56 protein-coding genes (2 of these 56 running past the window's edge) are annotated in these 56,660 nt (G+C 71.6%); 27 read left to right on the forward strand and 29 right to left on the reverse strand.

Features of this window, described 5'->3' with window-relative positions; genetic code table 11:
• The 5 genes from ACRAKI_RS14540 to ACRAKI_RS14560 form a co-directional block, all read right to left on the reverse strand.
• Positions 1–325: the 5' portion of an alpha/beta fold hydrolase gene (locus tag ACRAKI_RS14540; RefSeq protein WP_447007607.1), read on the reverse strand. It extends 32 nt beyond the left edge of the window; the window shows 325 of its 357 coding nt (coding positions 1–325); it begins with the start codon at positions 323–325; its stop codon lies off the left edge, out of view.
• 40 nt (positions 326–365) lie between these two features.
• Positions 366–608 (reverse strand): hypothetical protein, encoded by a 243-nt coding sequence (locus ACRAKI_RS14545; RefSeq protein ID WP_447007608.1) that lies wholly within the window; start codon positions 606–608, stop codon positions 366–368.
• Positions 609–678: 70 nt separating this feature from the next.
• A complete protein-coding gene (locus tag ACRAKI_RS14550; RefSeq protein WP_447007609.1) occupies positions 679–1,116 on the reverse strand; it encodes a response regulator in 438 nt (145 codons plus the stop codon).
• Positions 1,113–2,612, reverse strand: coding sequence for a sensor histidine kinase (locus ACRAKI_RS14555; protein WP_447007610.1), 1,500 nt, complete (start codon positions 2,610–2,612; stop codon positions 1,113–1,115). The genes ACRAKI_RS14550 and ACRAKI_RS14555 overlap by 4 nt, the downstream gene beginning before the upstream one ends.
• The gene (locus ACRAKI_RS14560) at positions 2,609–3,799 is read right to left on the reverse strand and encodes a PP2C family protein-serine/threonine phosphatase (RefSeq protein ID WP_447007611.1); all 1,191 of its coding nucleotides are present in this window, start codon (positions 3,797–3,799) and stop codon (positions 2,609–2,611) included. Before ACRAKI_RS14560 ends, ACRAKI_RS14555 begins: the two co-directional genes overlap by 4 nt.
• Before the next feature lie 76 nt (positions 3,800–3,875).
• Here ACRAKI_RS14560 and ACRAKI_RS14565 point away from each other — a divergent pair, with 76 nt between their 5' ends.
• Complete coding sequence (locus ACRAKI_RS14565) at positions 3,876–4,610, forward strand: lysophospholipid acyltransferase family protein (RefSeq protein ID WP_447007612.1); 735 nt, start codon at positions 3,876–3,878, stop codon at positions 4,608–4,610.
• A gap of 1 nt (position 4,611) precedes the next feature.
• Here the strand turns inward: ACRAKI_RS14565 and ACRAKI_RS14570 are convergent, their stop codons facing one another.
• The 6 genes from ACRAKI_RS14570 to ACRAKI_RS14595 all read right to left on the reverse strand — a co-directional run bounded on the left by ACRAKI_RS14570 (position 4,612) and on the right by ACRAKI_RS14595 (position 9,767).
• The gene (locus ACRAKI_RS14570; RefSeq protein ID WP_447007613.1) at positions 4,612–5,070 is read right to left on the reverse strand and encodes a YkvA family protein; all 459 of its coding nucleotides are present in this window, start codon (positions 5,068–5,070) and stop codon (positions 4,612–4,614) included.
• A 124-nt stretch (positions 5,071–5,194) separates the two neighbouring features.
• Positions 5,195–5,896, reverse strand: a complete 702-nt coding sequence (locus ACRAKI_RS14575) for a D-Ala-D-Ala carboxypeptidase family metallohydrolase (protein ID WP_447008423.1) — start codon at positions 5,894–5,896, stop codon at positions 5,195–5,197.
• A gap of 164 nt (positions 5,897–6,060) precedes the next feature.
• The gene (locus tag ACRAKI_RS14580; RefSeq protein WP_447007614.1) at positions 6,061–7,446 is read right to left on the reverse strand and encodes an NAD(P)/FAD-dependent oxidoreductase; all 1,386 of its coding nucleotides are present in this window, start codon (positions 7,444–7,446) and stop codon (positions 6,061–6,063) included.
• Positions 7,443–8,282: a ferredoxin gene (locus ACRAKI_RS14585; protein WP_447007615.1), complete on the reverse strand. Its 840-nt coding sequence runs from the start codon at positions 8,280–8,282 to the stop codon at positions 7,443–7,445. The genes ACRAKI_RS14580 and ACRAKI_RS14585 overlap by 4 nt, the downstream gene beginning before the upstream one ends.
• Before the next feature lie 153 nt (positions 8,283–8,435).
• Complete coding sequence (locus tag ACRAKI_RS14590; protein WP_447007616.1) at positions 8,436–9,203, reverse strand: DUF4142 domain-containing protein; 768 nt, start codon at positions 9,201–9,203, stop codon at positions 8,436–8,438.
• Between the two features lie 12 nt (positions 9,204–9,215).
• Positions 9,216–9,767, reverse strand: coding sequence for a hypothetical protein (locus tag ACRAKI_RS14595; protein ID WP_447007617.1), 552 nt, complete (start codon positions 9,765–9,767; stop codon positions 9,216–9,218).
• Positions 9,768–9,971: 204 nt separating this feature from the next.
• Here ACRAKI_RS14595 and ACRAKI_RS14600 point away from each other — a divergent pair, with 204 nt between their 5' ends.
• The 3 genes from ACRAKI_RS14600 (at position 9,972) to ACRAKI_RS14610 (ending at position 12,288) form a co-directional block, all read left to right on the forward strand.
• Complete coding sequence (locus tag ACRAKI_RS14600) at positions 9,972–10,535, forward strand: sigma-70 family RNA polymerase sigma factor (protein ID WP_447007618.1); 564 nt, start codon at positions 9,972–9,974, stop codon at positions 10,533–10,535.
• A 4-nt stretch (positions 10,536–10,539) separates the two neighbouring features.
• Entirely contained in the window at positions 10,540–11,274 is a 735-nt protein-coding gene (locus ACRAKI_RS14605; protein WP_447007619.1) for an anti-sigma factor family protein, read from the forward strand.
• Between the two features lie 102 nt (positions 11,275–11,376).
• Positions 11,377–12,288 (forward strand): NAD(P)-dependent oxidoreductase, encoded by a 912-nt coding sequence (locus tag ACRAKI_RS14610; protein WP_447008424.1) that lies wholly within the window; start codon positions 11,377–11,379, stop codon positions 12,286–12,288.
• Here the strand turns inward: ACRAKI_RS14610 and ACRAKI_RS14615 are convergent.
• On the reverse strand, positions 12,241–12,585 hold the full coding sequence (locus ACRAKI_RS14615) for a DUF742 domain-containing protein (RefSeq protein WP_447007620.1): 345 nt from the start codon (positions 12,583–12,585) through the stop codon (positions 12,241–12,243). The two genes, ACRAKI_RS14610 and ACRAKI_RS14615, sit on opposite strands and share 48 nt — an antisense overlap.
• Before the next feature lie 410 nt (positions 12,586–12,995).
• On the opposite strand from ACRAKI_RS14615, the gene ACRAKI_RS14620 reads away from it, so the two are divergent.
• The gene (locus ACRAKI_RS14620; RefSeq protein WP_447007621.1) at positions 12,996–13,754 is read left to right on the forward strand and encodes an ABC transporter ATP-binding protein; all 759 of its coding nucleotides are present in this window, start codon (positions 12,996–12,998) and stop codon (positions 13,752–13,754) included.
• Positions 13,754–16,291, forward strand: a complete 2,538-nt coding sequence (locus ACRAKI_RS14625) for an ABC transporter permease (RefSeq protein WP_447007622.1) — start codon at positions 13,754–13,756, stop codon at positions 16,289–16,291. The genes ACRAKI_RS14620 and ACRAKI_RS14625 overlap by 1 nt, the downstream gene beginning before the upstream one ends.
• Before the next feature lie 67 nt (positions 16,292–16,358).
• Here ACRAKI_RS14625 and ACRAKI_RS14630 read toward each other — a convergent pair whose 3' ends face one another.
• The 4 genes from ACRAKI_RS14630 to bdeA all read right to left on the reverse strand — a co-directional run bounded on the left by ACRAKI_RS14630 (position 16,359) and on the right by bdeA (position 21,662).
• A complete protein-coding gene (locus ACRAKI_RS14630; RefSeq protein ID WP_447007623.1) occupies positions 16,359–17,399 on the reverse strand; it encodes a family 2 encapsulin nanocompartment cargo protein polyprenyl transferase in 1,041 nt (346 codons plus the stop codon).
• Between the two features lie 144 nt (positions 17,400–17,543).
• Positions 17,544–18,953 (reverse strand): family 2B encapsulin nanocompartment shell protein, encoded by a 1,410-nt coding sequence (locus ACRAKI_RS14635; protein WP_447007624.1) that lies wholly within the window; start codon positions 18,951–18,953, stop codon positions 17,544–17,546.
• A gap of 27 nt (positions 18,954–18,980) precedes the next feature.
• Entirely contained in the window at positions 18,981–20,387 is a 1,407-nt protein-coding gene (locus ACRAKI_RS14640) for a family 2B encapsulin nanocompartment shell protein (protein WP_447007625.1), read from the reverse strand.
• A gap of 423 nt (positions 20,388–20,810) precedes the next feature.
• A complete protein-coding gene (bdeA, locus tag ACRAKI_RS14645) occupies positions 20,811–21,662 on the reverse strand; it encodes a bis(hydroxyethyl) terephthalate hydrolase (RefSeq protein ID WP_447008425.1) in 852 nt (283 codons plus the stop codon).
• Positions 21,663–21,847: 185 nt separating this feature from the next.
• Here bdeA and ACRAKI_RS14650 point away from each other — a divergent pair, with 185 nt between their 5' ends.
• From ACRAKI_RS14650 to ACRAKI_RS14670, 5 genes are all read left to right on the forward strand, one after another.
• The gene (locus ACRAKI_RS14650; RefSeq protein WP_447007626.1) at positions 21,848–24,340 is read left to right on the forward strand and encodes a LuxR C-terminal-related transcriptional regulator; all 2,493 of its coding nucleotides are present in this window, start codon (positions 21,848–21,850) and stop codon (positions 24,338–24,340) included.
• A 42-nt stretch (positions 24,341–24,382) separates the two neighbouring features.
• Complete coding sequence (locus ACRAKI_RS14655) at positions 24,383–24,799, forward strand: acyl-CoA thioesterase (RefSeq protein WP_447007627.1); 417 nt, start codon at positions 24,383–24,385, stop codon at positions 24,797–24,799.
• Positions 24,796–25,890, forward strand: coding sequence for a zinc-binding dehydrogenase (locus ACRAKI_RS14660; RefSeq protein ID WP_447007628.1), 1,095 nt, complete (start codon positions 24,796–24,798; stop codon positions 25,888–25,890). Before ACRAKI_RS14655 ends, ACRAKI_RS14660 begins: the two co-directional genes overlap by 4 nt.
• A gap of 86 nt (positions 25,891–25,976) precedes the next feature.
• Positions 25,977–26,762 carry a cyclase family protein gene (locus ACRAKI_RS14665; RefSeq protein ID WP_447007629.1) on the forward strand — a complete coding sequence of 262 codons (786 nt, stop codon included), beginning with the start codon at positions 25,977–25,979 and terminating at the stop codon, positions 26,760–26,762.
• Between the two features lie 91 nt (positions 26,763–26,853).
• Positions 26,854–27,063: a DUF2795 domain-containing protein gene (locus tag ACRAKI_RS14670; protein ID WP_447007630.1), complete on the forward strand. Its 210-nt coding sequence runs from the start codon at positions 26,854–26,856 to the stop codon at positions 27,061–27,063.
• Between the two features lie 161 nt (positions 27,064–27,224).
• On the opposite strand, the gene ACRAKI_RS14675 is transcribed toward ACRAKI_RS14670, so the two are convergent.
• On the reverse strand, positions 27,225–28,634 hold the full coding sequence (locus tag ACRAKI_RS14675; protein ID WP_447007631.1) for a protein kinase domain-containing protein: 1,410 nt from the start codon (positions 28,632–28,634) through the stop codon (positions 27,225–27,227).
• A 221-nt stretch (positions 28,635–28,855) separates the two neighbouring features.
• Positions 28,856–30,367 carry a diguanylate cyclase domain-containing protein gene (locus ACRAKI_RS14680; protein WP_447007632.1) on the reverse strand — a complete coding sequence of 504 codons (1,512 nt, stop codon included), beginning with the start codon at positions 30,365–30,367 and terminating at the stop codon, positions 28,856–28,858.
• Between the two features lie 59 nt (positions 30,368–30,426).
• On the opposite strand from ACRAKI_RS14680, the gene ACRAKI_RS14685 reads away from it, so the two are divergent.
• Both ACRAKI_RS14685 and ACRAKI_RS14690 read left to right on the forward strand, forming a co-directional pair.
• Positions 30,427–30,945 (forward strand): MarR family winged helix-turn-helix transcriptional regulator, encoded by a 519-nt coding sequence (locus tag ACRAKI_RS14685; RefSeq protein ID WP_447007633.1) that lies wholly within the window; start codon positions 30,427–30,429, stop codon positions 30,943–30,945.
• A 112-nt stretch (positions 30,946–31,057) separates the two neighbouring features.
• Positions 31,058–31,222 carry a DUF4360 domain-containing protein gene (locus ACRAKI_RS14690; RefSeq protein ID WP_447007634.1) on the forward strand — a complete coding sequence of 55 codons (165 nt, stop codon included), beginning with the start codon at positions 31,058–31,060 and terminating at the stop codon, positions 31,220–31,222.
• Positions 31,223–31,501: 279 nt separating this feature from the next.
• Here ACRAKI_RS14690 and ACRAKI_RS14695 read toward each other — a convergent pair whose 3' ends face one another.
• The 4 genes from ACRAKI_RS14695 to ACRAKI_RS14710 form a co-directional block, all read right to left on the reverse strand.
• Positions 31,502–32,953, reverse strand: a complete 1,452-nt coding sequence (locus tag ACRAKI_RS14695; protein WP_447007635.1) for a glutamate synthase subunit beta — start codon at positions 32,951–32,953, stop codon at positions 31,502–31,504.
• Positions 32,946–37,442 carry a glutamate synthase large subunit gene (gene gltB, locus ACRAKI_RS14700; protein ID WP_447007636.1) on the reverse strand — a complete coding sequence of 1,499 codons (4,497 nt, stop codon included), beginning with the start codon at positions 37,440–37,442 and terminating at the stop codon, positions 32,946–32,948. Before gltB ends, ACRAKI_RS14695 begins: the two co-directional genes overlap by 8 nt.
• Before the next feature lie 384 nt (positions 37,443–37,826).
• Complete coding sequence (locus ACRAKI_RS14705) at positions 37,827–38,039, reverse strand: hypothetical protein (protein ID WP_447007637.1); 213 nt, start codon at positions 38,037–38,039, stop codon at positions 37,827–37,829.
• Between the two features lie 136 nt (positions 38,040–38,175).
• Entirely contained in the window at positions 38,176–38,880 is a 705-nt protein-coding gene (locus ACRAKI_RS14710; protein WP_447007638.1) for a VIT1/CCC1 transporter family protein, read from the reverse strand.
• Between the two features lie 130 nt (positions 38,881–39,010).
• On the opposite strand from ACRAKI_RS14710, the gene ACRAKI_RS14715 reads away from it, so the two are divergent.
• Entirely contained in the window at positions 39,011–39,634 is a 624-nt protein-coding gene (locus ACRAKI_RS14715) for a peptidoglycan recognition protein family protein (protein ID WP_447007639.1), read from the forward strand.
• 103 nt (positions 39,635–39,737) lie between these two features.
• Here the strand turns inward: ACRAKI_RS14715 and ACRAKI_RS14720 are convergent, their stop codons facing one another.
• Positions 39,738–40,292 (reverse strand): hypothetical protein, encoded by a 555-nt coding sequence (locus ACRAKI_RS14720; RefSeq protein WP_447007640.1) that lies wholly within the window; start codon positions 40,290–40,292, stop codon positions 39,738–39,740.
• Between the two features lie 105 nt (positions 40,293–40,397).
• A complete protein-coding gene (locus ACRAKI_RS14725) occupies positions 40,398–41,180 on the reverse strand; it encodes an SGNH/GDSL hydrolase family protein (RefSeq protein WP_447007641.1) in 783 nt (260 codons plus the stop codon).
• 134 nt (positions 41,181–41,314) lie between these two features.
• Here ACRAKI_RS14725 and ACRAKI_RS14730 point away from each other — a divergent pair, with 134 nt between their 5' ends.
• From ACRAKI_RS14730 to ACRAKI_RS14745, 4 genes are all read left to right on the forward strand, one after another.
• Positions 41,315–41,851: a TetR/AcrR family transcriptional regulator gene (locus tag ACRAKI_RS14730; protein WP_447007642.1), complete on the forward strand. Its 537-nt coding sequence runs from the start codon at positions 41,315–41,317 to the stop codon at positions 41,849–41,851.
• A gap of 31 nt (positions 41,852–41,882) precedes the next feature.
• Positions 41,883–42,563: a response regulator transcription factor gene (locus ACRAKI_RS14735; RefSeq protein ID WP_447007643.1), complete on the forward strand. Its 681-nt coding sequence runs from the start codon at positions 41,883–41,885 to the stop codon at positions 42,561–42,563.
• Positions 42,560–43,840: a sensor histidine kinase gene (locus ACRAKI_RS14740; protein ID WP_447007644.1), complete on the forward strand. Its 1,281-nt coding sequence runs from the start codon at positions 42,560–42,562 to the stop codon at positions 43,838–43,840. The genes ACRAKI_RS14735 and ACRAKI_RS14740 overlap by 4 nt, the downstream gene beginning before the upstream one ends.
• Before the next feature lie 240 nt (positions 43,841–44,080).
• Positions 44,081–44,800, forward strand: coding sequence for a CAP domain-containing protein (locus ACRAKI_RS14745; protein WP_447007645.1), 720 nt, complete (start codon positions 44,081–44,083; stop codon positions 44,798–44,800).
• Here ACRAKI_RS14745 and ACRAKI_RS14750 read toward each other — a convergent pair.
• Entirely contained in the window at positions 44,782–45,273 is a 492-nt protein-coding gene (locus ACRAKI_RS14750) for an Lrp/AsnC family transcriptional regulator (protein WP_447007646.1), read from the reverse strand. The two genes, ACRAKI_RS14745 and ACRAKI_RS14750, sit on opposite strands and share 19 nt — an antisense overlap.
• A 122-nt stretch (positions 45,274–45,395) precedes the next feature.
• Here ACRAKI_RS14750 and pdhA point away from each other — a divergent pair, with 122 nt between their 5' ends.
• The 7 genes from pdhA to ACRAKI_RS14785 all read left to right on the forward strand — a co-directional run bounded on the left by pdhA (position 45,396) and on the right by ACRAKI_RS14785 (position 50,592).
• Positions 45,396–46,469: a pyruvate dehydrogenase (acetyl-transferring) E1 component subunit alpha gene (gene pdhA, locus ACRAKI_RS14755; RefSeq protein WP_447007647.1), complete on the forward strand. Its 1,074-nt coding sequence runs from the start codon at positions 45,396–45,398 to the stop codon at positions 46,467–46,469.
• On the forward strand, positions 46,466–47,470 hold the full coding sequence (locus ACRAKI_RS14760) for an alpha-ketoacid dehydrogenase subunit beta (RefSeq protein ID WP_447007648.1): 1,005 nt from the start codon (positions 46,466–46,468) through the stop codon (positions 47,468–47,470). Before pdhA ends, ACRAKI_RS14760 begins: the two co-directional genes overlap by 4 nt.
• Positions 47,463–48,728: a dihydrolipoamide acetyltransferase family protein gene (locus tag ACRAKI_RS14765; protein WP_447007649.1), complete on the forward strand. Its 1,266-nt coding sequence runs from the start codon at positions 47,463–47,465 to the stop codon at positions 48,726–48,728. The genes ACRAKI_RS14760 and ACRAKI_RS14765 overlap by 8 nt, the downstream gene beginning before the upstream one ends.
• Before the next feature lie 73 nt (positions 48,729–48,801).
• Positions 48,802–49,062, forward strand: a complete 261-nt coding sequence (locus ACRAKI_RS14770; protein ID WP_447007650.1) for a hypothetical protein — start codon at positions 48,802–48,804, stop codon at positions 49,060–49,062.
• 43 nt (positions 49,063–49,105) lie between these two features.
• On the forward strand, positions 49,106–49,687 hold the full coding sequence (locus tag ACRAKI_RS14775; protein ID WP_447007651.1) for a GNAT family N-acetyltransferase: 582 nt from the start codon (positions 49,106–49,108) through the stop codon (positions 49,685–49,687).
• Positions 49,688–49,694: 7 nt separating this feature from the next.
• Positions 49,695–49,946 carry a hypothetical protein gene (locus tag ACRAKI_RS14780; protein ID WP_447007652.1) on the forward strand — a complete coding sequence of 84 codons (252 nt, stop codon included), beginning with the start codon at positions 49,695–49,697 and terminating at the stop codon, positions 49,944–49,946.
• Between the two features lie 19 nt (positions 49,947–49,965).
• Entirely contained in the window at positions 49,966–50,592 is a 627-nt protein-coding gene (locus tag ACRAKI_RS14785; protein WP_447007653.1) for a histone deacetylase, read from the forward strand.
• Here ACRAKI_RS14785 and ACRAKI_RS14790 read toward each other — a convergent pair.
• Genes ACRAKI_RS14790 through ACRAKI_RS14805 form a run of 4 tightly spaced genes read right to left on the reverse strand, consistent with a single transcriptional unit; the run spans position 50,567 to position 55,411 of the window.
• Positions 50,567–51,610 (reverse strand): GDSL-type esterase/lipase family protein, encoded by a 1,044-nt coding sequence (locus tag ACRAKI_RS14790; protein WP_447007654.1) that lies wholly within the window; start codon positions 51,608–51,610, stop codon positions 50,567–50,569. The two genes, ACRAKI_RS14785 and ACRAKI_RS14790, sit on opposite strands and share 26 nt — an antisense overlap.
• Positions 51,611–51,616: 6 nt before the next feature.
• A complete protein-coding gene (locus tag ACRAKI_RS14795) occupies positions 51,617–52,300 on the reverse strand; it encodes an ABC transporter ATP-binding protein (protein WP_447007655.1) in 684 nt (227 codons plus the stop codon).
• Positions 52,297–52,962 (reverse strand): ABC transporter ATP-binding protein, encoded by a 666-nt coding sequence (locus ACRAKI_RS14800; RefSeq protein WP_447007656.1) that lies wholly within the window; start codon positions 52,960–52,962, stop codon positions 52,297–52,299. The genes ACRAKI_RS14795 and ACRAKI_RS14800 overlap by 4 nt, the downstream gene beginning before the upstream one ends.
• On the reverse strand, positions 52,955–55,411 hold the full coding sequence (locus ACRAKI_RS14805) for an ABC transporter permease (protein WP_447007657.1): 2,457 nt from the start codon (positions 55,409–55,411) through the stop codon (positions 52,955–52,957). The genes ACRAKI_RS14800 and ACRAKI_RS14805 overlap by 8 nt, the downstream gene beginning before the upstream one ends.
• Positions 55,412–55,538: 127 nt before the next feature.
• Between ACRAKI_RS14805 and ACRAKI_RS14810 the strand changes: the two genes are divergently transcribed.
• Positions 55,539–55,757, forward strand: coding sequence for a hypothetical protein (locus ACRAKI_RS14810; RefSeq protein WP_447007658.1), 219 nt, complete (start codon positions 55,539–55,541; stop codon positions 55,755–55,757).
• Positions 55,758–55,854: 97 nt separating this feature from the next.
• Positions 55,855–56,660 carry the 5' portion of a chitinase gene (locus ACRAKI_RS14815; RefSeq protein ID WP_447007659.1) on the forward strand. Its footprint extends 694 nt past the window's final position, so the window shows 806 of its 1,500 coding nt (coding positions 1–806); its start codon is at positions 55,855–55,857; its stop codon lies off the right edge, out of view.

The following is a 56,660-nucleotide window of genomic DNA, read 5'->3' on the forward strand; positions in this document are numbered from 1 at the left end:
AGGGCACCCCGGCCGCGGCGGCGTGCAGGGCCAGTACCGCGCCGGACGAGAAGCCGTGGACGAACGCCGGCCCGCCGGCCTCCTCGACCACCGCGGCCAAGTCCTCGACCTCGCGCTCGATCGCGTACGGCGAGCGGTCCGTGCTCTCGCCTCGGCCTCGGCGGTCGTAGGTGAACGCGGTGTACCCGGTCAACGCCTCCGCCACCGCCGGCATCGGGCCGGAGCCGCGGAAGCAGCACGCGGCGTCCACCAGCACCACCGGTGGGCCGTCGCCGACCCGCGAGAACCCGATCGTGGTGCCGTCCTTCGAGGTCACGGCAGTCATGGCAACTCCTCACCGCAGGAACGGCTGTTCACCGAGGTCATCATCGCCGACATCCGGAACCGCCGAACAACGGCCCGACGCCGTGGTCGCCCGGCTCGCGGACACCGCCGGCCCCGCGGGCGACCTGTCTGAGATCGCCCGCGAGGTGGTCACCGCGGCCACGCAGCCGCACCTGGTCCGGCTGTGCACGCCCGACCCGCTGCTCACCGCGCAGCAGTTCCTCCGGCTCGCGCCGGCAGTGCCGCCGAACCGGGCGGTGTTCGACCCCGAGCCGTACCCGCACGACGAACTGCTCACGTTCGCCGGCGACGGCGTGCGGGTGCGCCGAAGGCGTACGAGGCCTGACGCGACCGCTAGCGGGGCAGCTTCACCACGGTCACGAAGAAGTCGTCGATCTGCCGGACGACCTCGATGAACCGGTCGAAGTCCACCGGCTTGGTGACGTACGCGTTGGCGTGCAGGTTGTAGCTGCGCAGGATGTCCTCCTCCGCCTCCGACGTGGTCAGCACCACCACCGGGATCGGGCGCAGCGTCTCGTCCGCCTTGATCTCGGCCAGCACCTCCCGGCCGTCCATCTTCGGCAGGTTCAGGTCGAGCAGGATCAGCCCCGGCCGCGGCGCGTCCTCGTACGGCTTCTCGCGGCGCAGGAACTGCAGCGCCTCGACGCCGTCGCGCACCACGTGCAGCTGGTTGCGGATCTTGTGGTGCTCGAACGCCTCCTGCGTCATCAGCGCGTCGCCCGGGTCGTCCTCGACCAGCAGGACGTCGACCACGTTCAGCGGATTGCTCATTGCTCGTCGTCCTCTACTGCCGGCAACGTGAACTTGAAGGTGGTTCCGGCGTCGTCCTGGCCGGTGGTCTCCAGCCAGATCGTGCCACCGTGGTACTCGATGATCTTCCGGCACATGGCCAGCCCGATCCCCGTGCCGGGGTAGTCGTCCTTGTGGTGCAGGCGCTGGAAGATCACGAAGATCCGTTCAGCGTACTCGGGATCGATCCCGATGCCGTTGTCGCTGACCGTGAAGGTCCAGAAGGCGCCGGTCCGCTCGACGTCGACGCGCACGTGCGGCGGCTCCGACCCGTGGAACTTCAGCGCGTTGCTGATCAGGTTGCCGAACACGCCACCCAGCAGCGACGCCTCGCCGCGCACCGTCGGCAGGTCCGCCACCTCGACCGTCGCCTCGGTCCGCTCGATGACCTCGGAGTGGTTGTCCAGCACCTGGGCGACCAGCTCGTCGCAGTCCACCAGCGTCTGCTCGCGCGACATCCGGCCGACCCTCGAGAACGCCAGCAGGTCGTTGATCAGCACCTGCATCCGCTTCGCGCCGTCGACGGCGAACTTCAGGTACTGCTCGCCCCGCTCGTCCAACTCGCCCGAGTACCGCCGCTCCAGCAGCTGGCAGAAGCTCGCCACCTTGCGCAGCGGCTCCTGCAGGTCGTGCGAGGCCACGTACGCGAACTGCTCCAGCTCCGCGTTCGACCGCCGCAGCTCCTCCAGGTCGGCCAGGATCCGGACCCGCATGGCCTCCACGTCCTGGCCGAGCATCACCGTCTCCCGGGGCCCGCCCGCCTCGACCGGGTGCTCGAAGTCGCCGGACGACACCTGCCTCACGTCCTTCGCCAGCCCGCTCAACGGCGCGATGACGATCCGGTACAGGATCACCGCCACCCCGGAGATGATCGCCACCAGGAGGACGCCGAGCATGACGATCAGCCACAACATGTCGTCGGCGAGCTGCTCCAGCCGGTCCCGCGCGTGGTCGGACGCCTCGTCCAGCTTGCCGCCCAGTCGGCTGAGGTCGGCGCGCACCCGGTCGAACAGCTCCTTGCCGCGCTGGGCGTCGGCCAGCCCGGTCTGCGGCACGCCGGTCTGCCGCACCTGCGTGACCAGCGGCTCGGCGTAGTCCCGCCGCCACTCCGCCGCGAGCCGGCCGACCGCGTCGAGTTCGCGGACCAGGTCCGGTCGCACCGGTTCGAGCACCGCACGGGCGACCATGAGGGCGTTGCGCTCGGTCCGCTGACCGTTGGTGTACGGGGTGAGGTGGTTCTCCTTCGCGGTGAGCATGTAGCCGTGCACCCCGGTCTCCTGCTTGACGAACGCGGTGTCGACCCTGAGCACCATGTCGCGGGCGGGCACGACCTGGTCCAGCAGCAGGACCCTGGCGTCGGTCAGGCTCGCCAGCGCCACGGTCAGGCTCCCGATGGCGCCCGCGCACACGAGGATGAGGATCGCCACCGCCGCGATCAACAGCCTGCTCGCCGGCCACCGGGTGCGGTAGGCCGTCACGCGCGGTCCGAGATCAGCAGTGCGGCCATGTCGTCGTCCAGCTCCCCGCCGTTCAGCTCTTTCACCTTGTCGATCAGACCGTCGAGCAGCGTCGCCGGCGTGTCCGTCCAGTCCGGCCGGTCCGCGGTGATCTCGCCGATCAGCTCGATCAACCGCTCCGATCCCAGCCGCTCGCTGTCACCGTGGACCCGACCCTCCACCAGCCCGTCCGTGTAGAGCAGCATCACCCAGCCGGGTGGCAGCGGCACGTCGAGGCCACTCCACGTGCTGTCCGGCAGCACGCCCAGCGGCAGGCCCGCGCGATCCCGGGGCAGCTCCACCACCCGGTCGCCGACCAGCAGCATCGGCTCCGGGTGCCCGGCGAGGTAGACCCGCGCCCAGCGGCGGTCCGGGGAGATCGTCACCATGCACGCCGTGGTGAACAGGCCCGGCTGGTGCCGCTCGTGCTCCAGGATCTCGTGCAGCGTGCGCAGCACCCGTGACGGCTCCTGGTCGGCCAGCACCAGCGCCCGCCACGCGATGCGCAGGAACACGCCGATCGCCGCCTCGTCCGGGCCGTGCCCGCACACGTCGCCGATCAGCACCTGGAGGGTTCCGTCCGCGGTGCGCACGGCGTCGTAGAAGTCGCCGCCGAGCAGCATCCGGCTACCGCCCGGCCGGTAGCGGACGTGCCAGCCGATGTCGTCGCCGTGCATGATCGGGGACGGCAGCAGGCCGCGTTCCAGGCGCGTCTTCTCGGACGCCAGCAGCTGCTCGTCGCGCAACTGGCGCTGGGTCTCCTCGGCCCGCTTGCGGCCGACCGCGTACCGGATGCTGCGAGCCAGGCCCACGCCGTCCACCTGGCCCTTGACCAGGTAGTCCTCCGCGCCGGCGGCCACCGCCCTGGTGCCCTGGTGCTCGTCGTTGAGGCCGGTGAGGACGATGATCGCGACCGGCGCCGGGTGCGCGAGCAGCCTGGTCAGGCCGTCCAGCCCGGTGGTGTCGGGCAGGCCCAGGTCGAGCAGCACGCAGTCGGCGTTGACCAGCAGGCCCTCGGCCTCGTGCAGCGTCCGCGCCCGGTGCAGCGCGACGTCCGCCTCGACCTCGTCCAGCAGTGCTTCGACCAGCACGGCGTCGCCCTCGTCGTCTTCGACGAGCAGCACGTCGATCCGGTCCACCGAGGTCCGCGGTGCGGGAAGCCCTGCCACGGGGGAGGAGATTAGTCGAACTCGATCAGGCTTGGGCGAGCGCGGTCGGTGGGCCGCGGTAACGGTCCAGGTGGGGATGACCGAAGATCCTGGCGTGACGTTCTCGCAGATGGTGGCCGTGACGGCCCGACTCCCCCGCCGGGGCCGTGGATTCTGGTACTCCGTGGCCATCGACCTGCTGTGGCCATTCGTGGTGCTGTTCGTCCGGATGCGGATGGCGGGCAGGGACAACATCCCGCGTGACGGCGCGGTGCTGCTGGCGTCCAACCACCTGTCGTTCGCCGATCCGGTGACGTTGACGGCGTTCTCCTTGGTCTCCGGCCGGGTGCCCCGGTACCTGGCCAAGGCGAGCCTGTGGAAGGCGCCGGTCCTCGGGTGGGTGATGTCCTCCGGGCGGCACATCCCGGTCGACCGGAACAGCGTCCGCGCGGGGAAGGCGCTGGACAGCGCCCGCACGTCGTTGGAGTCGGGGGAGTGCGTGATCGTGTACCCGGAGGGGACGTTCACGAACGACCCCGACGGCTGGCCGATGCGCGGCAAGAACGGTGTCGCGCGGCTCGCGCTGACGACCCGGACGCCGGTGGTGCCGGTGGCGCAGTGGGGCACGCAGGTGCTGCTGCCGCCGGGGAAGTTCGTGCCGCGCCCGTGGCGGAAGGTGAGCGTGGTCGCCGGCGCCGAGGTGGACCTGTCCGACCTGTACGGGCTGGAGCCGACCAAGGCCGTGCTGGACGAGGCGACCGCGCGGATCATGGGCGCCATCACCACGCTGCTGACCGGCGTCCGCGAACTGCCGCACCCCGGGAGCCGGTGAGTCAGGGCTGCCGCGGGCGGGCGCCCGAGCGCTCCCGTTCCCACCGCAGGTACTGGCCGGCGACCGTGGACACGCTGGTCAGCAGCCACACCGCCACGCCCGCGTCGTCGGTGACGCCGATGACCGGCAGCAGTTCGGGCAGCAGGTCGATCGGCGAGATCAGGTAGACGAGGGCGAAACCCCACGTCGCCAACGTGGTGGTGGGCAGGCCGTACGCCTTGCGCTCGCGCAGCAGCCGGGGCAGCGCCTTGGCCCGCTGGACGACGTTGCCGACGGGCTTGGGCTCGCCGTTGCGCTCCCACCGGCGCCGGCGGCGCACCGCCCACAGCACACCGGCGGCGATGCCGAGCACGAGCAGGCCGATGCCGGCGGCCACCGGTGGCAGGCCGATCAGGTCGTCGTCACGCCACAGCAGCGTGCCCAGCCCGATCAGGGTGAAGACCACGCTGAAGAAGATCACGGACCCATGGTAGTGGCGGCGGGGCCGTTGTGCGGCCGGAGACGGGCTGGGACGGGGCGAGGGCCGCGGGTGGGTCGTCCACCCGCGGCCCTCGTGGTTCAGTCCGGTGCGTCCGGCCTCGCGGTCAGATGCCGCAGGCGGAGGCCGACCAGAAGCGGCTGCTCCGGTGGTCGACGTGCGTGTGGTCGCCGTGACCCGGGTAGCCCGGGCCGAGGATGCCGTTGAAGCCGTGGTTGCGGGCCTGCTGGGCGAGGCGGCACAGGGAGTGCGGACCCGCGCCGAGGTCCACGCCGTCGCCGTACAGGTGCCGGGAGTCGGATGACCCGCCCACCGCGTTGTTGCACGAGATGCTGCGGAAGCCGCTGGTCACGCGGATCGACTGGTCGCCGAGCGCGTGCCGCATCGCCTGGAGCTTCCACATCGACACCAGGGCGTTGAACTTGGCCGTCGCGGCCGACACCTTCCCACCTCCCCACGTCGAGTTGCAGTTGTTCAACTCGGCGTACGAGAAGTTGATCGGCGTGCAGTCGTCGTCCTGGAGCGCGTACAGCTTGGAGAAGGTCGCGGGGCCGGCGACGCCGTCCGCCGCCAGCCCGTAAGCCTGCTGGAAGCGCACGACCGCAGACCTGGTCGCGGGGCCGAACGAGCCGTCCAAGCCGAGCACCGAGCCGTAGCCGGGGTAGCCGGACAGGCGGATCTGCAACTGGCGCACGTCATCGCCGGACGCTCCTTGCGAGAGGGTTCGGTTCCACGTGTAGCAGCCGTCGGCTTGCGCCGTTCCACCACCGGCGACCACGAAAACGGCGACCAGGGCTAACGAGGCGATATAGGAAACAAGTCGGAGCACAGGGACCTCCAGACCGGGTTGAGGGACGGCTCTGGAGCCTTGCGGAGAGGAAAACTTGCGTCAATCTGTCTTGGATGTATGAAGTTTTCACACATCGCAAACAGTTTGTGAACAACCTGCAACACGAGGCCGGTGAGCCCTGATCACCGGGGCCGCGCCTTCGGGCCGCTGCGGACGAGCGCGCGGCTGTGCCCACGTGATCGCACCACAGGCGCGTGCGACGGTAAAGGCCGGACTTCCTGCGTCTGACGCGGCACGGCCGGCACCCGCGCGTCGGCGGTCGGGCGGGTCTCGTCCGATTCGGTCGGCGCCAGGTGCTGCGGTGGACGCCGCTGCTCGCCGGCGGTCACCCGGTTCTGCCGCCACAGCTCCGTGGACAGCTTGATCATCGCGGTCGGGGCGTCCAACCCGACCATGCCGACCAGGCGGCCGTCGCTGATGAACCCGGTGATGGTCCGGTGGTCCTTCCGCGACCCGGCCAACGTCGTCGTGTCCGTGCCCATGGCGGGCAGGCCCGAGCCCTGGATGCGCATCCCGTACTGCTCGGTCCAGAACCGGGGGACGGGGGTGAACGGCCGCGAAGACTGCCTGCCCGCCAGCAGGTTCTCCGCGGCCGCCCGACCCATTTCCACCGCGTTGAGCCAGTGCTCCACCCGACGCGGCTGCCCTCCGAACCGGAGGTTCGGCCACCGCGCGACATCACCCGCGGCCACGATGTCGGTCCCGCCGACCACGTGGCACGTGGGGTCGCACAGCACACCGTCCTCCAGCACCAGACCCGACCCGCGCAGCCAGGCGACCGACGGCGAGGCGCCCACCGCGATCACCACGACCGCGGCGAAGAACACCTGCCCGTCGGACAGGTGGATGGCCACCCCGCCCGGCTGGCGCACCCAGTGCCGGATCTTCACTCCCATCGCCATCCGGACACCGCGCGCCCGGTGCGCCTCGGTGACCGTGTCCGCGATGTTCTTGCCGACCGCGCTGCCCAGCAACGTGGAGGACCGGCTCACGATGGCCACGTCACGGCCCATCGACTTCACCGACGCGGCCATCTCGCAGCCGATGAGACCACCGCCGACGACCACGATCAGCCCCTGCGTGGAGTTGATCGCCCGCTTGATCGCGATCGCGTCGTCCACGGTGCGCAGCACGTGGATGCGCGGGTCCTGCCGGGGCGCGCCCGCGAGGTGCCGCGGCTCGACGCCGGTGGCGATGACCAGCCCGTCGTACCTCAACTCCTCGCCACCGGGCAGGCCCACCACGTGCCGGTCGGGCTCCAGGTGCGTCACGACCGTGCCCAGCCGCCACACCGCGTCCAGCTCGCGGCTGATCGTCAGCCGCAGGTCGGACGCGACCAGTTCGCCGTTGAGGGCCTCCTTGGACAGCGCCGGCCGGTGGTAGGGGAGGTGCCGTTCCGCGCCCACGATGGCGATCTCGCCCCGGAAACCCAGCTCCCGCAGCCGTTCGCCCGCACGCAGCCCGGCCAGCCCGCCGCCCGCGATCACCACGCGTTCCTCGTTCTTCACCGCACACGCTCCCGCAGCTCGATCGCGCGCATCGGACAGGCGCGCGCGGCGGCTCGTGCCTGGGCGAACTGCTCCGGCGGCGGCCTGCGCTCATAACGCAGCCGCTCGTCGTCGACCAGCTGGAACAACCCCGGCGCCTCGGCCTGGCAGATGCCGTAGCGGTGGCAGCGCTCGTTGTCGACGCTGACGTCCAGCGCCGCGCCGCCCGCACCGTCCGGCTCGGGCTCGAAACCGGGCTCCGGTTCCAGCATGCCCAGCTTCACCAGCACGTGCGGCGGCAGGAAGCGGGCGACGGCGATGGTCGCCGTGGGGACCAGGACGGTGAGGCCGCCCAGCCACACCACGGCCAGGGTTCCGTTGGCGATCGCGCCGAACCACGAGTGCACGACGGTGGCGGCGACCGCGACGTAGGCGAGCTGGTGCAGCCTCAGCCACTTGCGGTAGTAGACCTTCTTGCGCAGACCCGCCGTGACGGCGATCGCCAGCATGAGCTCCAGCCCGAGGATGCCCAGGGCGTGCCGGAACAGCCCGCCACCGGCGAACGGCACGAGGAGCTGGAGGAACGTGAACGCGTTGAGCTGCAACAGGGTGAACGCGACGGCGTGCAGCGACCCGAACGCCAGTGCCATGGTCGCCAGCACCATGTGGCTGTTGCGCAACCCCTGTCTGCCGGAGAGCTTGTTGGCCCAGCCCGTCGCGATCAGCACGCCCCAGCACAGGGTGGCGCACATGGTCGCGTAGGCCAGGCGCGCCGAGATCTGCGCGACGTGGCGCACTCCGGCGTCGTGGTCGCCGCCGACCGCCTGGGCGATCAGCAGCGGAACCTGGGTGAGCACGGGTCATTACCTCCGAGATGGCGGGAGAGAGCTCGCAGGCGGTGGGAGGGGGCCGACCCGCCCGGCAGGCGGCGCGGGAGTGGGTCACGGCCGCCGGGCGGGTTCGGGGGTGGGGAAGCAGGCGGGCCGGCTCGGGTGGGCGACCACCTCCTGTCACTCGACGTCCCCGCGAGGCCGCAACACGCGCAGGATCCCGATCGTCACCACGACACCTGCCAGGCAGATGAGGAGCACGGCGAGGGGACTCGGGTCGTCGGACGGGATCCGGGCGGAGGCCCGCACGGGGTCGCCCCGCACCGCCGCCGCGGGCGCCACACCGGCGGTGACCGGTTTGGACAGGCCCATGTCGGTGACCATGTTGGTGCTCTCCAGCAGGGTCATGTGCTTGAGCACGATCTGGTTGCACACCTGGGCGAACTGCCGGATCGCCTCGTTGCGGGTGTTCGCCCGGACCGCGCCGATGGCCGGGAAGATCGAGCCGTGCGCGGCGCGCAGCCGGTTGGCGAACGAGTCGTCGAACGCGGAACCGGTGAGCGACCGCATCTCCGCCATCCACGACTGCTGGTCGGCGTTGGCCTCGTTGGGCAGCGCCACGCCCATCTGCGAAGCCAGCCGCACCACCCGTTCGTCCAGGAACAGGTGGTCGCCGGCCAGTTGCGCGCCGACCTCCTTGACCCTGGTGCTCGCCGCACGGGTCTTCGCCTCCTCGCCCATGGGCATCTCCCACAGGCCCGCCAGCCGCACCTTGACCAGCAGTTCCTTGTCCAGCGCGGTGATCGGGCCCAGCGGGGTCTGCTGCACCGGTCCCGCCTCGGCCGGGTCGTCGGCGTGCGCGACACCGGAGAGCGGGACACCGGGCAGCACGGCCAGGAGCAGCAGGTGCAGGGCCAGCGCGACCGCCGCGAAACGCTTGGCTGACATGGGCATCTCGTCCTAGTAGCCGTCGCCGGTGGACGGTTGACCGAGCGCCGCGCCGTCCTCGGCCTGCGCCTTCCTGCCCTCGGGCGTCACGGCGAACCACGTGCCGCCCTTGCCCTGGCCGGTCAGGTCGCCCGCCTTCTTGTCGCCCGTGTACCGGTACAGCGGCCAGCCGGCCAGCGTCACCTGCTTCTTGCCGTCCGCGCGGGCCACCGACCCGACGAGCGTAGGGTCCACCCCGGACGTCATGGTGTGCGCGCCGACCAGCACCGGCGGCCACAGCTCGACGCACTCGCCGTCGCAAGTGGACCGCGGCGGTTTGGCGGAGTCCTTGTCGTAGCGGTACAGCGCGAATCCGCCCGCGTCCGCGACGAACCAGCCGACCTGCCTCGACTCGGCCGCCGAGAGCATCTGGTGCGGCTCCTTGCCGAATTCCGGCGGCTGCTGGGGAGTCGTCGGACCGGACCCGGCGCCGACCGCGCCGCCAGTGCTCGCGGCGGGGTCGATTCCGGTTGCGCCACAAGCGCTGACCAGCATCAACGCCGCTGCCGCCGGAACCAGCAGCACTGCCTCCCGGGTACGTCGACTTCGCATCATTGGTCCTTTCTCCGACCGGAGGGTCCGCCGAAAGGACCAGCGAACCGGTAACCGGGGCCGTGCCATTGCGGCGGATACCGGGGAGTACGGACACGATGCGGTGACGGTTCACCAACAGATCAACGACTTTTTCTGCGGCCAAACCCTCGACGCGGAACCCGCCGGCGCGCTTGGATGCTCGGCGTGGCGCGGCACAGACGCAGCACTTCCCCCCAAAGTGATCACGGTTGGCCGGACTCGGGTCTGGAAGACGAGCTGATCCGCAGGCTCTACCAGGAGTTCGGCAGCGCGCTGCTCGGACATGCCATGAGGCTGACCGGCAGCGACCGGCAGTGGGCCGAGGACATCGTCCAGGAGACGCTCGTGCGGGCGTGGCGCAACGCCGAGAAGCTGGAGCGGGACCCGGTCCTGCTCCGCTCCTGGCTGTTCACCGTCGCCCGGCGACTGGTCATCGACGACCGTCGCAAGAGGAGCGTCCGACCGCAGGAGTCGGAGTTGACGCCGTCCGACGAGGCGCCGCAGCGGGACGAAGCGGACCGCACGCTGGCGGCGATCGTCGTCGCCGAGGCGATGAACGGACTGACGGAAGAACACCGGGAGGCTATTCTCGAGACATATCTGCGGGATCGGACGGTCGGGGAGGCCGCGGCGGTGCTCGGGGTACCGCCCGGCACGGTGAAGTCCAGGGTGTACTACGCACTCCGCGCCCTGCGGCGTGCGTTGCAGGATCGGGGCTGAACAGGTGACTTCGCTGCCGAACCACATCGACGTGGCGGCGTACGTCCTCGGTGTCCTCGACGAGGACGAGGTCGACGCGTTCGAGAACCACTTGGCCCAGTGCCGTCGATGTGCGCTCGACCTGCGCGATTTCGCCGAATTGCCCGATCTGCTCGACGAGGCCGACGCCAACGGCATGCTGCGCGCCAACACGGGGGAGCGGCCGGACGGTCGTTCGGTGCGCGCGATGCTCGACTCGGTCTCCGCGACCAGGGCGCGCAAGCGCCGCACCGTGGCGCTGCTGACTGCCGCCGCCGCCGCGGTGCTCGTCGCGCTGACCGCGGTCGTGTCGGTGAACGTCGCCTCACCGTCGGACCGGGTCTCCGCCTCCTCTTCGACGCCGTCGGTGCCGGACCCGTCGTACGTGGCGAAGGGCGTGCCGGACGCCGCCGGCGCCATCGCCCGCACCGACCCGGCGACGGGCGTGCACGCCCGGCTCGCGGCCGGCCCCGAGCCGTGGGGCACGTCGGTGGAGGTCGAGGTGAAGGGCGCCAAGGGCCCCACCCGCTGCGAGCTGGTTGCGAAGTCCCGAACCGGCGAGTCGATGGTGATCGGCTCGTGGCTGGTGTCGGCGTCCGCCACGGGCAAGGACCCGGTGACCATCCGCGCCGCGGTCGGCCTGCGGTGGCACGACATCACCGAGTTCACCATCCGCGACACCGAGGAGGGCACGACCCTGGTCCGCCTCCCCACCTCCTGACCCGCGAGCCTACGCTCGGAACGCGTGGGTTCAACGCTCGGAACGCACGAGTTCGCCGGTGGGCACCGGAGGCCGCGCGTTCGGGCAGGCGATGAGGAGGTTCTGGTGGAGGTCGGTTTCCTCGGTCTCGGCATCATGGGTCAGCCGATGGCGCTCAACCTGGCCCGGTCCGGTCGGCCGCTGGTGGTGTGGAACAGGTCGCCGCACCGGGCCGAACCGCTGCGGGACGCCGGCGCACGGGTCGCCGCGACACCGGCCGACGTCTTCTCCAGCGCCGAGGTCGCCATCCTGATGCTCTCCGACGAGGCCGCTGTCGACGCGGTCCTGGACCGCGGCACGCACCACTTCGCGGACCACGTCCGAGGCCGTACCGTCGTCAACATGGGTACGACGGCCGCGGACTACTCGCACGCCCTGGGCGCCGACATCCGCGCGGCCGGCGGCGACTACGTCGAAGCACCCGTCTCCGGGTCACGCGGTCCGGCCGAAGCCGGTGAACTGGTGGCCATGCTCGCCGGCGCCCCCGAAGCGGTGGCACGGGCACGCGAGGTGATCGCGCCGATGTGCGCGGACGTGGTCGACTGCGGCCAGACCCCCGACGCCCTGCTGATGAAGCTGTCCGTGAACCTGTTCCTGATCACGATGGCCACCGGCCTGGCCGAGGCGTTCCACTTCGCCGAACGGCACGGCCTGGACCGGCGGACCCTGGTCGACGTCCTGGACGCGGGCCCCATGGCCAGCAAGGTGTCCCGCGCCAAGGCGGCGAAGCTCCTCGCCGCCGACTACGAGGCCCAGGCCTCCGCTCGCGACGTGCTCAAGAACAACCAGCTCATCGCCGACGCCGCCCGCGCGGCCGGTGTCGCGTCACCGCTGCTGGACGTGTGCCTGTCCCTCTTCACCCGCACGGTGGAGCTGGGGCACGGCAAGGACGACATGGCCGCCGTCGTGCACGCGATCCGGGACCGCTCAGATTCGGCGCAACCCCATGAGGACCCGCTCCATCAGGTCCAGTGACGGCCGGCCACGGTCGTCGATCGTCCCGTCCTCGTGCACGTTGATCAGGCTCATGTCCGACATGTCCGCCAACAGCACGCGGACAACGCCGAGCGGAAGTCGCAAGGTCGCCGCGACTTCCGCCACGGAATGCGGATTCCGGCACAGATCACTGATGATGCGGTGTTCCGCGGTCGACGTCAGGGCGTCTCTCGCCGCCTGTTCGTTCGTCGTCACGATGGTCTCGATGGCCAGCGTCGTCGCGGAACGCGTACGGCCGCCCGTTCTGGTGTAGGGGCGCACCCGGAGGGTCGACACACCAGCTCCTATCAGCGGTCGGCGTTGATCTTGGCAGCGCGTGGTCGATGGCGCTGACGCCGGTAGACCCTACGAGCCGGCAGGCCTCCTGTCTCGGCTTTCCCGCCATGTGGGACGACTTGTGGACCGTCGCGACGGTCCGTGTCCGGTCGCTCTCGGCGGGTGTCCGAGTCGGGTCCGACCCGGCCCAGGCATCGGATGATGGGTGGAGTCAACCGTGCGTTCGTCCCTTGTTCAGCCGTCGATCACCGTGATGGGCGCTGTGCGGCGTTCCCGCGGAGTCGTTCCGGGCATCTAAGGGAAATACCCCGAGATCGATTCCGGGGTCATTCCCGACGCGCCGGAGGTCTCCCTTCCGCCACATTTGCCCCGGGGACGGCGAGCGTCGTCCGACAAAGGGGTGGAGATCGGTGAAGGGCAACGTGGAGTCGGCCGCTAGAGCAGTGGACGTGTGGAAGTCCTACGGCACGGGGGAAGCCGCGGTCACCGCGTTGGCCGGCGTGAGCGTCGAGTTCGACCGCGGCCGGTTCACCGCGATCATGGGTCCGTCCGGGTCGGGCAAGTCCACCCTGATGCACTGCCTCGCCGGGCTGGACACGATCGACTCCGGTGATGTGTGGATCGGCGGCACGAAGGTGAACGGCCTGCGGGACAAGGGGTTGACCGAGCTGCGGCGCAGCCAGGTCGGCTTCATCTTCCAGCAGTTCAACCTGCTGCCGACGCTCACCGCCGAGGAGAACATCACGCTGCCGCTGGCGATCGGCGGCCAGAAGGTCGACCGGGCCTGGTTCGACACGGTGATCGACACGGTCGGTCTGCGCGACCGCCTCACGCACCGGCCGACGCAGCTGTCCGGCGGCCAGCAGCAACGCGTGGCGTGCGCCCGCGCCCTGGTGGCACGGCCCGAGGTGGTGTTCGCCGACGAGCCGACCGGCAACCTGGACTCGCGGTCCGGCGCCGAGGTGCTGGGCTTCCTCCAGCGCTCGGCCCGTGACTTCAACCAGACGGTCGTCATGGTCACGCACGACCCGAACGCCGCCTCCTACGCGGACCGCGTGATCTTCCTGGCCGACGGCCGGATCGTGCGCGAGCTGCACCAGCCCACCGCGGCGGCCGTGCTCGACACGATGAAGGTCCTCGACGGCGACGACCGCCTGGTCGTGGCGTGATGTTGAAGGCGACGCTCAAGAGCGTGCTGGCGCGCAAGCTCCGGCTGGTCCTGTCGGGCCTGGCCGTGGTGCTCGGCGTGATGTTCGTGTCCGGCTCGCTGGTGCTGACCGACACGCTGGACCGCTCGTTCAAGGACCTGTTCGCCACCGCGTACTCCGAGGTGGACGTCGAGGTCGCGGTCAAGCCGAAGGTCGACCAGGACAACCCCGAGGCGGCCCGCGCGGGCACCCTGGCCCCCGCGGACATCCAGGCCGTCGAGTCCGTGGACGGCGTCCGCACGGCGGTCGGCGACGTGGTCGGCTCGGCCCGTCCGATCGGCGAGAACGGCAAGGTCCTCACCACGTCCGGCGCGCCGCGTCTGGGCATCGCGTGGCGTGACGACGGCCAGGAGGAGATCCGGGACGGGCGTGGGCCGCAGCGCGACGACGAGGTGGTGATCAGCGCCTACCTCGCCGAGGCGGGCGGGTTCCAGGTCGGCGAGCAGATGTCCGTGCTCACGCTGGAGCCCAAGCGGACGTTCACCGTCGCCGGGATCTTCGGCTACCCCGGCGACCGCGACTCCCTCGGCGGCGAGCTGACCACCGCGTTCACCGAGGTCACCGCCCAGCGGCTGCTCCTCGGCACCCCCGACGCGTACAGCGGCATCACCGTGCGTGCTGACGAAGGGGTGTCGCAGGACGTGCTGCGCGACCGCGTGCAGGCCCAGTTGGGCGACGCGTACCAGGTCAAGACCGGCGAACAGCTGGCCGCGGAGTCCGCCGACGAGATCGGCGAGAGCCTGGCGTTCTTCAACTACGTGCTGCTCGGCTTCGCCGGCATCGCCCTGTTCGTCGGCGTCTTCATCATCCTCAACACCTTCTCCATCATCGTCGCGCAGCGCACCCGGGAGCTGGCGCTGCTGCGGGCGATGGGCGCGAGCCGCCGGCAGATGATCGCCTCCGTGGTGGTCGAGGCGGTGGTGATCGGCCTGATCGCGTCCGTGGTCGGCCTGGGCGCGGGCATCGGCGTCGGCGCGCTGCTGGCCAACCTCTTCAGCACGTTCGGTGGCGGCAGCCTGCACCTCGCGGGCATCGCGGTGCCGGCCTCGGCGGTCATCTCGTCGTTCGCCGTCGGTCTCGTCGTGACCGTCCTGGCCGCCTTGCTGCCCGCCGTGCGCGCCTCCCGCATCCCGCCCGTCGCGGCACTGCGCGAGGCCGCCACCCCGGACCGGCCGCTGACCCGGCTGACCGTCGCGGGCGGCGCGCTGTTCCTGGCGGGCGGTGGCGCGCTCGGGTTCGGGTTCGCCGACGGGACGCTGTGGCTGATCATGTCCGGGCTGCTGGTGTCGTTCGTGGGCGTCGCGCTGCTCACGCCGCTGGTCAGCCGACCCGTGGTGTCGGTGATCGGCAAGCTGTTCGCCTGGTCGATGCCGGGCACGCTCGGCCGGCGCAACTCGGCCCGCAACCCGCGCCGCACCGCCATCACCGCCGCCGCGCTGATGGTCGGGATCGCCCTGATCGCCGGTGTCAGCGTCGTGCTCACCTCGGCCACGGCCAGCATCACCAAGGTCGCCGACACGCAGATCAAGGCCGACCTGATCATCTCCGGCGAGTCGACCAACGGCCAGACCAGCGGCACGTTCGAGGCCGAGCGGATCGACCGGGTCATCGGCACGCCGGGCGTGGAGTCCGCGTTCGGCTGGTACAGCGACGGCGTCCTGGTCGACGGGCAGCGCAAGATCGGCAGCGTGGTCACCGACGTGCACGCGATGGGACGCACCTTCGGGCTCAGCGCCGCCGGCGGCACGGTCACCGACCTCGAGGACGGCGAGATCGGCCTGGACTCGATCGCGGCCACCGCGCTGAAGCTCAAGCAGGGCAGCACGGTGACCGTGCAGACGACGAAGGGCGAGCAGCGCACCTACACGGTGGCGTTCGTGCTGGCCAAGAACCGCGTGCTCAACGACGCCGTGTTCCTGCCCGAGTCGGCGTTGGCCGGGTTCGCGCTCCCGCAGATCGACACCGCGTTCATCAAGGCCGACCAGGGCGCGGACGTGACCGACGTGCGCAAGCGCCTCGAACCGCTGTTCGCGGACAACCCCGAGGTCTCGGTGCAGGACCTCAGCTCCTACGTGCGGCAGCAGGCCGCGCAGCTCGACACGGTGCTGATGATGATCCAGATCCTGCTCGCGCTGGCCATCCTCATCGCGATCCTGGGCGTGATCAACACGCTGGCGCTGTCCGTGATCGAGCGGACCCGAGAGCTGGGCCTGCTGCGGGCGATCGGCATGCGCCGCGCCCAGGTCATGCGGATGATCACCGTCGAGGCGGTGGTGATCTCGGTGTTCGGCGCCCTGCTCGGCATCGTGGTGGGCACGGCGCTGGGGATCGCGGCGGTCCAGGCGCTGAAGGACGTGGGCATCACCGACCTCGGCATCCCGTGGGTGCAGCTCGGCAGCTACCTCCTGATCGCCGCCGGCGTCGGTGTGGTCGCGGCGATCCTGCCCGCGATCCGCGCCGCACGGCTCAACGTGCTCCAGGCAGTCTCCTACGAGTGACACCCCCCTTCAAGTGACAGCGCCGCTGCCTCCGACCTCGCAGCTGAGGCCGGAGGCAGCGGCGCTGTCAGTGGTCGCGGTGGGTGGCCAGGCGGGCGACGGCGTCCAGCTCGAGGGCGGCGCGTTCGGCCGGTTCGGCGGCACGGAGGTCCTCCCCAGCCCGCACCAGCAGGTCGTCCGCGCGGCCCTGGCTCCACGCGCGCGCGCCGGACAGCTCGATCAGCTCGGCCGCGCGCGCGAGGTCGGCCGCGGTGAGCCGCTGATCGCGCAGGTACAGCGCGTCCAGCTCCCGCCCGGCGGCGGTGCCGGAGGTCAGGGCGGCGACCACGGGCAGTGACTTCTTGCGGTTCTCCAGGTCCGAGTACACGGGCTTGCCGGTCACCTCCGGGTCACCCCAGATGCCCAGCAGGTCGTCCACGAACTGGAAGGCCAGCCCCACCTGCTCGCCGAAGGACCGCAGGTGCTCCACCTGGTCCGGCCGGCCGCCGCCGAACAACGCGCCCAACGCGCAGGACGCGCCCAGCAGCGACGCCGTCTTGCCCTCGGCCATCCGCACGCACTCCGCCAGCCGCACGTCACCGCGTCCCTCGAACGCCAGGTCCGCGTTCTGCCCGTCCAGCAGCCGCTGCACCGAGGCCGACACCACCCGGATCGCCTCCCGCGCCTTCGGGTGGCCACTGCCCGCCACCACGTCCAGCGCCAACGTCAGCAGCGCGTCGCCGGCCAGGATCGCCGGGTTCACGCCGAACACGTGCCACGCCGTCGGGCGGTGGCGCCGGGTCGTGTCACCGTCCATCACGTCGTCGTGCAGCAACGAGAAGTTGTGCACCAGCTCCACCGCCACCGCGGCCGGCAACGCGGTCTGCACGGCGCCGCCCACCGCCTGCGCGCCCAGCAGCACGAGCGCCGGCCTGATCGCCTTGCCCGGGTCCGCGCCGGTCGGCCTGCCCTGCTCGTCCCACCAGCCGAAGTGGTAGCCGGCGATGGCCCGCATCGAGTCCGGCAGCCGGTCCACCGCCGTCCGCAGCGCCGGGTCGACCCCGGCACGGCTCCAGTTCAGCACCTCGCGGGCGGATCGGTGATCGAGGCTCACGTCCAGGTCGGTCATCACCACAACTCCTGTTCCGGGGATGTGCCCGCCCGCCCCGGACGAGGCAAGCAGTAAGCGCGAGCGGGGAGACGGGCGGGGAAGAAGCGCGCGGAGGGGCGGCAGCCGGGGCGGCGGGGCCCGGCTGCCGTCGATCGCGGTCGGTCAGGACCGGCCGATCTCCACGTTCTCCAGGATCCCGAGGGCGTCCGGCACCAGCACGGCCACCGAGTAGTAGGCACTGACGAGGTAGGACACGATCGCCTTCTCGTTGATGCCCATGAACCGCACGTTCAGGCTCGGCTGGACCTCGTCCGGGATGCCCGGCTGGTGCAGGCCGATCACGCCGTTGTCCTGCTCGCCGATCCGCATGGCCAGGATCGAGCTGGTGCCCTGCGGGGTGATCGGGATCTTGTCCGACGGCAGCAGCGGGATGCCCCGCCACGTGGTGACCTTCGTGCCCTCCACGTCGGCTGTTCCGGGGTACACGCCACGCTTGCTGGCCTCCCGGCCGAACGCGGCGATCGTGCGCGGGTGGGCCAGCATGAACGCCGTCTTGCGCCGCCGCGACACCAGCTCGTCCAGGTCGTCCGGGGTCGGCGGACCGGTGCGGGTGTGGATGCGCTGCTTGAGGTCGGCGTTGTGCAGCAGCCCGATCCGGCGGTTGTTGATCATCTCGTGCTCCTGGCGCTCGCGCAGGGCCTCGATGGTCAGCCGCAACTGCTGCTCGGTCTGGTTCATCGGCTTGTTGTAGAGGTCGGCCACCCGGGTGTGCACCCGCAGCACGGTCTGCGCGACTTCCAGCTCGTACTCGCGCGGCGACAACTCGTAGTCCACGAACGTCGCCGGCAGGTCCGGCTCGCCGTCGTGGCCGGAGGCGATCTCGATCGCCGCCTCGCCGTGCTTGTTCTGCGGCTTGCCCGCGTTGCGCACCACCGACGCGATGTGCTCGCGGAGCGCTTCGGCCTGCCCGTTCAGCTCCTGCACCGACCGCCACGGCAGCACCAGGACGGTCACCGGGGTGACCGCCTTGATGGTGAAGCCCCACTCGGTCTCGTCGCCGATCAGCACCTCCTCGCCGAAGCGCTCGCCGTCGGCCATGGTGTCCAGCACGGTCTGGTCGCCGTACTCGCCCAGACCGATCTTGTTCACCTTGCCGTGCGCGATGAGGAAGACCTCTTCGGCCCGGTCGCCCGCCTGGACCAGGATGTCGCCGGGCTGGAACTCGCGCTGCCGGAACCGGCTCGCCAGCGCGACCAGCACGTCGTCGTCGGGCAAGTCGCGCAGCAGGGGCAGTTCGCGCAGCTCCTGCGGGATGACCCGGACGTCGGCGCCGGTGCTGGTGAAGCTCACCCGGCCGTCGCCGATCGCGTAGGTCAACCGGCGGTTGACCCGGTAGGTGCCCGCCTGGGTGGTCACCCACGGCAACTTGCGCAGCAGCCACCGGGGTGAGATGCCCTGCATCTGCGGGGTGGACTTGGTCGTGCTGGCCAGGTTCCGCGCGCCCGCGGTGCTCAGGCTCTGGCGGTGCTGCTCGACCTCTTCAGGAGCGAGGCCGGGGTCTGTCACGGTCACTTCAGCTGCCCAATCTGGTCGGGGGACTCAGTCTTCGCGGCCGATTTCGACGTGCTCCAGCACGCCGACCGCGTCCGGCACGAGGATCGCGGTGGAGTAGTAGGCGCTGACGAGGTAGGAGATGATCGCCTTTTCGTTGATGCCCATGAACCGCACCGACAGCCCGGGCTGGTACTCGTCGGGCAGGCCCGTCTGGTGCAGGCCGATGACACCCTGGTTGTGCTCGCCCGCGCGCAGCAGCATGATCGAGCTGGTGCGGCTGTTGCTCACCGCGATCTTGTTGCACGGCAGCACGGGCACGCCGCGCCACGCCGGCACGTGGTGCCCGTTGAGGTCGACCGTGGACGGGTAGATCCCGCGCTTGGTGCACTCCCGGCCGAACGCCGCGATGACCCGCGGGTGGGCCAGGAACGCCGTCGGCTCCTTCCAGACGGTGGCCAGCAGGTCGTCCATGTCGTCCGGGGTGGGCGGGCCGCTGCGGGTGTGGATGCGCTGCTTGAGGTCCGCGCTGTTCAACAGGCCGAACTCGCGGTTGTTGATCATCTCGTGCTCCTGGCGCTCGCGCAGCGCCTCGATGGTCAGCCGCAACTGCTGCTCGACCTGGTCCATCGGCTGGTTGTAGAGGTCCGCGACGCGGCTGTGCACCCGCAGCACGGTCTGCGCGACGCTCAGCTCCAGCTCGCGCGGCGCGACCTCGTAGTCCACGAACGTGCCCGGCAGGTCCGGTTCGCCGTCGTGGCCGGAGGCGATGTCGATCTCGGCCTCGCCGTAGGCGTTGGACTTACCGTTGCCGCTGGCGAACGCGCGCTGGATGTGCGCGCGCAGACCGCCCGCCTCACCGTTGAGCCGCTCGAAGTCCTCCCACCGGAGGAGCAGCGCGATCACCGGCGTGACGGCCTTGATGGTGAAGTCCCACTCGCCCTGCGGGCCCGCGAGCACCTGGCCGCCGAAGTGGTCGCCGTCGGCGAGGGTGCCGAGGACCGTGTGGTCGCCGTACTCGCCCTGCCCGATCTTGTTCACCTTGCCGTGCGCGATCAGGTAGAGCGTGTCCTGCGGACGGCCGGACTCGACCAGCACGTCACCCGGCTGGAACTCGCGCTGCTGGAAGCGGTCGGCGAGCGCGCTCAGCGCCTCGACGTCCTCGTAGCCGCGCAGGAGCGCCAGCTCGGTCAACTCCTGGGGCACGACCCGAACGTCGGCGCCGATGTTGGTGAACGTCAGCCGTCCGTCGCCGATCTCGTAGCTGAGCCTGCGGTTGACCCGGAAGGCGCCGCCCTTCGCCTCCACCCAGGGCAGGATCTTGAGCAGCCACCGGGAGGTGATGCCCTGCATCTGGGGCACGGACTTGGTCGTGGTCGCGAGGTTCCGCGCCGCAGCCGTGCCCAGGCTGAGCCGAGGTCGCTCGGTGTCCAAGTCCGAATCGGTCACAGTCACCGCGTCACACCGCCAATCGGATTTCGTTCATTGTCCGCATTGACGGTAGTGACTCCGAATGTCCCACGGGAAGCGGCTGATGTGAGTACACACCTGAGGGTCAGGTGGTCGAGTTGTGTGCACGCACCGTGTGGGTCGCGCCCCTGGTCGGTAATAACGGGTGATCTTGAGTGGCTTCGGTGGAGGTATTCGTGGTGATGCGGAATGGATGCACCTTTCGGTGCAGCATTTTTCACCTGAACGTGCAGTTGACGAGGGTGTGGAACGTCGGGCGGTCGTCATACCGCCGGAGTGCGGAACAAAGATCAGTCTTGCGTGCAAACGACACTGCGGCACCGACGGGAAGTCGGTGCCGCAGTGTGAGGAGGAGGTGGAACGGGCGTGGCGCCGCAATTCGCTGCGGCGCCACGCCCGGGTCGTGGATCAGACGGTGTGCGGGCAGGTGTCCCGGTACTCCTCGATCAGGGTGCTGCGCCCCGGAGCGGGGCACAGGAACTGCTCGTAGCGGGTGTCGTTGTCGATGAACCGCTTGAGCCACGCGATGCTGTACTTCGCGATCGTCGTGTTCGACGAGTTGGGCGCGAAGTGGCTCGCGTTGTTCAGCTCCAGGTACGCCTTGTCCAGGGTGGACGGCAGCGAGGTGTAGAACGGCTCCGAGTGCGACGACACGGGCGCCACCGTGTCGTCCTCGGCGCCGACGACGAGGGTCGGCACCCGGACGCTGCCCCAGCTCTTGTCGGTGTGCCACCCGGTCAGCGGGATGGCCGCCTGAAGGGCGGGGCGTCGTTCGGCGGCGCGCAGGGTGCCGCCGCCTCCCATCGAGTGCCCCATGACGCCGAGCCGGCTCGCGTCGATCCGGCTGCGCACCGAGCTGCTCTGGGTCAGGTAGTCCAGGGCGGCCAGCAGCTGGGACGCCCGACTGTCGGGCTGGTCGTAGCGGCTGTTGGTGTCGATGGTGAACACCACGAAGCCCTGCGACGCGATGCGCGGGCCGAGCCACGACATCGTGGACTGGCTCGCGGTGTAGCCGGGCGAGACGGCGATGGCGCCGAAGGTGCCCTCGGCGGTGCTGGTGGGGTAGTAGATCGTGCCGCCGCCGAAGCCGGAAACGGACCAGGAGGACACCGTGGTGGAGGCCGTGGAGAACGGGCCGCGGGTCGCCTCGATGCTGGAGTTGGTCGGCGCGGGACCGCGTCGGTACTCGACCTCGGCGTTCGCCGGCGGCGTCACGCCGACCAGGGACAGGACCAGCGCGGGGATCAGCGCGGGGATCATTTTGCGGAGTTGCACGTCGGTGTACACCTCGCTTGGCAGGGAACTACGGACAGCGATCACCCTGCGCTACCGGTCGAACACTCCGCATCGGTGCAACCACCGGTCCGGGCTCGAAAACTAACACTGGTAGATAATTTCGGCCCGACCCCTTCCGCCGGGCCTCGACCTCCGGTCAGACTGGCCACATGCTGCGCGGACGTGACCGGCAGCGCGTCGCCGTAGACGCGTTGCTCGCCCGCGCCCGTGCCGGTCACGGCGGGGCGCTGGTGCTGCGCGGCGCGGCCGGGTCGGGCAAGACCGCGATGCTCGCCGCCGCACGCGAGGCCGCCACGACCACGGGCCGCGAGGTGCTGCTGTGCGTGGACGACGCCCACCTCCTGGAGGACACGGACTGGCTGGTGGACCTCGCCGCGGAGGTCGCCGACGAGCCGGTGGCCCTGCTGATCGCCACGGAGGCCGAACCGCACGGGCTGCCGTGGGTGCGACTGGACCCGCTGGACCACGCCGACAGCCTCCGCGTGCTGCGCGAACTCCGGCCCGGTCTGGCCTCCGGTCTCGCCGACGACGTCGCCGACCTGGCCCGCGGCAACCCGCTCGCGCTCACCGAGCTGGCCCGCGCGCTCACGTCCGACCAGCTCGGCGGCACCGCGCCCGGCCCCGACGCGCTGCCCGAGGACAGCTCGCTGCGCGCCCGGTTCGGCGCCCGCTTCGCCGCGCTGTCACCGCAGGCCCGGTACGCGACCGCGTTGTGCGTCGTGGACGACGAGGTGGACGCGGACACCCTGGCCCGGATGCCGGACCTCGACCTGGCCGCGATCGAGGAGGCGAACGCGCTGCTCGACGGCGGCCCGCTGGTCCGCTCCGCGCTGCGCACCGACATCCCGCTGGCCCTCCGCTACGCCGCGCACGCCGCGTTGGCCGAGGCACTGCCGCCCGGTCCCCGCCGCACCTGGCACGAGGCCGCCCGCGCTCCCGGCGCGCGCGACGCGTTCGCCGAACGGCTGGTCGACTCCGCGAACCGGGCCCGCCGCTGCGGCGACTACCAGGCCGCCGCCCGCGACCACGACCGCGCCGCCGCCTTGACCGCCGACCCGGACGCCAAGGCCCGCCACCTGATCGCCGCCGCCACCGACCACTGGGCGTCGGGCGCACCCCGGCGCGCCCGCGTCGCCCTGCGCACGGCCGCCCGGCTGACCGACAGCGACGAGCTGCGGGCCCGCACCGAAGTGCTGCGCGGCGGCCTCGACCTGGGCAACGGCCTGCCGGACGTCGCGGTGCGCCGGCTGCTGCACGCGGCGGGCGAACTGGTCGGCACGCACCGCACGCTGGCCATCACCGCGCTCGGCTTCGCCGGTGAAGCGGCCAGCATCGCGGGCGACCACGTCCGGTACGCCGAGACCGCCGCGTTCGCCGCGAGCCTGCGCCGCCCCGACGAGCCGGACGAAACCCGGATCACGCTGGACCACCTCGTCGGCATGGCGGCCACGTTCGCCGGGCGGCACGACGAAGCCCTGCCCGTGCTGCGGTCCGTGGTGGAGCTGGCCGAACGGGTGCCGCACCCGCAGGCCAAGATCTGGGGCGGCCAGGCCGCCTACACCCTCGGCGACGCCACCAGGGCGCACGAACTGGCGACCAGCGCGGTCACGGCGGCGCACGAGCACGGGCTGACCGCGCTGGTGCCGTGGGCGCTGGTGTACCGGGCGCTGTCCGCGATGCTGCTCGACCAGCACTCGGTGGCGATGTCGGCGGCGTTCGAGGGCGTGCACGCGGCCACCGCCATCGGCCAGCACAACGCCGTGGTCGACCACCTCACCATCCTGGCGCTGCTCGCCGCGCTGCGCGGTGACACCGAGACCGCCGTGCACCGCATCGACGCCGCCGCCGAGCAGATCGCCGAACGCGGCCTCGGCCGTTCCGGCGCGTTCGGCGCGTGGGCGTTCGCCTGCGTCGACCTCGTGCTGGACCGACCGGCCGACGCGCTGGACCGGCTGCGGTTGATGGCCGCCGGGTCGGGCGGCGTGCACACCGGCATCAAGGTGATGGCCGCGCCGCACGTGGTGGAGGCCGCCGTCGGCTGCGGTCAGCTGCCCACCGCGGACCGGGCGCTGCGCCGGTACGAGAAGTGGGTCGGCACCACCGGCAGCGCGGCCCGCCTCGCGTTGTCGCACCGCTGCCACGGCCTGCTCGCCGAAGGCCCCCGCGCCGAGGAGCACTTCCGCGAGGCGATCCGGCTGCACCGGGTCAGCGGCACCGCCATGGAGCTGGCCAAGACCGAGCTGTTCTACGGCCACCGGCTGCGGCGCGACCGCAAACCGCGCGCGGCGCGGGAACTCCTGCGTGACGCCGTGAAGATCTTCCAGCGCTACGAGGCCGACCGGTGGGTCGCGCGGGCGCGGGCGGAGCTGCGCGCGGCGGGTGAGGCGGTAGGACCGTCCCAGGCGGACCGGACCGCCGACCGCGCCGCGAACCGCGCCGCCGGGCGGGCCGACGTCGACCCGACCGCCGGGCTGACCCCGCAGCAGGCGCAGATCGCCCGCCTGGTCGCCGAGGGCGCGACCAACCGGGAGATCGCCGCGCGGCTGTTCCTGAGCCACCGCACCGTCGAGCACCACCTGCGGAACATCTTCGCCAGGCTCGAAGTGCGGTCCAGGGTCGAGCTCACCAGGATGCTCGACTGATCATGTGGTGTTCAGGAGGTTGTGTGTCGTCCAGGAGGTCGTGTGCGTAAGGACTACCGGCACTGGCAGCGGATCCCGACCCGGTGGCACGACAACGACGTGTACGGGCACGTCAACAACGTCGTGCACTACGCCTTCATGGACACCGTGATCAACACGTGGTTGATCGCGGAGGGCGGGTTGGACATCCACGGCGGTCCGGCGATCGGGCTGTGCGTGGAGTCCCACTGCAACTACCACGCGTCGGTCGCGTTCCCGGAGGCCGTCGACGCGGGCCTGCGGATCGGGCACCTCGGCCGTTCCAGCGTGCGGTACGAGATCGGCTTCTACCCCGAAGGGCGGGACGACGTGGTCGCCGAAGGGCACTTCGTGCACGTGTTCACCGACCGCTCGACCCGCAAGCCGGTGGCCATCCCGGCCGACCTGCGTGCCGCGATGGAAGGGCTGGTGGTGGCGTGAAGGGCGCGGTGCTGACGGAGGTCGGCGGTCCGCTCCAGGTGCTCGACCTGGAGCTCGACCCGCCGGGGCCCGGTGAGGTGCTGGTGCGGGTGCGCGCGACCGGGTTGTGCCACTCCGACCTGTCGGTGATCGACGGCTCCCGCATCCGGCCGCTGCCGATGCTGCTCGGCCACGAAGCCGCGGGCGAGGTCGTGGAGACCGGGCCGGGCGCGTCCGACTTCGCCGTCGGCGACCACGTGGTGCTGTCGTTCGTGCCCGCGTGCGGGTCGTGCCGGCGGTGCGTGTCCGGGCGGCAGGCGCTGTGCGAGCCGGGTGCGGCGGCCAACCGCGAAGGCACCCTGCTGAGCGGCGGACGGCGGCTGCGGCTGCCCGACGGCACGCGCCCGCACCACCACCTCGGGGTGTCCGGGTTCGCAGAGTACGCCGTGGTGTCGGAGAAGTCGGCGACGCTCGTGCCCGCCGACCTGCCGTTCGAGATCGCCGCCCTGTTCGGCTGCGCGGTGCTGACCGGCGCGGGCGCGGCGTTCTACAGCGCGGCCGTCACACCGGGGGACCGGGTTGCGGTGTTCGGGCTCGGCGGAGTGGGGCTCGCGGCGTTGCTGGCGGCGCGGGCGGCCGGCGCGTCGCAGATCATCGCGGTGGACGTCGTGGAGCACAAGCGGGCGTTGGCGCGGAAGCTCGGCGCGACGGACGAGGTGGCCGGCGGTCCGGACGCGGTGGCGGAGGTGCGGTCGCTGACGGGCGGCGGCGCGGACAAGGTCATCGACACGACCGGTGTCGCAGCCGTGCTGGAGCAGGCGTACCTGGCCACCGGCGCGGGCGGCACGACGGTCACCGTGGGCCTGCCGCACCCGGACCGCACGATCTCGCTGCCCGCGCTGAGCCTGGTCGCCGAGGAGCGGACGTTGAAGGGCAGCTACCTCGGCTCGTGCGTGCCCCGGCGGGACGTGCCGCGGTTCGTCGACCTGTACCGCGCCGGTCAGCTGCCCGTGCACGAACTGTTGTCGGGAAGGCTCACGCTGGAGGACATCAACACCGGTTTCACTCGACTGGCCTCGGGAGAAGCGGTTCGGCAGGTAGTCGTTTTGTGATCACTGAGCCTGTACCGTTGCCCGGATCGAGTGACGGCTAGGCAAAGGAGTGGTCGGCGGTGCGGAGACGGTCGATGCTCGCGGGTGTGGCTACGGCAGTGGGCGGCATGATCGCGGGTGGTGGGTCGGCGGGCGCGGCGGGGCGTTCGGGCCAGTTGGGGCTGGGCGACTACCGGTTGGTGAACCTGGCGCACGTGAACGACCCGGACCGGACCAACGTCTACCCGGGCGACCCGGAGTTCACGCTGAGCACCGTGACCACGGTGCCGGAGCACGGGTTCTACCTCCAGTACGTGTCGCAGGGGGAGCACACCGGCACCCACTGGGGCGCTCCCGCGCACTTCAACGACGACCAGCCGTACGCCGACGAGATGGACCCCGAAGACCTGTTCCTGCCCGCGGTGAAGATCGACGTGCGGGAGCAGGCCGCGCAGAACGCGGACTACGAGGTCAGCGTCGGCGACCTCCAGCGGTGGGAGAGGCGGCACGGCCGCATCCCGAACGAGGCCGCGGTCGTGCTGTGGACCGGGTGGGAGGCGCGCTGGGGGACGCCCGAGTTCTTCAACTTCGACGCCGCCGGGCAGATGCACCAGCCCGGGTTCTCGCTGGCGGCCGTGCAGTGGCTGGTCGACACCGGCCGGCTCGGCCGCCGCGGGGCGCTGGGCACGGACACGTTCAGCCCCGAGCCCGCGACCGACGTGGAGTACCGGGTGTCCAAGCTGCTGTACCGGGAGCACCGGATCAGCCTGGAGATCCTGGCGAACCTGGCGCAGCTGCCCGAGCAGGGCGCGCACGTCCTGGTCGGCGGCACGGTCAACCGCCGCGGCTCCGGCTCGCCCGCCAGCATCTACGCCTTCGTGCCCAAGCGGTGACGACGGCGGCGTGAGCGCCGTGGATCACGTGTCGGCGTGCCGGCGTCGGGTAACCGGGGCGGGTTGGCTGCCGACGCGTGGAGGGAGAGCGATGAGCGACACGACAACGGTGGGAAGGCTGCGCACCGTGCTGGGTGATGTCGTGTACCCGGCGGACAAGGGCCAGTTGGTGGACCACGCGTCGCGCAACAACGCGGACGAGGACACCGTGCACGCGTTGCACTCGATCGCGGAGCGCCGCTACGAGTCCTTCGACCAGGTGGTCGAATCGGTCGCGATCGACCAGCACCGGGACGTCTGACCGCACGTCGACGTCCGACCGCACGTCGAACGCCCGGTGGTCGACCGACCGCCGGGCGTTTCGCGTGCGCCGGGGCGGATGGCACCTCGGTCGAAGGCTCGGCGCGTTCTCCTCGCGCGTCGTCACCGGTCTGCGGGCGGGGCTCCGAGTGGTGGTGTCCCTCAGGTCCCGTCGTCGGCGGGTTCGCCCGGCGGTTCAGCCGAGCTGGGTCCGGCTTCAGGGCTCGTGGTGTCGGGGGGCGACGGGGCCGAGGTCTGCTGGTCGGTCGTGGTGGGGATGGTTTCAGTGGTCGTGGGCGCGGTGGTGGGTGCGGTAGTGGTGGGTGCGGCGGTGGTGGGTGCGGCGGTGGTGGGTGCGGTGGTGTCGCCGGGACCTGTCTCCGGCAGGGGCGCTTCGTCCGGCGCGGTGTCGACAGGTGCGCCGGCCGAGTCCCCGTCCTGTGCCGGGGTCGGCGGTTGCGTCGTGCCGGGCGCCTGTGTCGCATCCGGGGTCTGCGGCGTGCCGACGAACTGCGGCTCGACCCCGCCCCGAGGTGTGTCGGTCGAGCGCGGCTGTTCAGTGGCTGCCTGCTCCGTCGAGGACCCGGGTGGCACGGAGGTCTCCGGCGGCTCGCCCGAGGTGGCGGCCATCGTGATCGCGAACGCGCCGACCAGCGCACCCGCCGAGGCGGCGAGCGTCTTCCACGACCGGCGCGTGCCGACCGGGAGCTTCGCGGTGGCTTCGCCGCCACCCGGCTCAGCCGGCCCACCCGGCTCAGCCGTGCCGTCGAACGGCAGGAGGTCTGTGCCGAGGGTCCGCGCGCAATCGTGCGCGGTGGGTCGGTCGTGCGGTGCGGAGGAGGTCATCGCGGCCAGCAGGCTCCGGACGTCCTCGGGCAGGTCCGCGGGGATGGTCGGCGGGCGGTGCAGCCGGGCGACCGCCGCTTCCACGTCACCGCCCTCGTACTCGCGCCGCCCGGTCAGGCACTCCAGCAGGACGAGGCCCAAGGCGTAGACGTCGGCCGGGTGGTCGACCTCGCCGCCGAGCACCTGCTCAGGGGCGAGGTAGGCCGCGGTGCCCACCAGGTGGTCGGTGCGGGTCAGCCGCGTGGCGCCGGTCAGGTGTGCCAGGCCGAAGTCGGCGAGGTAGGCCTCGCCGTCGTGGTCCAGCAGGATGTTCGACGGTTTCACGTCGCGGTGCACCAGGCCGTGGTCGTGCACGTGCGCCAGCGCGTCGGACAACCGGTGCCCGAGCCGGCGCACCTGGTGCGGGGGCAGCGGTCCGAGGGTCAGCCGCTCGTGGAGCGTCCGGCCCTCCACCAGCCGCAGCACGACGAACGGGGTGGGCGCCGCGGTGTCGGCGTCGTAGACGGCGACCAGCCCGGGGTGGGAGAGCCCGGCCAGCACGCGCACCTCGTTGTCGAACCGCTGCGCCCCCGCCGGGTCGAAGCCGGGGTGGAACAGCTTGATCGCGACGTGCCGCCGCAACACGGTGTCCCAGGCTCGGTGGACTTCGGCCATGCCGCCGGTCCCGATCGGCTCGATGAGCTCGTAGCGGTCGACCAGCACGTTGTCGCTTACCGAGGGTGACACCGGCCTACCTCCGGTCGCCTGAACAGGACACCTCCGAGTGCCCTGACAGCGCCGAGCGCAAACAGGGGGCACCTCAAGCGCGAGCAGTCCTCGGAGGAGGCGGGCCGCACGCGGCCCGGGGCGGCGGCGCGGATCGACCGGCCCAGCCGGCGGGTCGCGCGGTCGTACGTGCCGGACTGCCGGGTGTCGCGTCACGCGGTCCCGGCAGTGGTCGCGCGGTCCTAGGAGTGGATGACGAGCCCCCGCCCGCCCCCGCGCTTCGCCTCGTACATGGCGTTGTCGGCACGGTTGAGGACGGATGCGGCGGTGGCTTCGGGGTCCTGGCCCGCGCAGATCACCACGCCGACCGACGCGCTGATCTCGTCGCCGAGCGCGTCGAGCACGCGGGACGCCACCTGTTCCGGCTCGGCCACCCCCTCCACCAGGACGCCGAACTCGTCACCGCCCAGCCGGGCCACCACGTCGGTGTCGCGGACGCACTGCAGCAGCCGTTTCGCGACCTGTTCGAGCACCGCGTCACCGTACGCGTGACCGGACACGTCGTTGACCGCCTTGAAGTCGTCCAGGTCCACGAACAGCAGCCCGAACGGCGTGCCGTCGCGGTGGTGGGCGGTCAGCGCCTCGTCCAGCCTGCTCTCGAACAGCGCCCGGTTGGCCAGCCCGGTCAGCGGGTCGTGGTGCGCCTGGTGGTTCAAGCTGTATTCGGATTCCCGCAGCAGCAGCACCAGCTTCGTGTTGTCCACCAGGGTCACCAGCTGCCGCAGGATCACCGCGACGAACACCGTGAAGCCGGACGCGATCTCCACCCCGTCCAACGGCCGCAGGTCGCCGATGAGCGTGCGGCGCACCACCAGCACGCTGCTGACCAGGAGCGGTACGTAGGGCATGAGCAGGTACGCCCACTGCCACCGCCGGCGGTTGCGGTCCGGGCCCGACGCGGGCGACGCCACCGGTGCCAGCGCGGCCAGCGCGATCAGCGCGGGCCCGATCACGAACCCGGCGTTGGCCAGGGGTGGCACCTCGGGCGCCTGGATGCTGACCAGGTAGGCGAACGCGAGGTCGGACAGGGACAGCCCGACCAGTCCCAGCCCGAGCAGCCGGAGCTGGTTGCGCAGCACGACCTTCCGGTCCGCGCTCAGCACCACCACGATCACCAGCAGCGCCAGGTCCGTCACCGGGTAGGCGATCGCCACCAGGAAAGCCGCCGTGCTCGGGTTGCCGCTCGCGACCAACCCGCCGAGCGACGTGGTCCACGTGAGCACGAACAGCGAGCCGGTCACGATCAGGCCGTCCAGCAGCAACACCAGGCGGGCGCTGTGGGACCGGCGGTCGAGCAGCGCGTCCGGCGAGCCGGAGCGGCGGAAGTTGCCGATGACCAGCAAAGCGATGAACGCGAACGGCACGATGCTCAGGTACCCGGCGTCCGCGAGCGACGGTGACGGCACGGCCCGCCGCTCGACCAACTGGTACCACGTCCACAGGGCCTGGCCGGTCGACCAGCCCGCCATGCCGAGTCCCATGGCGAGCCGCCAGTGCCGGTCCGGCCCGGTGGTCCGGCGTGCCGTCCACAGGCAGCAGCCCGTCGCCAGGAGGCCCGTGGCGAGCTGGGCGAGGTCGTCCAGCACGACGGCGCCCTCGCCCTTGACGATGTCGAAGCTCGCGGCCACGGACGCGGCGGTGGCGATCACCAGCACGACCGCGGCCGTGGTGGCGAACCGACGCGTCCCGATCACGCCGGCCAGTGTGCCCCATTCGCGTGCCGTCGGCCGTGTCGCCCTGCCAGGATCAGCGAGTGGCAGAGCAGGAGGTCCCCGTCGCCGCGGAAGTGGTGACCCAGCAGGATTACGAGCGTTTCGCACGTTATCGGATCGCGGAGTCGGGCGGGGACGCGGACGCGTTCGGCCTCTCGTACAACGTGCTCCACCTGGCCTACATGATGATCACCGACTACGAGGCGCTGGTGCACCGCGAGCACGGGTGGACCATGCCGGGGTTCCGGTTGATGTTCAAGCTGTGGATCCTCGGGCCGACCCAGCCCGCCCGGCTGGCGGACCTGTCCGGCACCACGCGGTCGGCGATGTCCAACCTGATCAACACGTTGGAGCGGGCGGGGCTGGTGAAGCGGACCCGGGACGACCAGGACCGGCGGGTCGTGTTCGTGGCGCTCACCGAGCACGGCGGCCAGTCCGTGGCGCGGGCGTTCCCGAGCCAGAACGCGCGGGAAGCGCGCTGGTTCGAGGCCTTGGACGACGACGAGTGCGCGCGCATGGTGCAGCTGATCCGGCGCGTGGTGGCCTCCCGACCCGGTTGAGGCGAGGCCCGGTCGAGGACCGAGCGGATCCCGAGCGGGTCGCGAGTGGCTCCCGGGTAGCCGATGGGCGAAGGCTGGCAGGCGACCGACACCCCCCGAACTCGACGCGATCGTGTACCACCCGTGCGGTGAGCAGCGCCTGTTCGACATCAACACCGAGCTGCGGGTGGGTGCGGGCACGTCCGACCCGACCAGGACGACGGGCTTCACGTCGACGGACTCGACGGACGGCAGTGTCGAGACGACGTACCTCTTCGCCTGGAAGACCTGCCCGTAGAACGACGCGGTCCCGGCGGACAGGCGCCGCGCCGGGCCTGCTCAGCGGTCACGGGAAGGGGTCCCCGGTGGCCGGACCACGCTGTCCGGCCACCGGGGACGGTTCATCGGGACGCCGCGCTGGGCGGCGGGCACCTGCCCACCGCGGCGTCCGGATCGGCGGTGCCGCTCCGAGGACGGCCACGGCACGCCGTGTAGCGGAACGCGTGGCCGGACCACGCTGTCCGGCCACGCGGGAAGGGGGTCCCCGTGCGCACGCCGTTGTGCGCACGGGGACGGCTCATACGAGCGGCCGGTCGGTCGGCTCGATCGGCCGCGGCAGCACGTGCCTGCCGGTCAGGTAGGCGTCCACGCCGGCGGCGGCGGAACGGCCCTCGGCGATGGCCCACACGATCAGCGACTGGCCGCGGCCCATGTCGCCGGCCACGAACACGCCGTCGACGGAGGTCGCGAACGAGTCGTCACGGGCGACGTTGCCGCGTGCGTCGAGACCGACGCCCAGCTCGGTGAGCAGGCCGTCCTTCTCCGGGCCGACGAAGCCCATCGCCAGCGTCACCAGCTGCGCCGGGATCTCCCGCTCGGTGCCCGGCACCGGCTCGAACCGCCCACCGGACGCCTCGACCTCGACCAGCTTCAACGCCCGCACCGCGCCCGCGTCGTCACCCAGGAACTCCACGGTGGACACGGCGTACAGCCGCTCGCCGCCCTCCTCGTGGGCCGACGTGACCCGATAGAGCATCGGGTAGGTCGGCCACGGGTGGGCCTCGGCGCGCTTCTCCGGCGGCCTCGGCATGATCTCCAGCTGCGTCACCGACAGCGCGCCCTGCCGGTGGGCGGTGCCCACGCAGTCCGCGCCCGTGTCGCCGCCGCCGATGACCACGACGTGCTTTCCCCCGGCCGTGATGGGCGGCGCGTCCAGCTCGCCGCGCGCGACCCGGTTCGCCCACGGCAGGTACTCCATCGCCTGGTGCACCCCGGACAGCTCCCGGCCCGGCACGGGCAGGTCGCGCCACGCCGTCGCGCCACCGGCGAGCACCACCGCGTCGTAGGACTCCCGCAGCTCCTCGACCGTGACGTCGACGCCGACGTCCACACTTGTCCGGAACTCGGTGCCCTCGGCCCGCATCTGGTCCAGCCGGCGGTCCAGCCGCCACTTCTCCATCTTGAACTCGGGGATGCCGTAGCGCAGCAGCCCGCCGATGGCGTCCGCCCGCTCCAGCACCACCACGTCGTGGCCCGCGCGGGTCAGCTGCTGGGCGGCGGCCAGGCCCGCGGGCCCGGAGCCGACCACGGCGACCTTGCGGCCGGTGCGCGTCGGCGGGAGCTGCGGCGTCACCCAGCCCTCGTCCCACGCCCGGTCGATGATGGAGATCTCGACCCGCTTGATGGTGACGGCCTCGCCGTTGATGCCGACCACGCACGCGGCCTCGCACGGTGCGGGGCACAACGTCCCGGTGAACTCGGGGAAGTTGTTGGTCGCGTGCAGGCGTTCCGACGCGAGCCGCCAGTCCTCCTTCCACACCAGGTTGTTCCACTCGGGGATCAGGTTCCCCAGCGGGCAGCCCTGGTGGCAGAACGGGATGCCGCAGTCCATGCAGCGCCCGGCCTGCTTCTCCAGCTTGGGCTGCTCGAACTCCTCGTAGACCTCGCGCCAGTCGCGCAGGCGCAGGAAAACGGGACGGCTGCGAGGGGTCTCACGTTCGGTGGTGAGGAACCCACGAGGGTCAGCCATGGGATGCCTCCATGATCGCTTGGTTGACGTCGCGGCCCTCCAGCTCGGCCCGCGCCTGTGCCGCCAGCACCCGCTTGTAGTCCTTCGGCATGACCTTGGTGAAGCGGTCCACCGCCAGGTCCCAGTCGGCCAGCAGCGCGTGCGCCACCGCGGAGTCCGTCTCCAGGTAGTGCTTCTCCACCGCACGGCGGAGGAACTCGCGGTCCGACTCGTCCAGCGGGTCCAGGTCCACCATCTCCTGGTTGACCCGCTGCACGGCCGCGTCCAGCACGTACGCGATGCCGCCCGACATGCCCGCGGCGAAGTTCCGCCCGGTCGTGCCGAGCACGACCACGCGCCCGCCGGTCATGTACTCGCAGCCGTGGTCGCCCACGCCCTCGACGACGGCCAGCGCGCCCGAGTTGCGCACGCAGAACCGCTCGCCGACCTTGCCGCGCAGGAAGACCTCGCCGCCGGTCGCGCCGTAGCCGATCACGTTGCCCGCGATGATGTGCTGCTCGGCGACGAACTGCGCGTCGGTGACCGGCCGGACGACGATCCGCCCGCCCGACAAGCCCTTGGCCACGTAGTCGTTCGCGTCGCCGATGAGCCGCAACGTGATGCCGCGCGGCAGGAACGCGCCGAACGACTGCCCGGCGGTGCCGGTGAACGTGATGTCGATCGTGTCGTCCGGCAGCCCTTCACCGCCCCACCGCTTGGTCACCTCGGAGCCGAGCATGGTGCCGACGGTGCGGTTCACGTTGCGCACCGGCAGTTCCAGCCGCACCCGGTCACCGGACGCGATCGCGCCCTCCGCGAGCTGGATCAGCGTGTTGTCCAGCGCCTTGTCCAGCCCGTGGTCCTGCGTCACGACCTGGTGCCGCGCCGCGCCTTCCGGCAGCGGCGGCACGTGGAAGATCGGCGACAGGTCGAGCCCGGCCGCCTTCCAGTGGTCCACGGCGGCCCGCGTGTCGAGCAGGTCCGCGTGCCCGACGGCCTCGGCCAGGGTGCGGAAGCCGAGCTGCGCCAGCAGCTCCCGCACTTCCTGCGCGACGAACTCGAAGAAGTTCACCACGTGCTCGGCCTTGCCCGCGAACTTCGCCCGCAGCACCGGGTTCTGCGTGGCCACGCCGACCGGACAGGTGTCGAGGTGGCAGACCCGCATCATGATGCAGCCCGACACGACCAGCGGGGCGGTGGCGAAGCCGAACTCCTCCGCGCCGAGCAGCGCCGCGACCACCACGTCCCGTCCGGTCTTGAGCTGGCCGTCGGTCTGCACCACGATCCGGTCGCGCAACCTGTTGGCCAGCAACGTCTGCTGCGTCTCGGCCAGGCCCAGCTCCCACGGGCCGCCCGCGTGCTTGATGGACGACAGGGGGGAGGCGCCGGTGCCGCCGTCGTGGCCCGAGATCAGCACCACGTCCGCGTGCGCCTTGGAGACGCCCGCCGCGACCGTGCCGACGCCGACCTCGGAGACGAGCTTCACGTGGATGCGCGCCGCCGGGTTGGCGTTCTTCAGGTCGTGGATGAGCTGCGCCAGGTCCTCGATCGAGTAGATGTCGTGGTGCGGCGGCGGCGAGATCAGGCCGACGCCCGGCGTGGAGTGCCGGGTCTTGGCGATCCACGGGTACACCTTCGCGCCGGGCAGCTGGCCGCCCTCGCCGGGCTTCGCGCCCTGCGCCATCTTGATCTGGATGTCGTCCGCGTTGACCAGGTACTCGCTGGTGACGCCGAACCGGCCGGACGCCACCTGCTTGATCGCCGAACGCCGCGAGTCGCCGTTGGCGTCGGGGGTGAAGCGCTCGGCGTCCTCGCCGCCCTCGCCGGTGTTGGACTTCGCGCCCAGCCGGTTCATCGCGATGGCCAGCACCTCGTGCATCTCCTGCGAGATGGACCCGTAGGAGATGGCGCCGGTGGCGAACCTCTTGACGATGGAGGAGACCGGCTCCACCTCGTCGATCGGCACGGGCGGGCGCACGCCCTCCTTGAACGCGAACAGCCCGCGCAGCGTCAACAGCCGCTTGGCCTGCTCGTCCACCGCCCGCGTGTACTCCTTGAAGATGTCGTAACGCCCGGTGCGGGTGGAGTGCTGGAGCTTGAACACCGTGGTCGGGTTGAACAGGTGGGCCTCACCCTCGCGCCGCCACTGGTAGTCGCCGCCGACTTCCAGCTCGCGGTGGTGCGCCCGGACGCCGTCGACCGGGAACGCCATCCGGTGCCGCCGCGCGACTTCCTCCGCGATGACGTCGAACCCGATGCCGCCGAGCCGCGAAGTGGTGCCGGTGAAGCAGGTGTCCACGACCTCGTCGCCGAGGCCGATCGCCTCGAAGATCTGCGCACCGGTGTAGGACGCGACGGTCGAGACGCCCATCTTGGACATCGTCTTGCGCACGCCCTTGCCCAGCGCCTTGATCAGGTTGCGGGTGGCGACCTCCGGCTCGACGTCCTCCAGCTCCTCGACGGAAGCCATGGCCAGGTAGGGGTTCACCGCCTTCGCGCCGTAGCCGATGAGCAGCGCGATGTGGTGCACCTCGCGGGCGTCGCCCGCCTCCACGATCAGGTCCACCTGGGTGCGGGTCTTCTCGCGCACGAGGTGGTGGTGCACCGCGCCGGTCAGCAGCAGCGACGGGATCGGCGCGTGGGTGGCGTCGAGGCCCCGGTCCGACAGCACGACCAGCCGTGCGCCGTCCGTGATCGCCTGCGACACCTCGGCGCGGATCTCGTCCAGCCGGCGCACCAGCGCTTCCCCGCCGCCCGCGACCTCGTACAGGCCGCGCACGGTGAAGGTGCGGAACTCCGGCAGCGTGCCGTCGTCGTCCACGTGGACGAGCTTGGCCAGCTCGTCGTTGTCCAGCACCGGGAACGGCAGCGAGATCCGCCGGCACGACGACGCGTCCGCGATCAGCAGGTTCGGCTCCGCGCCGAGCGTGGCGTGCAGCGAGGTCACCAGCTCCTCGCGGATCGCGTCCAGCGGCGGGTTGGTCACCTGGGCGAACAGCTGGCTGAAGTAGTCGAACAGCTGCCGCGGCCGGTCCGACAGCGGCGCGAACGGGGCGTCGTTGCCCATCGAGCCGATCGGTTCCGCGCCGGAACGGGCCATCGGGCCCAGCAGCAGCGCCAATTCCTCTTCGGTGTAGCCGAACGCCTGCTGCCGGCGCACGAGGGACGAGTGCGTCGGCACCTCCCGCTCACGCGCGGGCAGATCGGCGAGGTGCAGGATGCCGTCGGCGACCCACTCCTGGTACGGGTGCTCGGCCGCCAGCTCGCCCTTGATCTCCTCGTCGTCGATGATCCGCCCCTGGGCGGTGTCGACGAGGAACATCTTCCCCGGCTCCAACCGGCCCTTGCGCACGATCGTCGTCGGGTCGAACTCCAGCACGCCCGCCTCGCTGCCGAGCACGACCAGGCCGTCCTCGGTGACCCAGTACCGCGCCGGGCGCAGGCCGTTGCGGTCCAGCACCGCGCCGATCAGCGTGCCGTCGGTGAACGCCACCAGCGCGGGGCCGTCCCACGGCTCCATGAGCGTGGAGTGGAACTCGTAGAACGCGCGGCGCTGCGGGTCCATCTCGGCGTGGTTCTCCCACGCCTCCGGGATCATCATGAGCACCGCGTGCGGCAGGCTGCGCCCGCCCAGGTGCAGCAGCTCCAGCACCTCGTCGAAGGTGGCCGAGTCGCTCGCGTCGCGGGTGATCACCGGGAACACCCGGGACAGGTCACCGGGGATCAGGTCGGTGGCGAGCATCGACTCGCGCGCGTCCATCCAGTTCCGGTTGCCGCGCATGGTGTTGATCTCGCCGTTGTGCGCCACGTACCGGTACGGGTGGGCCAGCGGCCACGACGGGAACGTGTTGGTGGAGAACCGGGAGTGCACCAGGCCGATGGAGCTCGTCACCCGCTCGTCGGTGAGGTCGGGGAAGAACCGCTCCACCTGGGGCTCGGTGAGCATTCCCTTGTAGATGATCGTTCGCCCCGACAGGCTCGGGAAGTACACGTCCGTCGCGTGCTCGACGCGCTTGCGGACGACGAACGCCAGCCGCTCGAGCTCCAGGCCCCCGGTGCCTTCCGGGCCGGCGAGGAAGAGCTGGCTGAACGCGGGCATGGTGGTCTTCGCGGTCGGCCCGACGTGGTCGGTGTCGACCGGCAGTTCACGCCACCCGAGGACCGTCGCCCCTTCTTCGGCGGCGATGCGCTCGATCTGTTCCCTGACCTCGTCCTGACCCTCCTGGGGGAGGAACGCGGTACCGACCGCGTAGCCGCCGGGCTCGGGCAGGGGGAAGCCGACGACCTCGCGGTAGAACGCGTCGGGCACCTGGATCAGGATGCCCGCGCCGTCGCCGGTGTCAGGTTCGGCGCCGCGCGCGCCCCGGTGTTCGAGGTTGCGCAGCGCCACCAGGGCCTGGCTGACGATCGCGTGATTTCTGCGGCCGGCCAGGTCGGCGACGAACGCGACACCGCAGGCGTCATGCTCGTACTGCGGGTCGTAAAGGCCTTGCGGCTGGTGGTGGGTCACAACGGGCCCTCCCGTGGCGTCGTCCGGGCATCGTCCGGGCATACGGATGCGGCCGAACGCCCACGCGCGGCTTTACGCGGACAGCTCGGCCTACAGGTACTGGCTGGGGATCCACGCCCGAGAGATCTTCGGCGTGGTGACCGCACTCCGTTGTGCGGGAGAACTGCACTTCCTTGTACGCGCGTGCCGCGGCCGGATGGGCCGTGGGACGCGCTGGGCGGTGCACCGGGGTTGCCGGGGTCTTGTGACGATAGTGTGAATTCGCGGTTATGGCTCTAGTCCGAGAGGGCGTCGTGGTGAATCACACCACTACTTGACGCCGTTCCGACCATCGCGGTACACCCGGTCGGACCTTTAATTCTGTTCCTTCAGTTGCCGCTGAAGTTAGTTTCGGGCTCTTCTGGACTCCCTCACGCAGCCTGCGGCGACGACCAGGCACAGGGCCCCGAGGGCGCCCTGCCACCACGCGGCCTCGCTCACGGCGAGGATGACGTTGACGCCGGCGACCAGCGTGAAGAGGGTCGCGAGGAGGGTCCAGAGCCGCCGTTCGGCCTTCTCGCCGCGAGGGAAGAAGACGAATGTGGGTGGGTGGGTCACGGCGGGCACCTCCAGTCCGGGCTTGCCGCGCTCGACGTCGACAAGTCAGGGTGGGCTACCCGCAGATTGCGTACTCCACACCTTCAGGTGGCGACTTTCTTCCGGGGACCACCCAGCGTGTGTGTCGTGATCGCGATCACCCCACCGTTACGCCGAACAGGAGGCCGACGTAGTAGGTGATGACCATCGTGAGTGACCCGACGACGACGTTGCGCCGCACCGCGTGGCCGACCCTGCTGGACCCGAGGCGCGCGCTGATCACGCCAGTGAGCACCAAACCGGCCAGCACGGCCACGGCGCACGCCCACACCCGCCAGGCCGTCGGCGGCAGCACGATCGCGATCACCGGGATCAGCGCGCCGACCGAGAACGCCACCAGCGACGCCCACGCGGCCTGCCACGGGCTGGTCAGGTTGTCCGGATCGATCTGCAGCTCGGCCTCGGCGTGCGCGCGCAGGGCGTCCTGCTCGGTCAGCTCGCGGGCCACCCGCACGGCCAACTCCTCGGACAGCCCCTTGCCCCGGTAGATGTCGGCGAGTTCGCGTTCCTCCACCTCCGGCATGTCGCGCAACTCCTGCGCCTCCAAGCGGAGTGCGGCCCGTTCGGTGTCCCGCTGGGTGCTGACCGACACGTACTCGCCGCCCGCCATCGACAGCGATCCGGCGACCAGTCCGGCCACGCCCGCGGCGAGGATCGCGGTCCGGTCGGCGGTGGCGCCCGCGACGCCGACCACCAGGCCGGCCGTGGACACGATGCCGTCGTTCGCCCCGAGGACACCGGCGCGCAGCCAGTTCAGCCGTCCGGAGAGGTCATCGTGGTGCGGTTCGCCGGGGTGCGTCATGACGCAGATGGAACCACCACTCGGCTAACGGGTGGAGTCCTGGGCGCGATCGGGTGAGGGGCTGGACACCGGTCCTGTTCGGCGCGGCGATCACCCCGTGATCCACTCCCTGGTGACGAATGGAGGAGCGGTGGTCACCAGACGCGCGGTGTTGCTCGGGGTGGGGGCGGTAGTGGGGCTGGGCGCTGTGGCGCTGCCGCCGCGTCCCGTCCGGCGACGCGTCGAGCCGTGCTCGGAGTGGGCCGCCCGGCCGCCCGTCGAACGGCCGGTGTCGTTGGGCCGCGAGCCGGAGCGGATCCTGGTCCACCACACGGCGACGGACGACGCGACGGACGTGTCGCGGGAGCACGCGCACCGGCTCGCCCGGTTCTTCCAGGACTTGCACGTGGACGACAACGACTGGGGCGACACCGGGCAGCACTTCACCATCACGCGGGGCGGGTCGGTGTTGGAGGGGCGGCACGGCAGCCTCGACGCGTTGCTCGCCGGTGACCGGATGGTGGAGGGCGCGCACGCGTTCGGGCAGAACCGGAACCCCATCGGGGTCGAGAACGAGGGCACGTACGTGGACCAGGTGCCACCGGCGGCGCACTGGGACGCGCTGGTGTGGCTGTGCGCGGTGATCTGCCGCCAGTACGGCATCCCGCCCGCGGAGATCCACGGCCACCGCGACTTCTGGGACGGCACGGTGTGCCCCGGCGACGCCTTCCACGCGTTGTTGCCGAGACTGCGGGCCGAGGTCGCGTTGGCCTAGGCGTGCGGGCGCGGCGACCGTGCCGGGGACGGTGACCACTCCGTGCAGGACGCGCCGCGACTCGTCGGGAACCCGCGCACGGCACGCCTCGGTGGCCGGGCGATCAACCGGTCTCCACGATGCGCCACTGCGGTCCGCCGACCCAGGTGGCTTCGAGCCGGGAGGTGTGCCCGGGTCCGGTGAACTCGACCACGACGGCGTCCGCCGGTTGTTCGACGGTCGCGGCGAAGCCCTGGCGCGGGGTGGCGGAGACGGGTTGCATGTCGGCGGGGGAGAAGCGGATCGCGGCCACGCCGCCGTGGAGGCGGAAGCTGCGCAGGTACACCGGCCGGCCGTCCTCCTCGGCCCACGTGCCGTTCTCCGACGGCAGGGGCGGCGTCGTGGTGGTGACGACCGCGGTCGTGGTCGGAGCGGCCGTCGCCACCACCGCCGCGGCCGTGGTCGTCGTCGTGGTCGGCACGGGCACGGGCGCGGTAGTGGTCGTCGTCGTCGTGGCGGCGCTGCTGCGGATCGCCGACGACTGCGTGGGCCCGGCCACGACCCGCGGCCGTTCCGGCACGCCCGCGTCCAGCACGAACCGGATGCCGAGCCACGACAGCACCACCGCCACCGCGGTCGACGCCGACCACGCGGCGAGGTACTGCAGGCCCCTGGTCACGCGCCCATCCTGCCGGCGGACCGGCGTGGAGGCCCCGGCCGGGCGGCGCGGACCCGGAAGTCCGCGCCGCCCGGACCGGACGGGCGTGAGGGCACGCGCCTGGGGTCAGCCGGTGACGGTGTTGAGCAGGGCCAGGTAGCCCTGGCTGTAGCCGGTGGCGTTGGGGTGGAACGACTCCGCCAAGCGGAACAGGGAGAACTGGTTGATCCACGGTGACCGGCCGCAGGCGCCGTGGCCGGCGAAGTGCGCACGGGCGTCCACGTAGCGGACTCCGGCTGCCGCCGCGCGTCCCGCGATGACCTCGTGCAGGGCGTCCGCGCCCCGGTTGAGCGCGGCACGCTTGGTCGTGTTCATGCACGTGCCGGTCGGCTCCACGAGCCTGGGGTAGCCGAGGACGATCACGGTGGCGTTCGGGGCGCGGTCGCGGATGGTGGCGTAGGTGCTGTCGAGCCGTGGGGGCAGGGTGGTGCGGGCGCTCTCGATGCCGGCGTTCACGGCGTTGACGCAGCTGGTGTCGCTGCCGGTGACGCACGTGATCATGGTGTTGGCGAAGCCCACGTCGTTGCCGCCGATGGTGATCGTGACCTGGTCCGTGCCCGCGTCCAGCGACGCGAACTGGTCGGTCATGCTCTGCGTGGTGGCTCCACCGCAGGCGGCGTACTTGAACGACGACACCGCGTGCGTGTTCGCCCAGAGCTGCGCGTACCCGCGCGGGCTGCGGTAGCACGAACCGCTGACGTACGGCGGCGCGCCCGTCCCGGAGGAGTACGAGTCGCCGAGCGCGACGTAGTCGACGGCCGCCGCGGCCTGCGCCGCGGTCGAGGTGAGCATGACGGCCAGGGCGGCGGGCAGCACCGCGCACACGACCTTGCGAAGACGTAAGCGCACGTCCGGTCCTCCTCGGGAAGTCACCTGCGTGAAGGCGGCAGGTCGCCGACGTTACGAAGGCGTTCCGAGGGATCACAGACGGTGCTATTCTCGTTACTTGCGAGTAACATGAGCCGCTTCGCCGGGGTGCCGCCATGATCGTTCCGCGCCGCAGCGACGCCCTGAGGAACCGGGCGGCGATCATCCGCGCGGCCGAGGAGCTGGTGGCCCGGGGCACGACCCCGTCGCTCGCCCGGGTCGCCCGCCTGACCGGGCTCGGCCAGGCGACGGTGTACCGGCACTTCTCCGACCGCCGCACCTTGGTGCTGGCCATGGCGCGAGAGCACCTGGCGCTGCTGGCGGAGGCCGCCGAGCGGAACGCCCACGACCCCGCCGCCTTCCGCGCGCTCCTGGGCGCGGTGATGGCGTACCAGGTGTCCATGCGCCCGCTGGTGGACGAGCTGCGCCGGTTCCCCGAACCGGACCAGCGCGGGCACGTGCGCCGGCTGCTGGACGCGCTGCGCGGACCGTTCGCCCGTTCGCAGGCGGCCGGACACCTCCGGCACGACGTGGTGCTGGACGACGTGGTGGTGGTCCTGACGATGCTCCAGGCGGCCGTCGACTCCACACCGGACCCAAGGCGCGCGATCCCGGTGCTGCTGGACGGGCTGTTCCGCCCGGAACCCCGCTGAGCCGGGCGCCCCGCGTTATACCGTGCGCGCCATGGTCTCGGTGCTGCTCGTCGAGGACGATCCCGTGGTGCGGTCGGCGGTGACCCGGGCGTTGACCGGGCTGGGGCACGCCGTCCTGCCGGTCGGCACCGCGTTGGCGGCCTTGCGGGAGATCGGCAACGGCACGTTCGACGTCGTCGTGCTCGACCTGGGCCTGCCGGACATGGACGGCGCGGACGCCCTGCGGATGATGCGCGGGGTGTGCGACGTGCCGGTCATCGTCGCCACGGCCCGCGACGACGAGAAGGAGATCGTCCGCCTGCTCAACGCGGGCGCCGACGACTACCTGGTCAAGCCGTTCTCCAGCGAGCACCTGGCGGCCAGGCTGTCCGCCGTGCTGCGGCGGGCGCGCAAGGAAGCCGCGCCCGCGCCCCTTCGGGTCGGCCGGCTCACCGTCGACCCGGACCGCCGTGAAGCGACGCTCGACGGACGCGAGCTGAACCTGACCCGCAAGGAGTTCGACCTCCTCGCCTACCTCGCCGCCCGCGAGGGCAAGGTCGTGCCGCGCGCCGAACTCCTGGCGAACCTGTGGAACCTGCCCGGCCGGCACGACGACCAGACGCTGGACGTGCACCTGTCCTGGCTGCGCCGCAAGCTCGGCGAACGGGCCGCCCAGCCCCGCTACCTGCACACCGTGCGCGGCGTCGGGCTCAAGCTCACGGCGGCCGAGTGAGGAAGTCGCTGGCCCTCGTCTCGCTCGCCGTCACGTCGATGGTGGCGCTCGCGTTCCTGATCCCGCTGGCCCTGGTGGTGCGCCAGCTCGCCGAGGACCGGGCGGAGGCCGACGCGGAACGGCTGGCGGGTGCGCTCACGCCGGTCCTGGTGATCACCACCGACCCGGCGGCCGTGGGCCAGGCGCTGCTGAGCACCGGCGGCCGGGTCGCGGTGCACCTGCCGGGCGGCGAGGTCGTCGGCGTGCCGATGGCCACCGACGCCCAGCTCAGGGCCGCCCGTGAGCAGGGCCGTGCGTCCACCGAGGTGATCCCGGCCGGTCGGGTGCACCTCCAGCCCGTGCTGCTGGACCACCACCGGGTCGCGGTGGTGGAGGCGTTCGTGCCCGAGGCCGAGCTGTCCCGAGGCGTGCCGGAGGCGTGGCTCGCGCTCAGCGGCGTCGCGGTCACCCTCGTGCTGGGCTCGGTGCTGGTCGCCGACCGCCTGGGCGCCCGGGTCGTCAGGGCGTCCGCCGCCCTCGCCGAAGGCGCCCGCAGAATGGGCCAGGGTGATCTCACCACCCGCGTCGCGCCGAGTGGCCCACCCGAATTGCTCGACGTCGGCACCGCGTTCAACCGAATGGCCGACCGGATCGGCCAACTGGTCGCCAACGAGCGCGAAATCCTGGCCGACCTGTCGCACCGGCTGCGGACGCCGCTCACCGCTTTGCGGCTCGATTCGGAAACGCTCGGCCAGGACCCCAACGCCAACCGCGTGCGCCAGGCCGTGCACGCGCTGGAGCGCGAGGTCAACGAACTCATCCGGGCCGCCCGCCGCGAACTGGACGACCCCGACGGCAGCCGCTGCGACGCCGCCCGGGTCGTGCACGACCGGCTCGTGTTCTGGTCCGCCCTCGCCGACGACCAGCAGCGCCTGTGGAACCAGCGCGGCACCGAACGCCAGGCCCTCGTGCCGCTGACCCGCAGCGACCTCGCCGCCGCGATGGACGCGGTGCTGGGCAACGTCTTCCGGCACACGCCCGAGGGCGTCGGCTTCGTGGTCGCCCTGTTCCACCAGCCCGACCGGGTGGTGATCGTGATCGAGGACGCCGGTCCCGGCATCGACGACCTGGAGGCGGCGTTGCGGCGGGGGAGCAGCGGCGCGGGGTCGACCGGGCTCGGGCTGGACATCGCCCGCCGGGCGGCGGAGGCCACCGGCGGCTCGCTGGTGGTCGACCGGGGACCGCTCGGCGGCACCAGGGTGCAACTGCGGTTGGGCCGCGCGGAGGGGCAAGTCTGACCGCCGGCGCCTTTTCGGCGCCTGATGCCAGGTTTAAATGTTCCTTAAATAAATGCGTGTTGACAGTTCCGCGTTACCGGATAAAGTTATTCTCGGAATTGAGGTCGACCGCAGCGCTCCCACCCCTGCCCGGTCGCCCGGTTCTCCGTTCGGTGCGGCGACCGGGGCACTTACCCTGCAAAGAAGTGCACACGGTCGCCGCGCCCGAAATACCGCCGAATGCAGATTGAGGTTTTTCGCGTGTCGCGCAAGAGCAGCGTGCTGCCCGTCGTCGCCGTCCTCGCCGGGTTGACCCTGGCCGGGTGCGAGCACCCGGACGGGATGGCCCTGGTCACGGTGAGCGCCACCGCCACGATCCGCACCACGTCCTACGACGACACCCCGTCTCCGACCACGGTGACCACGGTGACCACGCCGGGCGCCACGACGTCCGCTCCGGTCGCCACGACGCCCGATGCGCCGCCGGTGGTCACCACGACCACCACCGAGCCGGCACCGGCCCCGCCGGCGCAGCCCGCCCCTCCCGGTGCCCGGACCCGGTCGGAACCGCCCGCGCCCGCGGCGCCCACCAGGACCGAGGTCGAGATCGCCGAGGCCAAGGTGGTCGAGCTGACCAACGCCGAACGCGCCGCGCACGGCTGCCCGGCCCTGTCCGCCGACGACCGGCTGACCGCCGCCGCCCGCGCGCACAGCGCCGACATGGCCGCGCGGAACTACTTCGACCACGTCTCCCAGGACGGCCGCACGTTCGTCGACCGGGTCAAGGCCGCCGGCTACCCCGCGCCCGGCGCGGAGAACATCGCCGCCGGCCAGCGCACCGCCGAGGCCGTGGTGAAGGGTTGGATGGACTCACCCGGCCACCGCGCCAACATCCTCAACTGCAAGCTGAAGACGTTGGGCGCGGGCATGGCCCGCGGCGGTTCCTACGGCATCTACTGGACTCAGAACTTCGGCTGGTGACCGTCGCGGTCGTTGCCGCCGGCGGGTAGCTCGTCGAGGATCAGGACGGTGTGGCTGGACGTCACGTCCGGCATCGTCTGCAAGCGGGAGAGGACCAGGTCGCGCAGGCTGTGCGCGTCGGGCGCCCGGACCAGCAGCACCAGGTCGTAGTCGCCGGACACCAGCGCGCCGTGCCACACCTCCGGGATCTCCAGCACCCGCTGCCGCACCGCCTTCCACGAGTGCTGGCTGATCTTGAGGTAGACGTACGCCGAGATGCCGAACCCGTAGCGCTCCGGGTCGACCACCGCCGTGTACCCGGTGATCACGCCGTCGCGGTGCAGCCGTTCGACGCGCGAGTAGGCGCTCGCGCGCGAGATGTGCAGCTTCTCCGCGAGCGTCCGCATCGACATCCGACCGTCCGCGCGCAGCTCTTCCACGATGCGCCGGTCGAGCGTGTCCAGCGGAGCCGAATGTCCAGCCCGAGCCGTCATGTGGCCGACGATAACCCCTCTGCGCGACCATCCGTCCGGATTCAGGGGCCGGATCTGGAACTTTGGCCGCTGTGACGCGGACCATGCGCAGCATCTCGTCACATGAGACACCGGAGGAGCCCATGGCCCGCACCCGCGCGCCCGAGCGGACGTTGCTGCCCAGCGACGAACCGCTGTCCCTGCTGCGCAAGGACGGCTCACCGGTGGACGACTCGCCGCTGGCCATGCCCGACGACGACGTCCTGGTCGAGCTCTACCGGCGGATGGTCGTCGGCCGGCGCTTCGACACCCAGGCCACCGCGCTGACCAAGCAGGGCAGGCTGGCGGTCTACCCGTCGTCACGCGGCCAGGAGGCGTGCGAGGTCGGCTCCGTGCTCGCGCTGCGCCCCAGCGACTGGCTGTTCCCGACCTACCGCGACTCGGTCGCACTCGTCACGCGCGGCGTCGACCCGGCCGAGACGTTGACCCTGCTCCAGGGCGGCTGGCACCTCGGCTACGACCCGTACGAGCACCGCGTCGGCCCGCAGTGCACGCCGTTGGCCACCAACACGCTGCACGCGGTCGGCTTCGCGCACGCGGCGCGCTTGAAGGGTGAGGACACGGCGGCGCTGGTGCTGCTCGGCGACGGCGCCACGTCCGAGGGCGACACGCACGAGGCGCTGAACTTCGCCGGGGTGTGGAACGCGCCGGTGGTGTTCCTGGTGCAGAACAACGGCTACGCGATCAGCGTGCCCATGTCCAAGCAGAACGCCGCGCCGTCGTTGGCGCACAAGGGCATCGGGTACGGCGTGCCGTCCGTGCTGGTGGACGGCAACGACGTGGCCGCCGTGTACGCGGTGGTGCGCGAGGCGGTGCTGTCGGGCGGTCCGACGCTGATCGAGGCGTTGACCTACCGGATCGAGGCGCACACGAACGCCGACGACGCCACCCGCTACCGCACGTCCGACGAGGTCGCCGCGTGGCTGGACCGAGACCCGGTGGACCGGTTGGAGGCGTACCTGACGACGCGCGGGCTCTTGGACAACGCGCTCCGGGCGTCGATCGCGGCCGAGGCGGAGGAGTTCGCGGCCTCCGTGCGGTCGAAGATGAACGTGGACGTCGAGCCGTCGCCGGCCGACCTGTTCGAGCACGTGTACGCCACCATGCCGAGCCACCTGCGCGAGCAGGCCGCGGCGTTGCGCGAGGAGCTGGCATGACCGCGGTCTCGATGGCCGGTGCGCTGAACCGGGCGCTGGCCGACTCGCTGGCCGCCGACCCGACCGTGCTGGTGTTCGGTGAGGACGTCGGGCCGCTGGGTGGTGTGTTCCGGGTGACCGACGGCCTGGCCGCGCGGTTCGGCGATGAGCGCGTGTTCGACACGCCGCTGGCCGAGTCCGGCATCGTCGGCACCGCCATCGGCATGGCGATGAACGGCCTGCGCCCGGTGGTGGAGATGCAGTTCGACGCGTTCGCCTACCCCGCGTTCGAGCAGATCACCAGCCACCTGGCGAAGCTGCGCAACCGGACGCGTGGACGGGTGTCGCTGCCGGTCGTGATCCGGGTGCCCTACGGCGGCGGGATCGGCGGGGTCGAGCACCACTGCGACTCGTCGGAGGCGTACTACACGCACACGCCGGGGCTGCGGGTCGTCACGCCCGGCACGCCGGATGACGCGTACCGGTTGCTGCGCGACGCGATCGCCTCGCCCGACCCGGTGATCTTCCTGGAGCCGAAGCGGCGGTACTGGGCGAAGGGCGAGCTCTCCGCCGACTCCGCGGGTTCGCCCGCGTTCGACCGGGCGTTGGTGCGGCGGGCCGGGCGGGACGTCACGTTGATCGCGTACGGCCCGATGGTCGCGACCGCGCTGGAGACGGCCGACGCGGCGGCCGAGGAGGGCTGGGACGTCGAGGTGGTGGACCTGCGGTCGCTGTCGCCGTTCGACGACGAGACGGTGTGCGCCTCGGTCCGGCGCACCGGCCGGGCGGTGGTCGTGCACGAGGCGTCCGGGTTCGGCGGGTTCGGCGCGGAGGTCGTCGCCCGGGTGACCGAGCGGTGCTTCCACCACCTGCACGCGCCCGTGCTGCGGGTGACCGGTTTCGACATCCCCTACCCGCCGCCGAAGCTGGAGGAACACCACTTGCCGAGCGTGGACCGGATCCTGGACGCGATCGCCCGGCTCCAGTGGGACGACGAGGTCGTGGGGAGCTACGGTGCCTGACTTCCGGCTGCCCGACCTGGGCGAGGGGCTGACCGACGGCGAGATCGTCACGTGGCTGGTGTCGGTCGGGGACCACGTGTCCATCGACCAGCCGGTGGTCGAGGTCGAGACGGCGAAGGCCGTGGTCGAGGTCCCGTGCCCGTTCGAGGGCGTGGTGAGCGCCCGGTTCGGCGAGCCGGGGGAGAAGCTGGCCGTGGGCTCGGTGCTCCTCACCGTCGGCCAACCGGCCGAACCGGCGGAGTCGCAGGAATCGGGCAGCGGCAACGTCCTGATTGGCTACGGCACCTCCGACGCCCCGCGCCGCCGCCGACGCCCCACCCGCGAGCCCTCCACTCCGACACCCCGAGTCGTCCACTCAGACACCGCGAGTCGTACGGTCGGACACCCGGACCCCGCCGTGGTCCCGGCCGCGCGGACAGCCCGGACGGCCGTGCCGAGCGCTGCGCCCGCCGTCATCTCGCCGCTCGTGCGGCAGATGGCACGGGAGAACGGCCTCGCGCTCGACCAGGTCGAGGGCACCGGGCCGGGTGGCGTGATCCGGCGGGCCGACGTGGAACGCGAACTGGCCGCCCGCACGGCTTCCGCCGGCACCGGTCGACGCATCCCGCTGCGCGGCGTGCGCGGCGCGGTCGCGGAGAAGCTGGCCACGTCACGGCGGGAGATCCCCGAAGCGACCGTCTGGGTGGACGTCGACGCCACCGACTTCCTCGCCGCACGCGCCGCGCTGCCCACGGTGTCACTGCTGGCGCTGCTGTCGAGGTTCACCGTGCTGGGGCTGAAGAAGTTCCCCGAGCTGAACTCACGGGTCGAGGGTGACGAAATCGTGGTCCTCGACCAGGTGCACCTCGGCTTCGCCGCCCAGACCGACCGCGGCCTGATGGTGCCGGTCGTGCGGGACGCCCAGGACCTGACCACCGCCGAACTGGCGTCCGCCATCGCCGCGCACACCGCGTCGGCACGGGAGGGCAGGCTCGCGCCCGCCGCGATGACCGGCGGCACGTTCACGGTGAACAACTACGGAGTGTTCGGCGTGGACGGCTCGGCCGCGATCATCAACCACCCGGAGGCCGCGATCCTCGGCATCGGCCGCATCATCGACCGGCCGTGGGCCGTGGACGGGCAGCTCGCGGTGCGGAAGGTCGCGCAGCTGACGCTGGCCTTCGACCACCGGGTGTGCGACGGCGGCACGGCGGGCGGGTTCCTGCGGTTCGTCGCCGACTGCGTCGAGTCCCCGATCACCGCGCTGGCGGACCTGTAGGAGCGAATCGACAGGGGAGTGGGGGCGGACCTCTGGGAGGGGATCGGTAGGAGGGGATCGGTGGGTTGGCGGGATGTCCCGTGTGGCGTGGGACGAGGAGTCCTACCCGGATCTCGTCCGCCGAGCGTGCTTCATCTGCGAGATGCCGGCCGGGAACCCGACTTCCCGCACCACGTCGAGCACCGCGAAGCACGTCGTCGGCGACTTCCCGCTGGACGACCGCCTCGCGCCCTTACCGCCCGGCGTGCCGTGCGAACAGCAGCAGTTCGCCGCGTTCTCACCCGAACTCGGCTCCTGCGACTTCCCGAGCACGACCTCGCCGCGCCGGCCGTAGAACTGGGAGGACGGCTGCGCGCGATCCTCGTAGATTGAGCGGTGTGACGAAGCCCGACTACCCCATTCGGACCCGGCGCCTGACCCTGCGCCCGTTCACCTTCGCCGACCACGCCGCGCTGCAGTCGTGGCAGTCCCGCCCGGACGTCGTGCGGCACCTCTACGGCGAGGCCCGCACACCCGAGGAGACCACCGACAGCCTGGCCGTGAAGGTCGCGGTGACCTGGCCGGAGAAGGAGGGCGACCACCTCTCGCTGGCCGTGGAGAAGGACGGCGAGGTGATCGGCGAGACGGTGCTCAAGTGGCTCAGCGAGAAGCACCGGCAGGGCGAGGTCGGCTACATCTTCCACCCCGACCACCACGGCAACGGCTACGCCACCGAAGCCGCCGCCGCCATGCTCGACCTCGGCTTCGACAACCTCGGCCTGCACCGCATCGTGGCGTCGTGCGACGCGTTCAACGAGCCGTCGTGGCGGGTGATGGAGCGGCTGGGCATGCGCCGGGAGGCCCACTTCCGGCACAACGAGATCTTCAAGGGCGCGTGGGGCGAAGAGCTGATCTACGCCATCCTGGAGGACGAGTGGCACCGGATGGCGGACAGCCCGAGGGGGCGGAGCGGCGGATGATGGCTCGATGCACGAGTACACCGTGGACAGCGGCGCCTACGAGCGCTGGCTGGCGGAGCACCAGGACGAGTTCGTGGTCAACGCCGAGCGCAGCCTGAACCCGCACAACCTGGTCCTGCACCGCGCGAGCTGCCACACCATCAACGGCACCCCGAGCCGCGGCACGACCTGGGTGGGCAGCTACATCAAGATCGTGGGCACCCGCGTCGAACTCGAGACCACCCACCCGACCGCCCGACCCTGCCGCCTCTGCCTGTGACACCCGGCATCATCGGGGCATGTCGAGCCGGTTGGTCTGGTACGTCAGCTACGGGTCGAACATGCACGCCGAGAGGTTCGCGTGCTACCTGGCCGGTGGGACGCCGGCCGGCGCGGAGTGGTGCTACCCGGGGTGCCGGGACGGGAGCCCGCCGGTCGACACCAGGGCGTTCGAGCTGCCGGGCGGGATCTACTTCGCCACCCACTCGCCGGTCTGGCTGGGCGGTCGGGCGTTCTACGACCCCGACCTGCCCGGCACGGCCGCCGCACGCGGGTACCTGGTGACGGCGGCGCAGTTCGCCGACGTCGCCGCACAGGAGATGTACCGGGAACCCGGCGCCGACCTCGACCTGACCGCCGTGCCGGCGAACGGAAGGCACGTGCTGGGCGAGGGTCGCTACGAGACCCTGCTCCACCTGGGCGAGCACGACGGCCACCCGGCGCTGACGTTCACCGCGCCGTGGAGCGCGGCCGACGTCGAGCACACCGCGCCGTCGGCCGCCTACCTGAAGATGCTGGGCTCCGGCCTCGCCGAAGCGCACGGCTGGACCGCCGAACGGATCGCCGCCCACCTCGCCGGCCGCACGCCGTTCTGGACCGCGGCCGACGTCGCGGCGCTGGTCAGTCCTTCTCCACCACGGCCGTGAGGTTGCCGTCGTCCCCGGCGACGCACGACGCCTCCCGCTCCGGCATGGTCAGGAACTCGGTCATGCACCGACCGAACTGCTCGTACCCGCGCGCGTTGGGGTGGAACGACTCCTGCAACGCGTGCGGCGCCCGCAACTCGTCCCGCAGACCGTCGAAGTCGATCGTCAGCCGGGTGAACCACTCCTCTTCCGGCCGCTTCCCGCCCATGCACGCCTCGCGCTTCTCACCCGCCCTGGACAGGTCGAGGAACCGCGCGTTCACCGCCTTCGCCGCCGAACGCAGCCCGTCCGACAGCTGGTCGACCGCCGTTTCCCGGACCCACTCCATGTCACCGCTGCGCAGCGGGCACCCGCTCAGGTTCTGGAGTTCGAACGGCAAGCCCGGCGCGACCGGCGAGGCATAGGACTGGAGGACGAGCGTGTACGACCGGGGCGTGTAGCCCTCGTCCTGCAACACCCGGCGGACGTCGCGCAGCGCCCGTTCCACCTTGGGCACCATCCGGTCGACCCGGGCCTCCCACTCGCCGGCCATGGCCTGGGCGCAGTCCGTGCGGCGGTCGATCCACGCCTTCAGGCACGCGCCCAGCACGTCCGAGAACCGCGGGTCGTCGTTCGCACCCACGGCGACCACGACCACCGACACCCGGTACTCGCGGGCGATCGCCGCCAGCTGCCTGGCCTGCGAACCTTCGGTGTTGCGCACCTGGTCGGTGATGCCGACCTGCTCCGAGTTCGCGCCCGAGCAGGCCAGGTTGAACACCCTGTCCACGCCCTCGACCTGCGTGTTGTGGACCGACGCCCGCAACGACCGGTGGCACCAGTTGCCGTTCTCGCCATCGGTGCCCGGCTCGTACGTGCCCGCGCCCTCACCGGCCATGGTGCTGTCACCGAGCGCGACCAACGCCCGCGGCGCGTCGCGCGCCGGACCGGGGGTCGACGGGTAGGGCGAGTCGCTGACCACCAGCAACAGGGCAAGCAGCGGTAGCACCAGGGCGACGGCCACGATTCGACGCAACATCGACGCCTATCCTACGGAGACCCGTCCGGCGTCGAGCACCACCGTCCGATCAGCGGCGCGGTGCACCTCGTCGTGGTGCGTGGCGATCAGCACGGCCGCGCCCGCGTCCGCCGCCCGCCGCAGCACCCGGACGGCCTTGGGCCCGCTGTCCTGGTCCAGGTGCGCGGTGGGCTCGTCGGCCAGCAGCACCCTCGGCGACCCGACCACCGCCCGCGCCAGCGCGGCACGCTGCTGCTGCCCGAACGACACCTCGGCCGGGTACCGGTCGGCCAGCTGGCCGATGCCCAGCTCGACCAGCAGTTCCGTCACCCTGTCCAGCGAGCCGACGCGGCCGAGCCGGACGGGCAGCGCCACGTTCTCGGCCAACGTCAGCTCACCGGCCAGCCCCAGTGCCTGCGGCAACATGGCGCACAGCTGCCACGGCGGCGGCGACGTCAGCACCTGGCCGCCCAGCTCGACCGTGCCCGCGTCCGCCCGGTCGAACCCGGCCAGCACCGCCAGCAGCGCGCTCTTGCCCGACCCGGACGGACCGGACAGCGTCACCAGCTCACCGGCCGCCACCTCCAGGTCCACCCCGCGCAGCACGTGCACCGGCTCGCCGGCGTGCCGGAACGTCCGTTCGACGCCCGTCGCCCGCAGCGCCACGTCCCGCGCCACCGCCGTCGCCTCGACCCCTTGCAAAGCCGTCATGCCACCAACGCCCCGTTCCGGAGGTCGAACCTCGTGTCCGCCAACGCGATCAATCGTGGGTCGTGCGACGCCACGACCACCGGAACCCCCCGCCCCGCCAGGTCCGCCAACGTCTCCAGCACCAGGTCCGCCGAGACCGAGTCCAGCTGGGACGTCGGCTCGTCGGCCAGCACGACCGTCGCCCGCCGAGCCAACGCGCAGCCGAACGCCAGCCGCTGCTGCTGCCCACCGGACATCGCCGACACCTTCCACCTGGCCGTGCCGGGCAGCCCCAGCTGCTCCAGCAGCTCCTCGACCGGCGCGACCCGACCCGCCGCCTGCGCCGCCGCCCGCAGGTTGTCGCCCACGTCCAGGTGGTCGATCAGGTTGTCCCCCGGGTTCTGGAACACCAGCGCGATCTCCCGCCGCCGCAGCTTCCGCCTCGCCCGCGACGACAGCCGTGCCGTGCCCGTGCCCCGCAGCTCCACGCCGCCGACCGTGGGGCGCTCCACCATGCTCAGCACCCGCAGCAGGGTCGACTTGCCCGACCCGGACGGCCCCGCCAGCACCGTCATCCCGGTCGCGGGCACGTCCAGCGACACGTCCGACACGGCCGTCACCGCCCCGGCGGGCGTCCGGTACTCCACACCCACCCCGCGCAGCCGCAACACGTGCTCAACCACGGATCAGCTCCCCGATCTTCGCCGAACGCACCGCGCGCACCGCGATCCACGCCGCCACCAGCACCACCAGGACGCTCCCGGCGACCGTCGCCACCACCAGCGGCACCACGTCCGGCACTTCCGGGACCGGCGTCAGCCGTGGCGCGGGATCCAGCTTCGGCACGGTGAAACCGCTGCTCACCGCGCTGACGGCCAACCCGGTGACGACCGCCGCCGCGGCCACCGCGCCCAGTTCGAGCAGGTGGCTGCGCAGCATCGCGGCCGGGCCGAGGCCCATCCGGGCGCTCAACGCGCCGGACAGCGCGTTCTGCCGCCGCCGCACCTCGACGGCCAGCAGCAGCGCGAGCGCCGCCACCACCGCGAGCACCACGCCGATCGCCGTGACGAAGCCGAACGTCCACCGGATCGTCAGGAAGGGCAGGCCGCGGACCGCCTTCGACTTCTGGTCGGCGTTGCGGTACTTGACGCCGGCCGCCGTCAGCGCCTCGGTCAGCTCGCCCAACGGCTTCTTCGACCACACGTACCAGGAGCCGACGTCGTCGCGGTCCTCGATCCGGTCGACCGGCACGACCCAACCGGACGTGCCGAGCTTCGGGAACGCCGGCACCCACGCCGCCGGGTTCACCGGCGGGAGGCCCGGCAACCGCGCCTCCCGCCGTGGCGCGTCACCGACCCGCAGCGGCTCGTCCAGCAGCGCCGGGTCGATCTCGAACGGGAACGCGCCGTCGCGGAACGTCGCCGGGTCGACCACCAGGGCGGTGCGGTCGTGCTGCTGCACGTACCCGACGATGGTCGAGTCGCCGCGCAACGCCGCCGGCAGCTCGGTGGTCTCCGGGTTGATCTGGGCGTAGCTGTTCGCACCCGCGTACATGCCGGACTTGGCCTCCAACGCGGTCTTCTGCGACCCCGCGATGGCGGTGCCGACCGCGATGGTGCCCACGGCGAGCACACCCACCAGCAGCACACCGGTCACCGGCCCGGCCGCCGCCGCGAGCCGGCGGATCGCCAACTGCGCGGCCGGTGCGGACCAGAACCTGACGCGGTGCGACGAGGCGAGCGCCCACCGCGCCAGCCGGGTCGCCACCAACGCCGCGGTGAGCACGACGAGCAGCGGGAACGCCAGGGCCGCGGCGTCGATGCGCGGCAGCCCGCCGATCTTGGTCGTGGTGGCGAGCCCGCTGTTCTGCACCCGGTTCCACGCCCACACCGCGAGCGCGGCGGTGACCAGCTCCCAGGGCAGGGCGGTCAGCACCCGTCGCAGCCGGTTGCCCCGGAGCGCGACCTGGAACGCCCGGTGCGTGCGCAGCGCGCCGGTGGCGAACGTGACCACGATGCTCAGCGCCACGACCACGACCACCGCCACCGCGGCGGTCGACACGGTCCCCGGCGGCACCACGTCCGATGGCGCGTACACCGGCAGCAGCAGCCGGGCCGCGCCCAACCCGGCCGCGCCGCCGAGCACCAGCGGCAGGCCGAGTTCCAGCACACCCCGACCGCCCAGCGCGAACGGGCCGGAACCGCGCACCCAGAGCAGCCGCAGCTCGTGCTGCCGGCGTTGTGCCCACTGGACGGTCACCGTCGCCACGCCCGCCAGGCCGATGAGCAGGCTGATCAGGGTGAGCGGCAGGACCGCGGAACGCACGTTCGTCACGGTCTGCGCGGCGTTCTCCACCGGCAGGACCAGCGGCGACTCCACGCGGTTGAACTGGTCCCGGATCGGACGGATGCGCGCCGTGCCCGCGGTGAGCAGGGCCTCGGCCTCGACGACCGTGCGCGGCGCGTCGACGGGGAAGCGCACGGTGATGTCGACGGGGCCGGTCACCTCCGGCGGCAGCGCGGCGAACGACTCGGCGCTGGGCATCCACACCACGGCGGTGGCCAACTCGTCGCGGTCGAGCGCGTTGGGCACGACGAAGTGGCGTTCCGAGCACCACCACGGTGGCAGCGGGTCGATCACGTCGGCGTAGATCGCGGTGACCGGCGGCAGCCGACCCCCCATGCCGCGCCGGCCCAGCTGGACGTCGGTGGTGGCGGCGATGCTCTGCGGCACCCAGAGGCCGTCCTTGGAACCGCCCTGGAGCACCTTCAGGTGATCGGTGGCGCCGGGCCGGTGGCCGAACTTCGCGTAGGTCTGCCCGCCGCCGAAGTCGGTGTGCCGCTCCCTGGTGTAGGTGCCGATCAACGCCGGGTGGTCGGGAACCGCCTCGGTGATCGCCGCGACCACGTGGGGGAGGTGGTCGTGCGGGTACGTGGCCTCCAGCGACGGGTGCAGGGCCTCCGTGCACAGGTGTTCCTGCTGGTAGTCGATCGCGGCGCTGCCGGAGGCCGCCGAGTGCATCACCGCGGCGGCCACGACGAAGCTCAGCAGCAGCGCTGTGACCAGGCTGACCAGCAGCGTCAGCGGGCTCGACAGGGCAGCGCGCGGTGCGGCTCTCCACGGGATCTGCACCAGCGCACGGTATCCGGCGGTCCTCCGACCCAGGACACTTTTCGTGGATGCCGTTCACGTTCCGGACAACGTCCGGACAACGTCGTGACGAGGACACCGGCCGCGCGGTCGGGGATACTCGCACACCATGAAGCGGACCGTGATGAGGAAGTCGCTCGCCGTGCTGGTGAGTGGTGCCGCGTTGTTCCTGACCCTCGGCGCCGGGTGCAACGGCGAGGGCGACAACGAGAACGACAACCGACCCGGTGTGGGGAACAACCAGGACAACGAGCAGGACGGCGGGGAAGAGGGCGACCAGGGCGACGGCGAGGGTGAAGGTGGCGACGAGGAGGACGGCGAGAACTGACCCGGTGCCGGTCGACCACCTCGCCTCCCTTGACAGCACGTGAGTTGGTCTAGTCCAATTCTCCCACCTGGAGGCCGCCACCACTAGGAGGAGAACGATGTCCCGCAGAGTCCTGTTCGCCAGGGTGGCTGTGGTGGCGGCGTTGGCGGTCGGCGCGGCGGCGGTGGGCTTCGCGCCCGCGTACGCCGCATCGGTCACCGCGACGTTCACCAAGACCGCGAGTTGGGAGACCGGTTACACCGCGCAGTTCTCCATCAAGAACGGGACCAGCTCGGCGATCTCGGGGTGGAAGGTCGAGTTCGACCTGCCGGCGGGGACGGCGGTCGGCGCTTACTGGGACAGCTTGCAGACCAACGCCGCCGGGCACTACACGTTCACCCATCGGGAGTACAACGGCAGCGTCGCCCCCGGTGCCACGGTGACGTTCGGCTTCAACGCCTCGGGCACCGCCGCGCCGGCCAACTGCAAGATCAACGGCGCGTCGTGCGCCGGATCGCCGACCACGACCACAACGACCACCACCACCACCACGACAACGACGACCACCGGACCGACCACGACCACGACCACGCCGCCGGTCACCGGCCTGCCGAAACGCGTCCTGGTCGGCTACCTGCACGCGAGCTTCGCCAACGGCTCCGGCTACATCCGGATGAAGGACGTCCCCGACGACTGGGACATCGTCAACCTGTCCTTCGCCGAACCCACGACCGCCACCTCCGGCGACCTCCGCTTCGCCCAGTGCCCCGTGGCCGAGTGCCCGAACGTCGAGTCCGAGGCCGAGTTCATCGCGGGCATCCGGGAGAAGCAGGCCAAGGGCAAGAAGGTGCTGATCTCCATCGGTGGCGCGAACGGCCAGGTGCAGCTGTCGACCACGGCCGCCCGGGACGCGTTCGTCCGCTC

The organism is Saccharothrix isguenensis (assembly GCF_052936305.1).

What these genes read in the sequence shown, in the direction of transcription:
- ACRAKI_RS14780 (WP_447007652.1), top strand. Translation starts at nt 49,695, where the DNA reads ATGCACGAGTACACCGTGGACAGCGGCGCCTACGAGCGCTGGCTGGCG.
- ACRAKI_RS14730 (WP_447007642.1), top strand. Translation starts at nt 41,315, where the DNA reads ATGATCGTTCCGCGCCGCAGCGACGCCCTGAGGAACCGGGCGGCGATC.
- bdeA (WP_447008425.1), bottom strand. Translation starts at nt 21,662, where the DNA reads ATGATCCCCGCGCTGATCCCCGCGCTGGTCCTGTCCCTGGTCGGCGTG.
- ACRAKI_RS14590 (WP_447007616.1), bottom strand. Translation starts at nt 9,203, where the DNA reads ATGTCAGCCAAGCGTTTCGCGGCGGTCGCGCTGGCCCTGCACCTGCTG.
- ACRAKI_RS14810 (WP_447007658.1), top strand. Translation starts at nt 55,539, where the DNA reads ATGAAGCGGACCGTGATGAGGAAGTCGCTCGCCGTGCTGGTGAGTGGT.
- ACRAKI_RS14750 (WP_447007646.1), bottom strand. Translation starts at nt 45,273, where the DNA reads ATGACGGCTCGGGCTGGACATTCGGCTCCGCTGGACACGCTCGACCGG.
- ACRAKI_RS14790 (WP_447007654.1), bottom strand. Translation starts at nt 51,610, where the DNA reads ATGTTGCGTCGAATCGTGGCCGTCGCCCTGGTGCTACCGCTGCTTGCC.
- ACRAKI_RS14565 (WP_447007612.1), top strand. Translation starts at nt 3,876, where the DNA reads ATGACCGAAGATCCTGGCGTGACGTTCTCGCAGATGGTGGCCGTGACG.
- ACRAKI_RS14795 (WP_447007655.1), bottom strand. Translation starts at nt 52,300, where the DNA reads ATGACGGCTTTGCAAGGGGTCGAGGCGACGGCGGTGGCGCGGGACGTG.
- ACRAKI_RS14630 (WP_447007623.1), bottom strand. Translation starts at nt 17,399, where the DNA reads ATGACCGACCTGGACGTGAGCCTCGATCACCGATCCGCCCGCGAGGTG.
- ACRAKI_RS14695 (WP_447007635.1), bottom strand. Translation starts at nt 32,953, where the DNA reads ATGGCTGACCCTCGTGGGTTCCTCACCACCGAACGTGAGACCCCTCGC.
- ACRAKI_RS14670 (WP_447007630.1), top strand. Translation starts at nt 26,854, where the DNA reads ATGAGCGACACGACAACGGTGGGAAGGCTGCGCACCGTGCTGGGTGAT.
- ACRAKI_RS14710 (WP_447007638.1), bottom strand. Translation starts at nt 38,880, where the DNA reads ATGACGCACCCCGGCGAACCGCACCACGATGACCTCTCCGGACGGCTG.
- ACRAKI_RS14735 (WP_447007643.1), top strand. Translation starts at nt 41,883, where the DNA reads ATGGTCTCGGTGCTGCTCGTCGAGGACGATCCCGTGGTGCGGTCGGCG.
- ACRAKI_RS14770 (WP_447007650.1), top strand. Translation starts at nt 48,802, where the DNA reads ATGTCCCGTGTGGCGTGGGACGAGGAGTCCTACCCGGATCTCGTCCGC.
- pdhA (WP_447007647.1), top strand. Translation starts at nt 45,396, where the DNA reads ATGGCCCGCACCCGCGCGCCCGAGCGGACGTTGCTGCCCAGCGACGAA.
- ACRAKI_RS14600 (WP_447007618.1), top strand. Translation starts at nt 9,972, where the DNA reads ATGCTCGGCGTGGCGCGGCACAGACGCAGCACTTCCCCCCAAAGTGAT.
- ACRAKI_RS14625 (WP_447007622.1), top strand. Translation starts at nt 13,754, where the DNA reads ATGTTGAAGGCGACGCTCAAGAGCGTGCTGGCGCGCAAGCTCCGGCTG.
- ACRAKI_RS14650 (WP_447007626.1), top strand. Translation starts at nt 21,848, where the DNA reads ATGCTGCGCGGACGTGACCGGCAGCGCGTCGCCGTAGACGCGTTGCTC.
- ACRAKI_RS14785 (WP_447007653.1), top strand. Translation starts at nt 49,966, where the DNA reads ATGTCGAGCCGGTTGGTCTGGTACGTCAGCTACGGGTCGAACATGCAC.
- ACRAKI_RS14760 (WP_447007648.1), top strand. Translation starts at nt 46,466, where the DNA reads ATGACCGCGGTCTCGATGGCCGGTGCGCTGAACCGGGCGCTGGCCGAC.
- ACRAKI_RS14550 (WP_447007609.1), bottom strand. Translation starts at nt 1,116, where the DNA reads ATGAGCAATCCGCTGAACGTGGTCGACGTCCTGCTGGTCGAGGACGAC.